Annotated in this window: 43 protein-coding genes and 1 tRNA gene (1 of these 44 cut by a window edge); 19 read left to right on the top strand and 25 right to left on the bottom strand. The window is 57.8% G+C overall.

Annotation, left to right across the window (positions count from 1 at the left end):
• The first annotated feature begins 3 nt into the window (after positions 1–3).
• Positions 4–79, top strand: a tRNA-Glu gene (locus tag AC1RN6_RS01050).
• Positions 80–810: 731 nt separating this feature from the next.
• The gene (locus AC1RN6_RS01045) at positions 811–1602 is read left to right on the top strand and encodes an enoyl-CoA hydratase-related protein (RefSeq protein WP_493002402.1); all 792 of its coding nucleotides are present in this window, start codon (positions 811–813) and stop codon (positions 1600–1602) included.
• A gap of 79 nt (positions 1603–1681) precedes the next feature.
• Here AC1RN6_RS01045 and AC1RN6_RS01040 read toward each other — a convergent pair whose 3' ends face one another.
• Positions 1682–2263 carry a DJ-1/PfpI family protein gene (locus AC1RN6_RS01040; protein ID WP_493002401.1) on the bottom strand — a complete coding sequence of 194 codons (582 nt, stop codon included), beginning with the start codon at positions 2261–2263 and terminating at the stop codon, positions 1682–1684.
• Between the two features lie 78 nt (positions 2264–2341).
• Entirely contained in the window at positions 2342–3259 is a 918-nt protein-coding gene (locus AC1RN6_RS01035) for a LysR family transcriptional regulator (protein WP_493002400.1), read from the bottom strand.
• A 174-nt stretch (positions 3260–3433) separates the two neighbouring features.
• On the opposite strand from AC1RN6_RS01035, the gene AC1RN6_RS01030 reads away from it, so the two are divergent.
• The 3 genes from AC1RN6_RS01030 to mmsB all read left to right on the top strand — a co-directional run bounded on the left by AC1RN6_RS01030 (position 3434) and on the right by mmsB (position 7168).
• On the top strand, positions 3434–4648 hold the full coding sequence (locus AC1RN6_RS01030; protein WP_493002399.1) for an ABC transporter substrate-binding protein: 1215 nt from the start codon (positions 3434–3436) through the stop codon (positions 4646–4648).
• 85 nt (positions 4649–4733) lie between these two features.
• A complete protein-coding gene (locus AC1RN6_RS01025; protein ID WP_493002397.1) occupies positions 4734–6242 on the top strand; it encodes a CoA-acylating methylmalonate-semialdehyde dehydrogenase in 1509 nt (502 codons plus the stop codon).
• A gap of 32 nt (positions 6243–6274) precedes the next feature.
• Positions 6275–7168: a 3-hydroxyisobutyrate dehydrogenase gene (gene mmsB / locus AC1RN6_RS01020; RefSeq protein ID WP_493002396.1), complete on the top strand. Its 894-nt coding sequence runs from the start codon at positions 6275–6277 to the stop codon at positions 7166–7168.
• 310 nt (positions 7169–7478) lie between these two features.
• Here mmsB and denD read toward each other — a convergent pair whose 3' ends face one another.
• Positions 7479–8453: a D-erythronate dehydrogenase gene (denD, locus tag AC1RN6_RS01015; RefSeq protein WP_493002395.1), complete on the bottom strand. Its 975-nt coding sequence runs from the start codon at positions 8451–8453 to the stop codon at positions 7479–7481.
• 121 nt (positions 8454–8574) lie between these two features.
• On the opposite strand from denD, the gene AC1RN6_RS01010 reads away from it, so the two are divergent.
• Positions 8575–9399: a FadR/GntR family transcriptional regulator gene (locus AC1RN6_RS01010; protein WP_493002394.1), complete on the top strand. Its 825-nt coding sequence runs from the start codon at positions 8575–8577 to the stop codon at positions 9397–9399.
• An 85-nt stretch (positions 9400–9484) separates the two neighbouring features.
• On the opposite strand, the gene AC1RN6_RS01005 is transcribed toward AC1RN6_RS01010, so the two are convergent.
• From AC1RN6_RS01005 to earP, 4 genes are all read right to left on the bottom strand, one after another.
• On the bottom strand, positions 9485–10048 hold the full coding sequence (locus AC1RN6_RS01005) for a DUF4865 family protein (RefSeq protein WP_493002393.1): 564 nt from the start codon (positions 10046–10048) through the stop codon (positions 9485–9487).
• Positions 10049–10203: 155 nt separating this feature from the next.
• The gene (locus tag AC1RN6_RS01000) at positions 10204–10620 is read right to left on the bottom strand and encodes a MarR family winged helix-turn-helix transcriptional regulator (protein WP_493002392.1); all 417 of its coding nucleotides are present in this window, start codon (positions 10618–10620) and stop codon (positions 10204–10206) included.
• A gap of 209 nt (positions 10621–10829) precedes the next feature.
• Entirely contained in the window at positions 10830–11405 is a 576-nt protein-coding gene (locus AC1RN6_RS00995) for an elongation factor P (protein WP_007875641.1), read from the bottom strand.
• Positions 11406–11548: 143 nt separating this feature from the next.
• A complete protein-coding gene (earP, locus tag AC1RN6_RS00990) occupies positions 11549–12736 on the bottom strand; it encodes an elongation factor P maturation arginine rhamnosyltransferase EarP (protein ID WP_493002391.1) in 1188 nt (395 codons plus the stop codon).
• A gap of 134 nt (positions 12737–12870) precedes the next feature.
• Here earP and AC1RN6_RS00985 point away from each other — a divergent pair, with 134 nt between their 5' ends.
• The 3 genes from AC1RN6_RS00985 (at position 12871) to AC1RN6_RS00975 (ending at position 15036) form a co-directional block, all read left to right on the top strand.
• Positions 12871–13812: a bifunctional helix-turn-helix transcriptional regulator/GNAT family N-acetyltransferase gene (locus AC1RN6_RS00985; protein ID WP_493002389.1), complete on the top strand. Its 942-nt coding sequence runs from the start codon at positions 12871–12873 to the stop codon at positions 13810–13812.
• Between the two features lie 127 nt (positions 13813–13939).
• On the top strand, positions 13940–14416 hold the full coding sequence (locus AC1RN6_RS00980; protein ID WP_493002387.1) for a MarR family winged helix-turn-helix transcriptional regulator: 477 nt from the start codon (positions 13940–13942) through the stop codon (positions 14414–14416).
• Positions 14417–14610: 194 nt separating this feature from the next.
• Entirely contained in the window at positions 14611–15036 is a 426-nt protein-coding gene (locus AC1RN6_RS00975) for an organic hydroperoxide resistance protein (protein WP_094564439.1), read from the top strand.
• 89 nt (positions 15037–15125) lie between these two features.
• Here the strand turns inward: AC1RN6_RS00975 and AC1RN6_RS00970 are convergent, their stop codons facing one another.
• The 6 genes from AC1RN6_RS00970 to AC1RN6_RS00945 are packed head-to-tail and all read right to left on the bottom strand — an operon-like array spanning position 15126 to position 19582.
• Positions 15126–15650: a DUF2867 domain-containing protein gene (locus AC1RN6_RS00970; protein WP_493002386.1), complete on the bottom strand. Its 525-nt coding sequence runs from the start codon at positions 15648–15650 to the stop codon at positions 15126–15128.
• A 7-nt stretch (positions 15651–15657) separates the two neighbouring features.
• Positions 15658–15843 (bottom strand): cytochrome bd-I oxidase subunit CydX, encoded by a 186-nt coding sequence (gene cydX / locus AC1RN6_RS00965; protein WP_493002384.1) that lies wholly within the window; start codon positions 15841–15843, stop codon positions 15658–15660.
• A gap of 23 nt (positions 15844–15866) precedes the next feature.
• Positions 15867–17009: a cytochrome d ubiquinol oxidase subunit II gene (cydB, locus tag AC1RN6_RS00960; RefSeq protein WP_493002383.1), complete on the bottom strand. Its 1143-nt coding sequence runs from the start codon at positions 17007–17009 to the stop codon at positions 15867–15869.
• A gap of 28 nt (positions 17010–17037) precedes the next feature.
• Complete coding sequence (locus AC1RN6_RS00955; protein WP_493002381.1) at positions 17038–18654, bottom strand: cytochrome ubiquinol oxidase subunit I; 1617 nt, start codon at positions 18652–18654, stop codon at positions 17038–17040.
• The gene (gene cydP, locus AC1RN6_RS00950; protein ID WP_493002380.1) at positions 18641–18955 is read right to left on the bottom strand and encodes a cytochrome oxidase putative small subunit CydP; all 315 of its coding nucleotides are present in this window, start codon (positions 18953–18955) and stop codon (positions 18641–18643) included. The genes AC1RN6_RS00955 and cydP overlap by 14 nt, the downstream gene beginning before the upstream one ends.
• Before the next feature lie 3 nt (positions 18956–18958).
• Positions 18959–19582 carry a GbsR/MarR family transcriptional regulator gene (locus AC1RN6_RS00945; protein WP_493002378.1) on the bottom strand — a complete coding sequence of 208 codons (624 nt, stop codon included), beginning with the start codon at positions 19580–19582 and terminating at the stop codon, positions 18959–18961.
• Between the two features lie 279 nt (positions 19583–19861).
• On the opposite strand from AC1RN6_RS00945, the gene AC1RN6_RS00940 reads away from it, so the two are divergent.
• Both AC1RN6_RS00940 and AC1RN6_RS00935 read left to right on the top strand, forming a co-directional pair.
• Positions 19862–20812, top strand: a complete 951-nt coding sequence (locus AC1RN6_RS00940; RefSeq protein WP_493002376.1) for a YihY/virulence factor BrkB family protein — start codon at positions 19862–19864, stop codon at positions 20810–20812.
• 22 nt (positions 20813–20834) lie between these two features.
• A complete protein-coding gene (locus AC1RN6_RS00935; protein WP_493002374.1) occupies positions 20835–22523 on the top strand; it encodes a tetratricopeptide repeat protein in 1689 nt (562 codons plus the stop codon).
• Here AC1RN6_RS00935 and AC1RN6_RS00930 read toward each other — a convergent pair whose 3' ends face one another.
• Together AC1RN6_RS00930 and AC1RN6_RS00925 are read right to left on the bottom strand one after the other, a co-directional pair.
• Positions 22524–23936 carry a heavy metal sensor histidine kinase gene (locus AC1RN6_RS00930; RefSeq protein WP_493002373.1) on the bottom strand — a complete coding sequence of 471 codons (1413 nt, stop codon included), beginning with the start codon at positions 23934–23936 and terminating at the stop codon, positions 22524–22526.
• 10 nt (positions 23937–23946) lie between these two features.
• The gene (locus tag AC1RN6_RS00925) at positions 23947–24618 is read right to left on the bottom strand and encodes a heavy metal response regulator transcription factor (RefSeq protein WP_007878153.1); all 672 of its coding nucleotides are present in this window, start codon (positions 24616–24618) and stop codon (positions 23947–23949) included.
• Between the two features lie 284 nt (positions 24619–24902).
• Between AC1RN6_RS00925 and msrP the strand changes: the two genes are divergently transcribed.
• From msrP to AC1RN6_RS00900, 5 genes are all read left to right on the top strand, one after another.
• Complete coding sequence (gene msrP, locus AC1RN6_RS00920; RefSeq protein ID WP_493002371.1) at positions 24903–25883, top strand: protein-methionine-sulfoxide reductase catalytic subunit MsrP; 981 nt, start codon at positions 24903–24905, stop codon at positions 25881–25883.
• A gap of 13 nt (positions 25884–25896) precedes the next feature.
• The gene (gene msrQ, locus AC1RN6_RS00915) at positions 25897–26580 is read left to right on the top strand and encodes a protein-methionine-sulfoxide reductase heme-binding subunit MsrQ (RefSeq protein ID WP_493002369.1); all 684 of its coding nucleotides are present in this window, start codon (positions 25897–25899) and stop codon (positions 26578–26580) included.
• Positions 26577–27287 (top strand): peptide-methionine (S)-S-oxide reductase MsrA, encoded by a 711-nt coding sequence (gene msrA / locus AC1RN6_RS00910; protein WP_493002368.1) that lies wholly within the window; start codon positions 26577–26579, stop codon positions 27285–27287. Before msrQ ends, msrA begins: the two co-directional genes overlap by 4 nt.
• A gap of 265 nt (positions 27288–27552) precedes the next feature.
• Complete coding sequence (locus AC1RN6_RS00905) at positions 27553–27963, top strand: DUF305 domain-containing protein (RefSeq protein WP_493003482.1); 411 nt, start codon at positions 27553–27555, stop codon at positions 27961–27963.
• A 60-nt stretch (positions 27964–28023) separates the two neighbouring features.
• The gene (locus AC1RN6_RS00900; RefSeq protein WP_493002366.1) at positions 28024–29424 is read left to right on the top strand and encodes a YncE family protein; all 1401 of its coding nucleotides are present in this window, start codon (positions 28024–28026) and stop codon (positions 29422–29424) included.
• Between the two features lie 3 nt (positions 29425–29427).
• Here the strand turns inward: AC1RN6_RS00900 and AC1RN6_RS00895 are convergent, their stop codons facing one another.
• The 6 genes from AC1RN6_RS00895 to AC1RN6_RS00870 form a co-directional block, all read right to left on the bottom strand.
• Entirely contained in the window at positions 29428–32076 is a 2649-nt protein-coding gene (locus AC1RN6_RS00895) for a bifunctional diguanylate cyclase/phosphodiesterase (RefSeq protein ID WP_493002364.1), read from the bottom strand.
• A gap of 412 nt (positions 32077–32488) precedes the next feature.
• On the bottom strand, positions 32489–32866 hold the full coding sequence (locus AC1RN6_RS00890) for a hypothetical protein (protein WP_493002363.1): 378 nt from the start codon (positions 32864–32866) through the stop codon (positions 32489–32491).
• A 471-nt stretch (positions 32867–33337) separates the two neighbouring features.
• On the bottom strand, positions 33338–33961 hold the full coding sequence (locus tag AC1RN6_RS00885) for a TetR/AcrR family transcriptional regulator (RefSeq protein WP_493002361.1): 624 nt from the start codon (positions 33959–33961) through the stop codon (positions 33338–33340).
• 275 nt (positions 33962–34236) lie between these two features.
• Positions 34237–34932, bottom strand: a complete 696-nt coding sequence (locus AC1RN6_RS00880; RefSeq protein ID WP_493002360.1) for a Pr6Pr family membrane protein — start codon at positions 34930–34932, stop codon at positions 34237–34239.
• Between the two features lie 429 nt (positions 34933–35361).
• Positions 35362–35979, bottom strand: coding sequence for a TetR/AcrR family transcriptional regulator (locus AC1RN6_RS00875; RefSeq protein WP_493002358.1), 618 nt, complete (start codon positions 35977–35979; stop codon positions 35362–35364).
• A 118-nt stretch (positions 35980–36097) separates the two neighbouring features.
• On the bottom strand, positions 36098–36937 hold the full coding sequence (locus tag AC1RN6_RS00870; RefSeq protein WP_493002356.1) for a helix-turn-helix domain-containing protein: 840 nt from the start codon (positions 36935–36937) through the stop codon (positions 36098–36100).
• Positions 36938–37149: 212 nt separating this feature from the next.
• Between AC1RN6_RS00870 and AC1RN6_RS00865 the strand changes: the two genes are divergently transcribed.
• A complete protein-coding gene (locus AC1RN6_RS00865) occupies positions 37150–37521 on the top strand; it encodes a nuclear transport factor 2 family protein (RefSeq protein WP_493003481.1) in 372 nt (123 codons plus the stop codon).
• 57 nt (positions 37522–37578) lie between these two features.
• Here AC1RN6_RS00865 and AC1RN6_RS00860 read toward each other — a convergent pair whose 3' ends face one another.
• A complete protein-coding gene (locus tag AC1RN6_RS00860; RefSeq protein WP_493002354.1) occupies positions 37579–38613 on the bottom strand; it encodes a M48 family metallopeptidase in 1035 nt (344 codons plus the stop codon).
• Positions 38610–39719 (bottom strand): YjgN family protein, encoded by a 1110-nt coding sequence (locus AC1RN6_RS00855; RefSeq protein WP_493002351.1) that lies wholly within the window; start codon positions 39717–39719, stop codon positions 38610–38612. The genes AC1RN6_RS00860 and AC1RN6_RS00855 overlap by 4 nt, the downstream gene beginning before the upstream one ends.
• A gap of 242 nt (positions 39720–39961) precedes the next feature.
• On the opposite strand from AC1RN6_RS00855, the gene AC1RN6_RS00850 reads away from it, so the two are divergent.
• Complete coding sequence (locus AC1RN6_RS00850; RefSeq protein ID WP_493002348.1) at positions 39962–40138, top strand: hypothetical protein; 177 nt, start codon at positions 39962–39964, stop codon at positions 40136–40138.
• Here the strand turns inward: AC1RN6_RS00850 and AC1RN6_RS00845 are convergent.
• Positions 40132–40263, bottom strand: a complete 132-nt coding sequence (locus AC1RN6_RS00845) for a hypothetical protein (RefSeq protein WP_493002345.1) — start codon at positions 40261–40263, stop codon at positions 40132–40134. The genes AC1RN6_RS00850 and AC1RN6_RS00845 overlap by 7 nt on opposite strands.
• Positions 40202–40429: a hypothetical protein gene (locus AC1RN6_RS00840; protein WP_493003521.1), complete on the bottom strand. Its 228-nt coding sequence runs from the start codon at positions 40427–40429 to the stop codon at positions 40202–40204. The genes AC1RN6_RS00845 and AC1RN6_RS00840 overlap by 62 nt, the downstream gene beginning before the upstream one ends.
• Between AC1RN6_RS00840 and AC1RN6_RS00835 the strand changes: the two genes are divergently transcribed.
• Positions 40323–40455 carry the start of a bactofilin family protein gene (locus AC1RN6_RS00835; RefSeq protein ID WP_493002344.1) on the top strand. It continues 386 nt past the right edge of the window, so only the first 133 of its 519 coding nucleotides appear in the window; its start codon is at positions 40323–40325; the stop codon falls past the right edge of the window. The two genes, AC1RN6_RS00840 and AC1RN6_RS00835, sit on opposite strands and share 107 nt — an antisense overlap.

The following is a 40455-nucleotide window of genomic DNA, read 5'->3' as shown; positions in this document are numbered from 1 at the left end:
ATTGTCCCCATCGTCTAGAGGCCTAGGACATCACCCTTTCACGGTGAGTACGGGGGTTCGAATCCCCCTGGGGACGCCAAAACATAAAACGCCCGCTTCTGCGGGCGTTTTTGTTTTTGCGTCACCAAGTGATGTGCCTGCGCACATCACGCGGGGGATTCGAAGGGTTTCGCTTGCAAGCGAAACCGCGGCCTGCCGAAGGTAGGCGAATCCTCGGACGCGCAGCGTTCGTTAGCCAACCATCGAGTCAACGCCGAAAGAAGCAATCCAAAGAAAAGCAGCAATGTTTCGGCAAAGCCGAAACGAGCACGTCCGCAAAACGGACGAAGCCGACTCCGATCCAACACAGTCATCAAACAGCCAAAGAAGAGCCGCGAAGTTCCGGCAAAGCCGGAACCAGCAGCAGCCCGCAAAGCGGACGAAGCCGGCGTTCGATACAAGGCGATAGCCAGGCAAAGCCCTCAGGCAAAAAACACCATCGCCCCAACGTACGCCAAGCCTCAGCACCGCAAGCACCCATCACCGGCAACGTCACTGGATTCTCGCGTTCGCGAGAACGCCAGGACGGAGAGAGAAGAATGATGGAGCGTATTAATCCCGCAACCATCAATCTACCAATTCTTCCAACTGAAATTTTTTCAGCGCATCTCCACGCACCCCATCTTTGTCCTCCCAACGACAACCCATCTCCCCATTTCCCGTTAATCTCCCTCCTCAAATTCCACCAACCCCATTTTTCTTTTACTATCTCTTGATAGCAGCATCAAAACCAGACGCCCAAAGCGCAGAACCAACACCGAGGAGTCCACCATGAGCCAAGCCGCCGATCTCGCCATCGACGCGCGCGGGGTAGCAACCATTACCCTGAATCGCCCTGAAGTCCACAACGCCTTCGACGACCTGCTGATCGCGCATCTGATCAATCTGATCGCGCAAGCCAGAGACGACGCACAAGTCAAAGTCCTGGTGCTGGCTTCGACCGGCAAATCCTTTTCCGCCGGCGCCGATCTCGGCTGGATGCGCCGCATGGCCGACGCCTCGCGCGAAGACAACATCAAGGATGCGCACCAATTGTCGGCCCTGATGGAAAACCTCAATAACTTTCCTTGCCCGACGGTTGCCAAGATCCAGGGCACGGTCATGGGCGGCGGCGTCGGCCTGGTGGCGTGCTGCGATATCGCCATCGCCAGCGACAACGCTTTCTTCGCGTTGTCCGAAGTGAAGCTCGGCCTCGCGCCGGCCGTCATCAGCCCCTACGTGATTGCCAAGATCGGCGTCTCGCAGGCGCGCCGCTACTTCGTCTCGGCAGAACGTTTCTCGGCGATTCGTGCCGCCGCCATCGACCTTGTGCATGAAGTGGTGCTGGCGACCGAGCTCGATGCCAAGACCGAGCAAATCATCGCCACGTTGCTGGCTAACGGTCCGCAGGCCATGCGCAGCGCTAAGGAGTTGGCGCAAGAGGAAAATCCGTTGCCGTGCACACCGGCGCTGCGCGACTACACCACAGGAGTGATCGCCGATCTGCGCGCTTCGGAAGAGGGCAAGGAGGGGCTGCGCGCTTTTCTCGAAAAGACACAGCCAGGCTGGATCGCCAAACATTGATCCGGCGTCATTGCCGGCATCAAAAGAAAAAGCCGCCGTCTTCAATAGACGGCGGCTTTTTTCGTCGTAACGAAATCAATTACAACTTGATCTCCGTACCCAGCACTTTGAGGAATTGCGCCAGCCATTCCGGATGTCCAGGCCATGCCGGCGAGGTCACGAAATTGCCATCGGTGACGGCGCTGTCGACCGGGATATCTGCATAGTGACCACCGGCCAGTTTGACTTCCGGAGCGCAGGCCGGATAGGCCGAGATCTTCTTGCCTTCAATCACGCCCGCAGCAGCCAGCAACTGCGCACCATGGCACACGGCGGCGATCAGTTTTTTCGCTTCGGCGAAATGACGCACGATGGCGATCACTTTCGCGTCCAGGCGCAGATACTCCGGCGCGCGGCCGCCGGCGATGACGATGGCGTCGTATTTAGCCGGATCGATGTCATCGAAGCTGGCGTTGAGAGCGAACTGATGGCCCGGCTTTTCGGTATAAGTCTGGTCGCCTTCAAAGTCATGGATGGCGGTCTTGATCTTGTCGCCGGCTTTCTTGCCGGGGCAGACGGCGTGCACGCTGTGACCGACCATTTGCAGCGCCTGGAAAGGCACCATGGTTTCGTAATCTTCGGCAAAGTCGCCGGTCAACAATAAAATCTTCTTTGCTGCCATGCTGATCTCCTTGGTTGCAGGCCGGATGGCCCGGTTGGGGTGTTTCACTTCCGTAGCTTGCACGCTGATAGCGCGTTCTTATTTGATCCACGTCATCTGACGCGACTTCCCCATTAAAAATTCCTTGTTCGGCTCCATGCAGTCGCGCAAATAACTCCACAGCGCCGATACCCGCGCCACATGTCGTTGCTCGCTGGCCGCAACCAGCCAGAACGAACGCATGATTTCCACTTCATCCGGCAGCACCGGCACCAGTTCCTCCGATTGCTGCGCCAGGAAGCACGGCAGGATCGCCAGGGCCTGACCGCTGCGCGCCGCGGTGTATTGTGCGATGACGCTGGTACTGCGAAAGGCGCGGAAGGCTTCCGGCGCGATGTTTTCCTTGTAGCGCAGCTCTTCGCTGAACACCAGGTCGTCGATATAACCGATGAAGTTATGGTGCTCCAGATCAGTGACCTTGCCGATGGCGGGATGGCTTTCCAGATATCCCGGCGTGGCATACAGCTTCAGCGCATAGTCCGCCAGTTTCGTGACAACGTAATTACCGCTGACCGGCCGTTCGATGGTAACGCTGATGTCGGCTTCGCGCTTGGACAGATTGACGAAGCGCGGCATCGGCAGCATGTCGACCGAGATGTGCGGATTGCGCGCGCAGAAGTGAGCAATATGCGGCGCCAGCACAAAGGTGCCGAAGCCTTCCGTCGCCCCAAGGCGCACCTGGCCCGACAGCAGGCGGTTGTGGCCGCCGAGTTCTTCGGCGGCGGCGTAGACGGTGCTTTCGATCTTTTCGGCGTATTCGACCAGGCGATAGCCATCGGCGGTCAGACTGTAGCCGTGGTTGTTGCGGTCGAACAGCTGGCTGCCGACCTGCTCCTCAAAGCGTTTGATGCGGCGCGACACGGTTGAGTGATCGATGCCAAGTTTCTTGGCGGCATCGACCAATCCCTGACTGCGCGTGAGTTCCAGAAATACGCGGAGGTTATCCCAGTCCAGCATGTTGTCTCCATTCGGCACTTCGATCTGCCTTGTTATGAGCGCTTTGCAATTATGCAAAAGGCTTTTGAATAATTGGTTATTGTAACGATATTAACGCACATGCAAAATGAGTCTCGAAATCGCCGCAGAGCAATTTCAGCAGAACGCAAATAAGACATATAACGAGGAGACTCCATGCAAAAAAACATCCGTGCCGCCCTGGCAATGGCTGCGCTTTCCCTGACCTGTATTTCTGCCGCCGTTCAGGCGCAAAATTCCGACACCGTCAAAATCGGCATTCTGACCGACATGTCCGGCCCGTATTCCGCCATGGGCGGCCAGGGTTCGGTGGTTGCCGCCAAGCTGGCGATCGAGGATTGCCTCAAGGCCGAATGCAAGGGCATGAAGATCGAGGTGCTGTCGGCCGACAACCAGAACAAGCCTGACGTCGGCGTCACCCGCGCCCGCGAATGGCTGGACCGCGACAAGGTCGAGGCGATTGCCGATCTGACCAACTCGTCAGTGGCGCTGGCCGTGCAGAAACTGATCAAGGAAAAGGGCGGCATCGCCATGTACAGCGGCCCGGCGACTGGCGCACTGACGACAGCTGAGTGCGCGACGAACGGTTTTCACTGGATGTTCGACACGTATTCGCAAGCGGCCGGCGCGGCTGCTGCGCTGACCAAGCTGGGCAATAAGTCGTGGTATTTCGTGACCGTCGATTACGCCTTCGGCCACTCGTTGGAGAAGGATGCCTCCGACGTCGTCAAGGCCAACGGCGGCACCGTGGTCGGCTCCGTGCGTCACCCGCTGAACGCCTCGGACTTTTCGTCCTTCCTGCTGCAGGCGCAGGCCTCCAAAGCGCAAGTGATCGGCCTGGCTGACGGCGGCACCGATGTCGTCAACGCGATCAAGCAAGCACGTTCGTTCAGCGTCGGCGACAAGAACCAGCGTCTGGTGGCCTTGCTGGTGTTCCTGTCCGACGTTCATGCACTCGGCCTGGATGCGGCGCAAGGTCTGGTCTATACCGATGGCTTCTACTGGGATTATGACGAACAGACGCGCGGTTTTTCCAAGCGTTTCGAAGCACAGTTCAAGAACAACAAGCCGACCATGGTGCAGGCCGGCGTGTATTCCAGCGTGTATCACTTCCTGAAGGCGCGCGCCGCAGCGAAGACGTCGGACTGGAAGGTCGTTTCACAAAAAATGCGTGAGATTCCAATCAGCGACGTCGTCATGCGCAATGCCTCCATCCGTCCTGACGGACGCGTGATTCACGACATGTATCTGTACCAGGTCAAGTCGCCTGCAGAATCCAAGGCGCCTTGGGATTATCTGAAATTGTTGTCGACCATTCCGGCGCAGCAGGCTTTCCGCCCCATGGATGCTGCTTGCCCGCTGGTCAAATAAGTTTTCCCGGGAGTCGGGTGTCGACATTGCCAGTCATCTCCGACCCGGCTTTCGGTTTCTTCTTCATCACTATGGAAAATGCATCATGAGCCAAGCCAACATTCCTAACGTTCCCCTTTACATCAACGGCGAACACGTACAGTCGACTTCGAAAGAATGGCGCGACGTGCTCAATCCGGCCACGCAGGAAGTCGTGGCGCGCGTGCCGTTTGCAACAAAAGAAGAAGTCGACCGCGCCGTCGCCAACGCCAAGGAGGCCTTCAAGACCTGGCGCAATACTTCGCTGGCGCAACGCATGCGCATCATGCTCAAGTTCCAGCAACTGCTGCGCGACAATATCGGCCCGCTGGCTGAACTGATCACGCGTGAACACGGCAAGACCCTGCCGGACGCCGAAGGCGAAGTCATGCGCGGTCTGGAAGTCGTTGAGCACGCCTGCTCGATTACCTCGCTGCAACTGGGTGAACTGGCCGAGAATGTGGCCGGCGGCGTTGACGTCTACACCATCCATCAGCCGATTGGCGTGGGCGCAGGTATTACCGCGTTCAACTTCCCGGTGATGCTGCCTTGTTTCATGTTCCCGATCTCGGTCGCCTGCGGCAACACGTTCGTGCTGAAACCATCCGAACAGGATCCGACTTCGTCGCTGTTCCTGGTTGAGCTGGCTAACAAGGCCGGTCTGCCGCCGGGCGTATTGAACGTCGTGCATGGCGGTCCTGATGTGGCCAACATGATCTGCGACCATCCCGATATCAAGGCGGTATCCTTCATCGGTTCGACCAACGTCGGTACGCACATCTATCGCCGCGCCAGCGAAGCCGGCAAGCGCGCGCAATGCATGATGGGCGCCAAGAACCATTGCATCGTGTTGCCTGACGCGCCCAAGGACCAAGCTATCAACAACTTGCTCGGCGCGGCATTCGGCGCAGCCGGCCAGCGTTGCATGGCGAATTCGGTGGTGGTGCTGGTCGGCAAGACCAAAGAATGGATTCCGGAAATCGTTGAGCGCTCCAAGGCCATGAAGGTCGGTCCGGGCAGCGACCGCAAGGCCGATGTCGGCCCACTGGTTTCCAAGGCCGCCAAGCAGCGCGTCGAGCGTCTGATCGGCATCGGTGTGGAGCAGGGCGCCAAGCTGCTGCTTGACGGCCGCAACTGCAAGGTGGCCGGTCATGAAGACGGCAACTTCGTCGGCCCGACCGTGTTCACCGGCGTCAAGGCAGGCATGGACATCTACGAACAGGAAATCTTCGGACCGGCGATGTGCATCGTCGAAGTCGAAACCCTGGACGAAGCGATCGCTTTCATCAATGCCAATCCGAACGGCAACGGCACCTCGATCTTCACCTCGTCCGGCTGGGCGGCGCGCAAGTTCCAGAACGAAATCGACGTCGGCCAGGTTGGCATCAACGTGCCGATTCCGGTGCCTGTGGCGTACTTCAGCTTCACCGGCTCGCGCGCTTCCAAGCTCGGCGATCTGGGTCCGAACGGCAAGCAGGCGGTGCTGTTCTGGACGCAGACCAAGACCGTGACCGCACGCTGGTATGCGCCTGACGAAGAAGCAGGTCAGGTCAACACCACCATTTCGCTGAAGTAATCCGCATCCACTCAGAGAAAAAGGAGAACAACATGAGCGCCGATATCGCTTTCATTGGTCTGGGCAACATGGGTTTGCCGATGGCGCAGAATCTCGTCAGGGCAGGATATTCGGTCAGCGGCCACGATCTGGTCAAAGCCAGCGTGGACAAGCTGGTCGAAACCGGCGGCGTGACCGAAGCCGATGCCATGGCCGCGGTCGCCAAAGCCAAGGTGGTGATTACCATGCTGCCGGCCAGCAAGCATGTGGAATCCATCTACCTCGGCGACAAGGGCATCCTGGCCAACATCAAGCCGGGCACCCTGCTGATCGACTGCTCGACCATCGCACCGGAGAGCGCACGCAAGGTCGCCGCTGCAGCGCTGGAGAAGGGTTTCACCATGCTGGATGCGCCGGTCTCCGGCGGCACCGGCGGCGCGACGGCGGGCACGCTGACCTTCATGGTCGGCGGCACCGACGACGGCTTCGGGCTCGCCAGGCCTTATCTGGAAAAGATGGGCAAGGCGATCTATCACGCCGGCGCCAGCGGCAGCGGCCAGACCGTCAAGGTCTGCAACAATATGCTGCTGGGCATCCTGATGATCGGCACCTCGGAAGCGATCCGCCTCGGCATCGCCAATGGCATGGACCCCAAAGTCCTGTCGGAAGTGATGTCCAAGAGCTCGGGCCGCAACTGGACGCTGGAGGTCTACAATCCTTGCCCCGGCGTGATGGAAAATGCGCCGGCATCGAAGGGCTACGCAGGTGGTTTCGGCGTCGACCTGATGCTGAAGGATCTGGGGCTGGCGGTCGAGAACGCATTGGCTACTGGCAGCAGCGTGCCGATGGGCGCGCTGGCGCGCAATCTCTACGACATCCACAGCAAGTCGGGTGCGGGTGGATTGGATTTTTCCAGCGTGTTCAACATGCTGGCGAAGGCGAAGTAGCAGGAGGTTGTAGTTGGTAGTTGCTGTCTGGCTGCGGGCCGTGGCGGGGGAGGCGGCACGGTTGCGCGGTCTCCGTTGATATCAGACCTGGCGCGGATGTCCTTAAGGATTTCCGCGCCTTTTTTATCTGAGCAAGATGCCGGTCAGTTGATTGCGAGAGACCCTTGCAGGCAATCCTCCAAGCGGTCGTCCTGACGAAAGTCAGGATCCAGCGGCGTAAAGACGGAAGCAACGACACGGGGTCCCGGCGCTAGCCGGAACCACAATTAATTCAGCGCTGCTTTGTTTTGCATGACGGGGGAAGAGAAAATTACTTCTTCACTTCATCCTCAATGTGCGCCTTCACGATGCTGGCGAAATCGCTGTCGGCAATGAAGCCCAGCGCCTTTGCGCGTTTCGCTTCAAAGTTGCCCGGCCAGGAGTTGACGATGCGCTTGATGGCTTCGTCTTCCTTCCATTCGATCAGTTTGGCCACATCGGCGCCGGCGACTTGTTCGAGTGCGTCGACCATCTGACGCACGCTGACCGACAAGCCATCTATGCTGAGGAAGCGTGCCAGGCCCAGATCGGCGCCGTTGATTTCGTGACCATGGATCAGGTTGTCGATTGCCTTGCGCGGCGACATCAGCCACATGCGCGTGTCAGGGCTGACCGGACACACCGAAGGCTGGCCGTTGAGCGGTTCGCGGATGATGCCGCTGGCAAAGCTCGATGCTGCCTTGTTCGGCGCACCGGGACGTACGGAAATGGTCGGCATGCGCAGCGCGCGGCCGTCGATGAAGCCTTTGCGGCTATAGTCATTGACCAGCAATTCGCCCATGACTTTTTGTGCGCCATAGGAGCTTTGCGGCATCAGCAGCGCGTTATCGGGGACTTGCGCCGGCAGCTCGCCGCCGAACACCGCGACCGAGCTGGTGAACACCACGCGCGGCTTGGTGCCGAGTGCGCGGGCGCGTTCGAGGATGATGCGGGTAGCGTCGAAGTTGATCTTCATACCGAGCTCGAAGTCGGCTTCAGCCTGGCCGCTGACGATGGCAGCGAGATGGAAGATCGATTGCGTATCTTTAGTGATGACGCGCTCGATCACGGCAGCATCGGCGATATCGCCGACGACCGGCTCAATGCGCGCGTCGTCGAAGCCTTGCGCGGCGACCACGTCGAGCAGAGTGATGCGGCTGATGGTTTGCTGCTTGCCGTCGCTGCCCGTCAGTTGGCCGCGCTTGAGTAATTGACGCGCCAGACGGCTGCCCAGAAAGCCGGCACCGCCGGTGATAACGATATGCATGTCTTCTCCTCTGACCTGCTGATGGCCTCTCGCTGCGAGCCATGAACAGATTGTTGTTGGTTGAGTAAAATCTGAAAGTTGTCATACAACTTTGCAGTCAGTGTAAAAAGAAAGCGGTATCATGTCAATCAACATGAAAAATACTCAGCTCTCCAAAACCAATTCCAATGCGTCGCTGCCGGCCGGACTTGTATCGGTCAAAGGGACGCTGGCTGATCGCGTCACCACGACGCTGTACGACCAGATTCGCCAGGGAGACTTCGCGCCCGGCGCGCGCATGCCGTCAGAAAATGAGCTGACCGAGCGTTTCCAGGTCAGCCGCACCGTGATTCGCGAAGCCATTTCGCGACTCAAATCGGAAGGTCTGGTCGGGTCGCGCAGAGGCAGCGGCACTGTCGTCCTGGCGCCGAACAATGCGACGCCGTTCCGCCTCGACATCGATGTGCAGGATTCGATTCAGGCGGTGTTGCGCGTGATTGAATTGCGGCGCGGCGTTGAAGGCGAGATGGCAGCGCTGGCGGCACAGCGGCGCACCAAGGCGCAGAACCTGCGCATCCAGCAGGCGCTGAGGAGCATCGACAAAGCGGTGCAGGAGGGCAGGGACGGCGTACAGGAAGATTTTGCTTTTCATGCCGCGATTTCAGAGGCGGCGCACAATCCGCTCTATACGTCTTTGCTGCAATTCCTGAGCCAGTTCCTGCAGGCGGCGATCCGGGTGGCGCGTATCAACGAAGCACGCCGCGAGGATTTCAGCCAGCAGGTGCGTAACGAGCACGCCGTGATTGCGCAGGCGATTGACGCCGGCGACGCCGATGCGGCGCGCGCGGCGGCGTTGCGTCACATGGAAAATTCGGCGCAGCGCATTCAGGCTGCGGATACGGCGTTCTGGGCCAGCGAGGGCGGCAAGGCGGCACAGCGTCTGGCGCAGACGAAAGGCCTGAAGTAGGGCGCAGAGCGCTGCCGAAAAGGCGGATTCTGCCTTGCCGGTCTGGCTGCGATCCGCGCCGCTCGCTATTTTTCCGCGCTTCGGATCAGATTCCGAGTTCCTTCTTCAAGGCGGGCGCGGAAAGGTGCGCCACTTCAAAGATCTTGTTGCCGGGCGATAGCACTGGTCGTGCTTGCCACAGCGATATCTTCATCAGCTTCCAGTTATTGGTGTCCAGTCCGACGAAAACCGAATGCAGGCCGTGTTCGCAGATCATCGCTTCTGCGTCGGTGGCGTGCAGTTCGCATAATTGCGCCAGGTCGACATCGGCAGGAATATCGATGAATTGCTGGATTGCGAATGCGGGTGTCTGCGCGATCGTGGGTCCTTTGAAGAAGGCGATCTTGTTCCAGCGCTGTACGATCGGGCGACCGTACTTGGCGACTACCGCACGAAATGCATCCGACAGCAGGAAGTCGCTCATGCCGCCTAGTTCATCCCACAGATAGAAAGGCGTATAGCGCGCCGGGCTGCCATCGATGGCATCGGCGATCAGAAAGGCCTTGGCGTAAAGTCCCGGCAATTGATCGAAGCGGCTGCCTATTTCTCTGACGCGCGCTCTGACGGGTTCTGCATCTGCGACATCAAATCCGTATTGCATTGCAAACATGGTGCTCTCCTTGAGGTTGTATGGAATCCGATAAGTCCGACTGGGGGTTGGCGAGTAGCGGTCACTGGTGAAAAGTGAAAGGCGCATTCTTCAATATAATTAGCAATGCAACTATATGGTGTAAAAATAAGCGCAAGTATGCGCGCGAAAAATAATCACTCCAGAGCTGAACGCACATCTCTGATTTTCAGGACGGCATCGGCGAATTCTTCCTTGCCCAGAATCTTTCGGATCTTCTCTGCGGCACCGCCGGCCGATGCATTCAGCGGTATCTTGATCTCAATGGCGGCGGCCGTCGGATAAACCGAGATCTCTCTGCCATCGCCTTCTGTCCTGCGGCGCTCAAGCAAGCCTTTTTGCTCCAGCGTGTCCAGCGCGCGCGTGGTGGTGGAGCGCGCAATGGCAAGCTCTGCCGCCAGTTCGCTCTGCAGCATTCCCGGTCTGTCGATGATGGCTCTCAGCATAAAGCCCTGCGGCGCCGTGAGACCGAACGGTGCGAACGCTTCCGCCCATTCACGCTCCAGGCGGCGAGACAGTGCTGCGGTATTGAAATAGAGGCAGTGATCAAACATGGATCAACGATACTGCAATTTAGTTCGCAATGCAACTATATTTGAACGCGGTGAAATCCAGGGAAATACGCCGGCGAGGAAGGGGTTAAGATTTGTATGTGTCAGACGCCTGGCGCTGTGCGAGAGGGGCGGGCTTGGCGGAGGCGGGAGGATGAAAAAAAGCCGCGATCCTCGCGGCTTTTTCTGCGGGTGCTGCTGAATGACTGAAATCAGTTACGAACCACTTTTTTGTATTCGTTGGTGCGTGTGTCGATTTCGATCTGGTCGTCCTGGCTGACGAACAGCGGGACCATCACGACGATCTGATTCGCTTCAATTGCGTTTTCGATCTTGGCTTCCTTCAGGACGTTGCCCGAAGTGTTGCCCTTGACAGCCGGTTCCGAGTACACAACCTGACGTACGATGGTTGTCGGCAGTTCGACGGAGATTGCCTTGCCGTCGTAGAAGACTGCTTCGCATTCCATGCCGTCTTTCAGGTAACCCAGAGCGTCGCCCAGGTTTTCGCCTTCGATTTCGTACTGGTTGTATTCGGAGTCCATGAACACGTACAGCGGATCAGCGAAGTAGGAGTAAGTCACTTCCTTCTTGTCAAGCACGACCACGTCGAACTTGTCGTCGCCGCGGAAGACGTTTTCTTGCGGGCTGTTGGTCAGCAGGTTCTTCATCTTCCACTTGTAAGTGAAACCAGTGCGGCTCGAACCGTTGACGTCGGAGCGCAGGACGATCATTGGCTTGCTGTCAACCATAATGATGTTGCCGACGCGAATTTCTTTTGCAAATTTCATAGCGAATATACGTAAAAAGTAGGTTGCGTAAAAATCTTCTGTAGCCTACTGGCAAAAAACACCGCAAGCCCACGTACGATTAGATTGTTGATGCATTGATGCGTAAAAATTAGCCCTATATTTTAACCTAAATTTCTAGCGCATCAGACTCTCGGTGGAACTGTTTCTGCAAACTTCAGCAAATTCGCCGCCAGATCGCCGTTTGCCAGCAACACTCGTTCCCAATCTATGGACAGCCTGGCAATGTTTGGCAGGTCGGCGTCCATATCGCGCCATAGTGCCGCGACGTCGATCGCCTCACCGGCGGCGCCGTTCCAGGCCAGCGCCAGCGTTTTCAGGCTATCGGTTGCAGCAAGATAGGTGTTGAGGAATGCCTTGAGTTTGACGTGGTGCAGATTCTCGTCTTGCGGGTAAATGTGCCAGATAAAGGGTTTGGCGGCCCATTGCGCACGGACGAATGAGTCCTCGCCGCGCACGAAATTGACATCGCAGGCCCACAGCAATTTGTCGTAGTCGGGTTGTGGTACGAAGGGGACGATGCGTACGGTGAGGGCGCCGCGCGTGGTATGCGCTCCCGCTGTCGATGGCTGCCCGAGAAAATCCGCTACGGCATCGCCGCCGACGCCTTCCGGTACGAGGCAAAGGACGGCCTGGTCACTTGCTTGCCATGTCGCGAACAAGGCAGCGATTGGCGCCTGCGGGTAGCAAAAGAGCGACACCTTGAGCGCGCGCGTTTCTATTTCGGTCACCCCGAACTGTGCCAGGAAGTCGACAGCGGCATGCGGATCGGCGAGGAAAGCTTCACGTCGGGCGGTCAGACCGGACTCCATCTGCAGGCCGCCGGTACGCTTGTTGAATCCCGGAAAGAAAAAATACTTCGTCAACGGCAACTGCGGATGCGGCGAGGGCAGGGTGTGGCAGCCTTCCACCCAGGTTTCCGCCGTCAGGCCTTCCAGATTCAGCCATACCGGGCGCGGGGTACATCCGGACATCGCCTTGATATAACCGGGCGGGATGTCGCAGGCGAAGAATTCGATGACGATGTCGGCCACGTCGCCGGCGGCAAAGATTCCGTTCTGATCGCGCCAGTGTTGTACGGCGATGCCCTGGACATTCTGTAAATCAGCGCGGCTGTCGACCTCCGGGCAAATCCGCTCGAAGCTTGCCAGATCATCCACCCACAGGGTCACTGCGACGCCATGCTCATGCGCCAGTTGCCGCGCCAGACGCCAGCAAATGCCGATGTCGCCGTAATTGTCGACGACCTTGCAGAAAATGGCGAGCGACTTGGCGGATGGTGCGGCAAATGAGGTGGCGGTGTCGGAATGCATTGCGATGATGTGTGGCTCAAACCTGAATGATACCGGGCAGCTCTTTGCCATGTCGTGATTATTCGGTTTTTGCCGCTCGCTTTTTAGGATGATTATAGTTGTATAATGCAACTATATTAAAAAGGAGAAGCGCCATGCCAGCAGATCATCTCTTCATCGATCAGATTCGTGCGTCGTCGCGCCAGATGGTGCGTGAACTTGGTTTCATGCAGGCGACGCTGGCGTCTACGGACTATCCGCCCTCGGCCGTGCATGCGATTCTGGAGATCGGCGCGCAGCGCTCGATGACGGCGGCGCAATTGTCGGATTTTCTTGGGCTGGAAAAGTCCAGTGTCAGCCGCATGGTGCGCAAGCTGGTCGAAGCGGGCGAGCTGAGCGAAGTCGCCAGCGAGCAGGACGGTCGTGTGAAGTGGCTTGCCTTGACCGCGCAAGGCAAGCGGACGCTGGCATCGATTCATGCCTACGGTCGCGGACAAGTCACCAGCGCATTACAGAAGCTGACTCCCTCGCAGAAAGAGACCGTGGCACAAGGTGTGGCCGCCTACGCGCAGGCGCTGCAGGCGCATCGTCTGGATACGGCTATCGCGGCAGCGGATGACATCAGCATTGTCTCCACTTATCAAGCCGGCGCAATCGGGCAAGTGGTGAATATGCATGCGAGCTTCTATGCCCGCACGGTTGGCTTCGGCAGCTTCTTCGAAAGCAAGGTGGCGGCCGGCATGGCGGAGTTCGTGCCGCGCCTGGAGCATCCTGGCAATGGCTTGTGGCTGGCAATGCAAGGTTCGCGCATCGTCGGATCGGTAGCTATCGACGGCGAAGATCTGGGTGACAACAAGGCGCACCTGCGCTGGTTCATCGTCGACGACGGTTTGCGCGGAGCAGGCGTGGGACGCCGTCTGATGGATGCCGCGATGGCGTTCTGCGATGCGCAGGGGTTTGCATCGGTACACCTGTGGACCTTCCGGGGACTCGACGCAGCGCGCCGTTTGTACGAGAGCTATGGATTCCAGCTCAAGGAAGAATGGCCGGGCGCGCAGTGGGGTAAGGAGATGGTGGAGCAGCGTTTCGAGCGTTGATGAGTCTAGAAATAAGCTCGGCGGACGACAAACTTGCATCTTCGCAAGTTTGTTGTATTTTTAAATCAATGCAGATTTTCATTTAAATTGCTTGCAATTTAATTTTTGGCTATGTATTATTCAATCCATGGCAAACGCAAACACATCGACGACACCGGCAGCAGCGATTGATCAGGCTCTCATGCTTGAAAATCAATTGTGCTTCGCCATGTACTCGGCGTCGCTGGCGATGACCAAGGTGTATAAGAAGATACTGAAAGACATCGATCTGACGTATCCGCAATATCTCGTGATGCTGGTCTTGTGGGAAAAGGACGAAGTCACGGTTTCCGATCTGGGCGGCAAGCTGTTCCTCGATTCGGGCACCCTGACACCTTTGCTCAAACGCATGGAAACGATGGGTCTGCTGCATCGTGCCCGTGATGTGGAAGACGAGCGCCGCGTGGTGGTGCGTCTGAGCCAGGAAGGCCGTGCATTGCGCAAACGGGCAATCGCCGTTCCGCAGCGACTCATGTGTTCCTTGCCACCGCTCGAACAGGTTGCTAATCTGCGAGAAGAGCTAAAAGTCCTGCGCAAGGGCTTGCTGGATGGCGCAGAAGATTAGTCGCACAGGTTTATTGTTTCACCCGTACTGTCGTTGCAAAAGTGACAGCAGCTGGGAGGTAGTAGAAGTGAGCTTGACCGCATATTATTTATATTGTTAGCAATTTTATTGTTTAAAATTTATTTGTAGTTTCCTATGTAATTTAATCGATGCTTCCCCTGCATCATTCTTCATACCACTCGAAAGGAATCAAAATGAAAATCGAAAAAGCACTCTATCAAGCTAAAGCAACTGCAACCGGCGGCCGTGAAGGCACAGCAAAGTCGTCCGACGGCATCCTGGACGTCAAGCTGACTACACCGAAGGAACTGGGCGGTGCCGGCGGTGCAGGCACCAATCCTGAGCAACTGTTTGCAGCCGGCTATTCGGCTTGCTTTATCGGCGCATTGAAGTTCGTCGGCGGCCAGGAAAAGATCGCCGTCCCGGCTGATGCAAGCATCACCGGTACAGTCGGCATCGGCACCATCCCAGGCGGCTTCGGTATCGAAGTGGCGCTGGACATTTCCCTGCCAGGCCTGGATCGCGCCGTTGCGCAATCGCTGATCGAGAAGGCACACCAAGTTTGCCCTTACTCGAACGCGACACGCGGCAACATCAACGTCACACTGACACTGGTATAAGTTACCGGGCAGCTGATGTAAAAAAGCCCCGCCGATATTCCGGCGGGGCTTTTTGTTTTTGCAAGCTCGCAAGCAGTGTCAGGCGCGGATCAATTACGCAAACGATTCAGCATCGCCGGCACGATGATGCGGTGAAATGGTTTGATCACCTCAAGATAAACACGTCCGAGCAACTGATTGGTGCGTACCACAGTCGTCACAGTCAGTTGCGCCGACAACTCCGATGTGCCGGACTCACGCCGCACCCATATCCGGAAATCCAGATGCTTGTCGTCAAAGCCGAGCTGCACCTGATTCTCGCTTTGCTCTACCACCGGAAAGCCCGCCACCGATGATGATGTGGACGATGCCTCGCCATCGATATGCAGGCCGGCCTGCTTCAAGCCAAACAGTCCAACGATACGATTGCGGGTCGACAGCAGCAGCGACACCCATTCCGGCGTGCGGCTGAACATTTGCCGCGTCAGTTCGCCGGCCGACAAGCTGCCTTGTTCGTCGCTCAGTGCAATCCGGAAGGTGTCGGCAAAGCCGGCGCCGGCCAGCGCGTGCAAGAGCGCCGGATCGGTGGCGACCAGCCGTGCCGAATGTGCTGGATGCAGGAAAGAGGCGCTCATGACGGCCTCACTTTCCACCGGGGGCGGGACGTTTTCTGGCCAGTTCGGCTTTGGCGTTGGCGGACGCAAAGCGTTCGTTGGTTTCGTCTTCCTTGCGGCGGCCGAAGGCGTAGTTGGCTTCCAGCCACATGACGTTGATGATGCCGAAGGCCAGTGCCAGACCGACGCCGAGTATCCAGGCGAAATACCACATGATGTTCTCCTTCTCTGAATGAATTAGTAAGCGGTGTGTTCGTTATCGGCAATGTGCTTGAGCGTCACCTTGCCGCGCATCACGCGATACACCCAGGCCGTGTACAGCATGATCAGCGGCAGGAAGAACAGCACCAGCCAGAACATGATGCCCAGCGTTTTCTGGCTCGACACGGCATCCCAGACGGTCAGGCTGCTGCGCGGATCCAGCGACGACGGCATGATGAACGGAAACATTGCTGTCGCCGCGGTCAGGATGATGCCGGCTACGGCGATGCCGCTGCAGATGAAGGCCAGACGCGCCTTGCGCCAGGCGCTGAACGCGGCAACCAGCAGCAATGCAACGATGGCGACAATGGGAATCGCTTTGGTCTCAGGCCAGCGTACGTAGTTGTCCATCCAGGCTCCCGCGGTGATTTCGACCGTCTTCGCCAGCGGCATGAAAGCGGAGTTGGCGCTCGGCATGGAGGTGATGCTGTAACCGTCGATGCCGCGCGCCACCCAATAACCGCCGATCACGAACAATGCCAGTGTTGCCAGCGATGCATAGATAGCGATCTTCCTGACCCGGGCTGCAATCTCCGCCTCCGTCTTCACCATGGCGAAGGTTGCACCATGTGTCAGCAGCATCGCCACGCTCATCAGGCCGGCCAGCAGGCCGAAGGGATTCAGCAACTGGAAGAAGTTGCCGGTGTATTCCACACGCATGGTGTCGTCGTAGTGGAAAGGCACGCCCAGCAACAGATTGCCGAAAGCCACGCCGCAGATCAGAGGCGGTACGATGCCGCCGGCGAACAGGCCCCAGTCCCAGGCATTGCGCCAGCGCGGATCGGCGACCTTGCTGCGGTAGTCGAAGCCGACCGGACGGAAGAACAGCGAAAACAGCAGCACCATCAGCGCAATGTAAAAGCCCGAGAACGCCGTCGCATACACCAGCGGCCACGCCGCAAAGGTGGCGCCGCCGGCGGTGATGAACCAGGTCTGGTTGCCCTCCCAGGTCGGACCGATGGAGTTGATCAGCACGCGGCGTTCAGCGTCGGTTTTGCCGACGAAGGGCAGCATAATGCCCACGCCAAAGTCGAAGCCGTCGGTCAGGGCGAAGCCGATGATCAGTACGCCGACGAATGCCCACCAGATGATTTTTAAAGTTTCGTAATCGAAGATCATGATTGTTTCCTTGGGTGTTCTTCTGCAATCAGCGGGTTGGTTTTGGCAGCGGCGGGCGTGGAGGCGTCCTCGACGGGGCGGCCGGTTTCTTGTCCAGCAACTCCCAGTGATATTTGCCGGTGTGCAGGCTGCTCGGGCCGCGCTTGGCGTACTTCACCATCAGCACCATTTCCACCACCAGCAGGAAGGTATAGAACAGGATGAATCCGGCCAGGCTGAAGTACAGGCTTGACGGCTGCAAGGTCGACGCCGACAGATGCGTAGGCAGGATGCCTGCAATGGTCCATGGCTGACGTCCGTATTCGGCAACGATCCAGCCAAGTTCAGCGGCGATCCACGGCAGCGGAATGCTGAACACCGCCAGGCGCAGCAGCCAGCGTTGCGGCGCGAGCTGCTTGCGGATCAGGAAGTAGAACGAGGTCGCGAAGATGAACAGGAACAATATGCCCAGCGCCACCATGCCGCGGAACGACCAGAACAGCGGCGCTACATTCGGGATGGTGTCGTCGACCGCCTTGGCGATCTGTTCCGGTGTGGCGTCGATGACGTTCGGCGTGTATTTTTTCAACAGCAAACCGTAACCGAGGTCATGCTTGAGTTTGTCGAATTCAGCGCGCGCGGCAGGCGATTTGTCGCCGGACTTCAGTCGCGTCAGCGCCGCGTAGGCGAGCATGCCGTTGCGGATGCGGACTTCATGCTCCTTCTTCAGGTCCTTGATGCCGACTACCGGCGTGTCGGTTGAACGGGTGGCGATCAGCCCGAGGACATAAGGGACTTTGAATGCGTAGTCGGTGCGCTCATTCTTGCTGTCCGGCATGCCGAACACGGTGATGCCGGCAGGGGCTGGATGTGTCTCCCATTCGGCTTCGATGGCGGCCAGCTTGACCTTGTTGACTTCACCTGCGGTGTAGCCGGACTCATCGCCGAGCACGATCACCGACAGCGTCGATGCCAAGCCGAAACCGGCAGCGACCGCAAACGAGCGCAAGGCGAATTGCGTGTCGCGCGCCTTGAGCAGATAGTAAGCCGATACGCCGAGCACGAACATCGACGCTGTCACATAGCCCGCCGCCACGGTGTGCACAAACTTCACCTGCGCCACCGGATTGAAGATCACGTCGGTCATGCTGACCAGTTCCATGCGCATGGTCTCGAAGTTGAATTCTGCGCCAACCGGATTGTTCATCCAGCCGTTGGCGATCAGGATCCACAGTGCCGACAGGCTGGAACCGAGCGCAACCAGGAAAGTCACCAGCAAATGCTGTACGCGAGTAAGGCGATCCCAGCCGAAGAAGAACAGGCCGACGAAGGTCGACTCAAGGAAGAACGCCGCCATGCCTTCGATCGCCAGCGGCGTGCCGAAGATGTCGCCGACATAGTGCGAGTAGTAAGACCAATTGGTGCCGAACTGGAACTCCAGCGTGATGCCAGTGGCCACGCCCATGGCGAAGTTGATGCCGAACAGCTTGCCCCAGAAACGGGTCATGTCTTTATAGACCGGGCTGCCGGTCATGACATAGACGGCCTCCATGATGACCAGAATCCAGGACAAGCCCAGGGTAAGCGGAACAAACAGGAAGTGATACAACGCCGTCACGGCAAATTGCAGCCGCGACAGACTGACGACCTCGTCAATGGGAAGCATGGGGGACCTCGGAAGTGGATGTAAATGTGGAGACGGCGCTTGTCGTTATTGTTGGTGCAGTTGTTGCGGTTGCGGTTGCTGTTGGAACGGGCGCCGGCGCCAGTAGATGCTGCTCCACCTGTTCGGTGGGCATGCGCATCTTTTTGGCTTGTGGTTCAGAAAAAAAGGTTTTTGCCAGCACGGTCAGAATCGCAATCTTGACCACCAGGATCAGCGCGATTTCAGCGCCGAGCGGCAATTGCGTGAGTCGGGGCAGGCGGGACAGACGATGAATACGGAACAACCATGAGGGCCTGGGCATTCTTCACTCCTTCCCGGGAGATTCGGAAAACTCTTCTTCAGGTGCGTCCTTGTCGGCTTTGCTGCCGGTTTTATCGCTACTGAAGCGGAACTTGTCCTTGACGTCCAGCAATTTCTTGATCTTCGAGCCCATCTTCATCAGCGAAGACAGCGTCTCCGGCGACAGACGCTGTACATCGTCGAACCAGGAACTGGATAGCTCGATCAGGTCGTACATTTCGCGCATGCGTTTTTGCGCGTGTTTATCGTCGGGATTGGCCGGCGCTTCCAGCAGGGCATCGCGCAGCATCGACAGTGTCGGCTCGATTTCGCGGCGGCGGCGTTCTTCCAGCAAGGCCTTGAAAATGTCCCAGATATCCTTGGGCGGCTCGAAATACTCACGACGGTCGCCGGGCTGGTGCAGCAGTTTTACCAGTCGCCAGGATTGCAGCTCTTTCAGTCCCATGCTGACATTCGAGCGCGAAAAGCTCAGATATTCGGCGATCTCGTCGGCATTGAGCGGTCTTGCCTGCACATACAGCAAGGCGTAGATTTGCCCGACAGTGCGGTTGATGCCCCAGCGGCTGCCCATTTCGCCGAAGTGAAGGATGAAGCGCTGCATCAGCGGGCTGAGTGTGTTAGGTTCCATGACTTATTGAATTTTCAGTAATTACTGAAATATACGATAATTCGAAAATTTAGACAATCGGAGTATTGCGCAAAGGTTCCGGCAAAGCTTTGCGCCAGATCATGGGAATGCGGTTTAGCGCCAATACGTCAATGATCCCAATGGATAAGTCGCAATGAAGAGTGATTTGTCGTGGCGAATCGGTGATAAATCGCGATAAATCGGGTTTATTGAATTTTTGGAAGGATAAAAAAACGGAAAAAGTACTCCGACTCTTATCAGGATTTGGAGAAAAGTACGATGGATCAGAGTCTGCCTCACCCGAAAAAACGTCATTTCGTCCGCAAGCTGCCCAACGAGAGCCGCCTGCAGCAGGCCTGGCAACTGAGCAAAGGCGCGGTCACAGCCTGGCTGGACGACTTTGCACCCAGCATGGGGGCTGCGATTGCGTATTACACGATCTTTTCGCTGGCGCCGATGCTGGTGATTGCAATAGCCGTCGCCGGCATGATTTTCGGCCACGACGCCGCCCAGGGTGAAATCGTCGGCCAGATCCAGGGCATCGTGGGTATCGAAGGTGCGATGGCGGTACAGGGTTTGCTGAAATCGGTCAGTGAGCCGCGCGACGGCATCATCGCCGCCGGTCTTGGCATCGTGACGCTGGTGATCGGCGCCACCGCCGTGTTTGCCGAGTTGCAAAGTGCGCTTGACCGCATCTGGCATATTCCCGCTGCACCGCGCGAGAGCGGCATCATGCCTTTGATTCGCAAACGCTTGCTGTCATTCGGTCTGATCCTTGGTCTGGGTTTCATGCTGACTATCTCACTGGTCGCCAGCGCGGGACTGGCGGCGTTGGGAAAGTGGTGGGGGAGCTGGTTCACCGGCTGGGAAATTCTGCTGCAGGTGCTCAATTTCATCATTTCATTTTGTGTCTTCACGGCGCTGTTTTCCATCATCTACAAATACATGCCGCGCGTAAGTCTGTCCTGGCACGACGTGCGCACCGGCGCCATCGCGACTACGCTGTTGTTCATCATCGGGAAATATCTGATCGGCCTCTATCTCGGCCGCACCAGCATGACCTCGGGCTTCGGCGCAGCCGGTTCGTTTGCGTTGCTGTTGGCGTGGATTTATTACTCGGCACAGATTTTCCTGCTGGGAGCGGAATTCACCTGGGTCTATGCCAACCGATACGGATCGCGATCTTCTGCATCTGTGCCGACGGAACACGAGGTCGCATCGCAAAGCTAGCACCCGCAGCACTGACTGTCGCATGCGTGTTAACATCCGGCGCATGAATAACGACGCCATTGCCCAAGCCTATCTGTATTTCCAGCACGGCCAGCTGGAAGCGGCGCATGCCATTTTGCAACCGCTCACGCTGGGCGCCGCCGATTTCAATTTGCTGCATTTGTCCGGCGCGGTGGCTGCCGGCCTCGGTCTGCATGAACAGGCAATCGACTGGTATGTTCGCGCGCTGGGGCTGAAGCCCGGCGATCTCGCTGTCAGCTACAAACTTGGACGCGTCTTTTACGACGCCGGCCGGCGCACGGAAGCGCTGAGCCTGTATCTGCAACTGATTGCTTCCGGCGTGCAGCACGCCGACATCTATATGGCCGCCGCCTTGTTGCTGCAGGATGCGCAGCGCAACGACGAAGCCTTGCAGACGCTGGAACACGCTTTGCGTCTGGCGCCGCAAAACGCCGACATCTGGTATCGCCATGCCGTGTCGCTCGGACGGCTGCAACGCCATGCCGACGCTTTGCACAGCATTCAGCAAGCACTCACGCTGGCGCCGGACAAGGTGCAATATCGCCTCGACCGGGCATTGACGCTATATCGCCTGCATCGCAATGAAGATGCCTTGACGTGTGTTGATCAGGTGTTGTCGGCCGCGCCCAACGCGGCCGATGCATGGGCGTGCCGCGCAGCGGTGCTGAGCCGCCTGTGCCGTTACGAAGAATCCATCGCCAGCAGCGACAAGGCGCTCGCACTGCAACCCGGCGACGCCGACTCCAGCGTCAATCTGGCGCTGACCCGTCTGACGCTCGGCAGGCTCGACAAAGCATGGCCGCTGTATGAATCACGCTGGCAGGGCGAACTCGCCGATCCGGCTCGGCATCAGGACATTCCCCGCTGGAACGGATCGCATGAGGTCGCCGGCAAGACGATTCTGCTGTGGGCAGAGCAGGGCCTGGGCGACACCATTCACTTTTGCCGTTATGCGCAGCAAGTCGCAGAGCTGGGCGCGCAGGTCGTGCTGGAAGTTCCGGCGACCCTGGAAAAGTTGATTGAAACGCTCGCCTCCAACGGCCGAATTCAGGTCATCGCCGCAGGCGATGCCGTTCCGCGAGTCGATTTGCAATTGCCGCTGATGAGCTTGCCCGGTGTGTTCGGCACCACGCTGGAAACGATTCCGTCTCGCCCCTCGTATTTGCAAGCGGATACATCGAAGCAAGCGCAATGGCAGATTTCGCTGACGCCCAAAAAACGTTTGCGCATCGGGATAGTTTGCTCCGGCAACGCGGGCAATCATAACGACCGGCGCCGCTCGATTCCTTTAGAGGCTTTTGCGCCCTTGTTTGCGGTGAGCGAAGACATCGAGTTCATCCTGCTGCAACCTGAAATTCGCCAGCGCGACGAAGCTTTTCTGCAAGCTAATCCATCCATTCTCTGGCCTGCACCGCAATTGCGCGCATTCGATGACACTGCTGCCTTGATTGCCAATCTGGACTTCGTCATCGGCGTCGATACCGCCGCCATCCATCTGGCGGGAGCGCTCGGCGTGCCGGTGTGGGTGTTGCTCTCGAAAGCCGCGGATTGGCGCTGGTTTCTGGAGCGTGATGACAGTCCGTGGTATCCGTCGGCGCGCTTGTTCAGGCAAGCGGCCGCCGATGATTGGGGCGACGTTATCCGCCGCGTGCGTCAGGTTTTGACGACGGCGTCTGCGCAGAAAAAATAATCAGTCCTGGCGATCCGGGAAAAACAGGCTGAAACTGATCCAGCCATCGCCGGTACATGCCACCGCTGCCGTCCCGCGATGCAGCGTCATGATGGCTTTGACGATGGCCAGGCCCAGTCCGTTGGATTCGGTGTATTCGCTGCGCGATTTGTCGCCGCGGTAGAAGCGGTCGAACATACGTTCCATCTGTTGCTGCGTCATGGCGGCGCCGCGGTTTTCAACGGCGATGGTCACGCCGTCGGCGCTGGTTTGCACCTTGATGCGAATAGCCGTTCCTTCTTCGCCGTAGCGCACTGCATTGACCACCAGATTGCTGACCGCGCGCCGCCACATGATCAGGTTGGCGCGGCAGGCGGCGTCCTGACTGGCGTTGACGTCAAAATGCATGTCGCGTTCCGCTGCGACGCCTTCGAAGTAGTCGGCGATCTTGTGCAACTCCTCGGCCAGCGCGATCGGTGTGCGGTCAACCGTAAGATCGGCGTGGTCGGCCTGCGCCAGGAACAGGATGTTTTCAATGATGCGCGACAGCCGCGTCAGTTCTTCCAGATTCGATTCCAGCAGCTGTTCATACTCTTCCACATTACGGCGTTTGCCTAGTGTGACCTGCGTCTGGCCCATCAGAATGTTGACCGGCGTGCGGATCTCGTGCGCCAGGTCGGCGGAGAATTGCGACAGATGTTCGTAACCGTTTTCCAGGCGATCAAGCATGGCGTTCAAGGCGCTGGCGAGCTGGCGCAGTTCGGCAGGCGCGTCTTCTTCGCGCAGGCGGGTGCTCAGGTTGGCCGGCGTGATTTCGGCCGCGCGCTTGCTCATGCGCGTGAGCGGCATCAGGTCGCGGCGCAGTACGGCGAAGCCCAGCACGGCGGTCAGCAGCACCGTCAGCGCCACCGCCGCGATCACGCGCCACAGGTACACCCTCATCATGCGCGACTCTTGCGTCATGACATAGGCGGCGACGATTTCCACGGTATCGTTGTGGTTGCCGACATCGGCCAATGCAGCTACCCAGCGCACGCGTACACCATCGGCGCGCATGCCGTCATGCAGCGACGTGATCGCCAGCGGCATGCCGATGGCGACCGGCGTCATCGGTGGCGGCGTCAGATTGTCCGGGTTGATGTTGATGAAGGGCGTATCACCCTGGCGGCGGAAGATGCGCACGTCCTGCTCGTTGCCCAGCATGCTTTCAAACAGCGCCGGACGCTGCTCCATCTGCTCGACGTTGTAAAGATCGTGGAGCAGGTTGCGGAAATGTTCCACGCGGCCGATCAGCGTGTAGTCGGCGCGAATTTCCAGCGATTGCCTGGCCGAGTTGTAGAGATACATGCCCAGGCCGGTGACGACCAGACAGGCGATCAGTGCGAAGAGGGCGCTGACACGAAAAGCCAGCGTCCAGGAACGCCACGGTTTCATGCTGATGCTTTCATGGCGTTTCCGAGAACATGTAGCCGATGCTGCGTACGGTATGGATCAGCTTCTTCTCGAAGGGGGCGTCGATCTTGGCGCGCAGCCGCTTGACGGCGACGTCGACGACGTTGGTGTCGCTGTCGAAGTTCATGTCCCACACCTGCGAGGCGATCACCGAGCGCGACAAGGCTTCGCCGCGACGCTTGATCAGCAGATGCAGCAGCAGAAATTCCTTGTTGGTCAGCACGATGTTGACGCCTTGCCGCGTTACTTTGTGGCGCACATGGTCCAGTTGCAGATCGGCGACCTGATACACCTCGGCGTCGCGCGTGACGCCGCGCCGCAAGAGGGTACGGATGCGCAGCACCAGTTCAGTAAAGGAGAAGGGCTTGACGAGGTAATCGTCGGCACCGAGTTCCAGCCCGCGAATGCGGTCATCGACCTGATCGCGCGCCGTGAGGAAGATTACCGGCAGATCGCGTTTGGCGCGCAGGGCGCTCATCACCTGCCAGCCGTCGGTGCCAGGCAGCATGACGTCCAGCACGACCAGATCGTATTCCTGCTCCATCGCCATGTGCAGGCCGTCGGTGCCGTTGCGCGCCAGATCGACCGTATAGCCGGACTCGCGCAGACCTTTTTTGAGGTAGTCGCCGGTTTTCGGATCGTCTTCGATGACAAGGATGGCCATACAGGATTCCAGGTGAATGTTGCTGCGGTGTTGGCGGATTGTTGCCGGATACACCTTACATGGGGGCATTCTAACAACTCGCTATGGCCTTCTCGATGACAAATTTGTCATCAAAATGCCATGTTGACGACACTGCCAATGCCCTAGGATGATCGTGCGAGAAAAGTCTTTTGCCTTCCGGGATATGATTTACCTGCGATCTACATGTTATTTGTCGCGCTATTCATCGCCTCAGGTGCCTCAAGGCAACAGACCGAACCCATTCATTATTTCAGGAAAACGCCATGCTGATCAAAATCCGTCCCGACCAGATCGATATTCCTCTTGCCTCGGAAATCACGCCGCAGGAAGTCTTTGCCTCGCGCCGTGCTTTCATCGCCAAAATGGCGGCAGGCGCCATCGCCGGCAGCGGCATGGGTCTCATCGGATCGGGCAGCGCGTTTGCTCAGTCAGCCACCGCCCGCAAGCTGGCAGCCAAGCTCAATAGCGCGTATGCCGTGATGGACAAGCCGACCGCCTATCAGGATGCGACTACCTACAACAACTACTACGAATTCGGCACCGACAAGTCTGATCCGGCCAAGACCGCGGGTACGCTCAAAACCAATCCCTGGACCGTGAGCATCGAAGGCGAAGTGAAGAAGCCTTTCACGCTGGATCTGGATGCGCTGACCAAACTGGCGCCGCTGGAAGAACGCATCTATCGTCTGCGCTGCGTGGAAGGCTGGTCAATGGTGATTCCGTGGATCGGCTATTCGCTGTCGGCGCTGATCAAGAAAGCCGATCCGACCGGCAACGCCAAGTACATCGAGTTCGTCACGCTGGCCGACAAGAAGCAGATGCCGGGTTTGTCAGATCCGATTCTGCAATGGCCGTATACCGAAGGCTTGCGCATGGATGAAGCCAATCATCCGCTGACCTTGCTTACGCTGGGCATGTACGGAGAAGTGCTGCCAAACCAGAACGGCGCGCCGGTGCGCGTGGTGGTGCCCTGGAAGTATGGCTTCAAATCGGCCAAGTCCATCGTCAAGATTCGTTTCCTCAAGGAGCAACCGAAGACCGCCTGGAACATGTATGCCGCGCAGGAGTACGGCTTCTATTCCAACGTCAATCCCAACGTCGATCACCCGCGCTGGTCGCAGGCCACCGAGCGCCGCATCGGTGAAGACGGCTTCTTCGCGCGCAAGCGCAAGACATTGATGTTCAACGGCTATAACGATGTCGCCGGTTTGTATTCCGGCATGGATCTCAAGAAGTATTTTTAAGCAGGCCAGCAAGATGAACGTATTGAACGCATTGAAAACTCTCTCGACGCGGCAGGTCTTGTACATGCGCAACGTCTTGTTCGTACTGGCTTTGCTGCCGCTGGCGCGTCTGGTGCTGTTTGTCTTCCTAGACAAGCTCGGCGCCAATCCGATCGAGTTCATCACGCGCAACACCGGCGACTGGGCGCTGTACTTTCTGACGATCACGCTGGCGGTCACGCCGCTGCGCCGCTTGACGGGATGGAACTGGCTGGTGCGTTTGCGCCGCATGCTGGGTTTGTATGCGTTCTTCTACGTGTTCCTGCATTTCACGATTTTCTTTTGGCTGGATCATTTCTTCGACGTTCAGGAAATGTGGAAGGACATCGTCAAGCGTCCTTTCATCACCGTCGGGGTGCTGGCTTTTGTGTTGCTGATTCCGTTGGCGATCACCAGCACCAATGCCATGGTGCGCCGGCTCGGCGGCAAGCGCTGGCAATGGCTGCATCGCCTGACCTACGTGATCGTGCCGCTGGGCGTGCTGCATTTCTGGTGGGTCAAGGCAGGCAAGAATTTGCTGGCGCAGCCGATTCTGTTCACGGCTATCGTGGCGGCCTTGCTGCTGATGCGAATCCTGTCGCAAAAGAATCGTCAGCAACTGGCGCAATTGTTTTCCCGGCGTGACGCTGGTGTGGGTTTAGTGAAAGAGAGTAAATGATGAAGGTATATTTCAAAAAATTTGGTTTGCCCTTGATGCTGGCGACAGCTGCAATGACGATGCAGATTTCGTCGTCGCAAGCAGCGGAATCCGCCTTCAAGATTCCTGCGCCGAAAAGCGCACCGGCAGCTGCCACGGCGGCAACGGAAACGGTGGTCCTCGCCGGCGGTTGTTTCTGGGGCGTGCAGGCGGTGTTCCAGCACACGCTCGGGGTGACCAGCGCGGTGTCGGGTTATGCCGGCGGCAGCAAGGAAAATGCGCACTACGATATCGTCGGCTCCGGTTCCACCGGACATGCCGAGTCGGTCAAGGTGACCTTCGATCCACGCAAGATCTCGTACGGCAAGATCCTCCAAATCTATTTCTCGGTCGTGCACGATCCGACGCAGCTCAATCGCCAGGGACCTGACATGGGTACGCAATACCGCTCGGCGATCTTCTATCAGAGCGACGACCAGAAACGTATCGCCGCCGACTACATCGCTCAGTTGGATGCGGCGAAAGTCTATCCGGCGCGCATCGTTACGCAGTTGACGCCGTTGCAACCGGCGGCTTTCTATCCTGCTGAAGATTACCATCAGGATTTCGCCACATTGCATCCGCAGCAAGGCTATATCGCGCGCTACGATCTGCCCAAGATCGAAAATTTCAAACAGATGTATCCCTCCGACTATCGCGCCGCGCCGGTCACTGTCTTCCGCAATTGATTTGTCCTGATTGCTTCCGCTCTCCCGGGCGGAAGCATGACAAATTTGTCACCGCTTTGTCATTCGTTTAACCCAGCCTCGCTTCTACACTGTTCGTATGTGCTGCTTTCCGGCGTGCCCGCCTGTAAGGCATCCATCGATGCGATCAACAAAAAAAGAGGAGGTTTTAATGCAAACAACATTGACGACAGTGAACCGTCTGGGGCGTTTCATGCAGCCGCACCGTCACGTCGCGGCAGCAGCTGTGGTCGCCAGTTCGGTAGTGATGGCGGCGGTTTTCTTATGCACCAGCGGCAATGCCATTGCCCAGGACATGCAGGGAATGCAAGGGATGCACCACCACGGCGCAGAGCCGGCCGCCGCTGCGGTCGCTAAAGATGTACCGGTATTCATCGCCAGCACCGCAAAGCCGTTTTCCGGGTTGATGGATGACGCCATGGCCGTCATGGATCACGGCATGACGCATGCGCCGATGAACGGCAAGGCCGAGCACGATTTCATCACCATGATGATGCCGCATCACCAGGGCGCCGTGGACATGGCGAAAGCGGTGCTGTTGTATTCGGACGATCCGGAAATCCGTAATCTCGCGCTCGGCATCATCACCGAGCAGCAAAACGAAATCCGCGTGATGCAGGCATGGTTGCAGCGTCATGGCGACAAGACAGACAAATAGATTTTCGTGCAGGCGCTTTTTCACATTCTTTTTTATACCAACACCAGGGACAACATCGACATGAAAAAAATCTCTCTCATCGCCAGCGCGGTGTCCGTATTGTTTGCTCAGGCTGCGTGGGCGCTGCCATCGGCACAGGACCGCGTGTATACCGCCGACCAGAACAGCAACACCGTGACCGTCATCAATCCTGCGACCAATACGCTGGTCGGACAGATTCGTCTGGGCAATCCGCGGCCGGACGTGCTGTCGCCGCTGTACAAGGGGCAGATCAACGTGCACGGCATGGGCTTCTCGCCGGATCACAAGACTTTGCTGGTCGTGTCCAACGGTTCCAACTCGGTGACCTTCATCGACACGGCGACAAATCAGGTCAAGGGCATCACCTACGTCGGCCGTTCGCCGCATGAAGGTTTCTTCAGCGCCGATGGCAAGGAAGTGTGGGTGGTGGTGCGCGGCGAGGATTACATCTCGGTGATCGATCCGCTCAGTTTCAAGGAAACGCGCCGCATCCAGACCGGCGTCGGTCCGGGCATGGTGCAGTTCATGCCGGACGGAAAACTGGCGTTTGCGGTATCGAGCTTCACGCCGCAAGTCGATGTCATCGACGTCAAGTCGCATCAGGTGATCAAGAAGATCGACGTGGTCAGTCCGTTTTCACCTTTCCTGCAATTTACGCCGGACTATAAGGAAATGTGGATGACGCACAAGGACGTCGGCAAGGTCACACGCATCGATACCAGGACGATGGAAGTGACCGGCGTCATCGATACCGGCTTCATCACCAACCATCTGTCCTTCGCCAAGGTCGACGGCAAGGTGCTGGCGTACGTGACGATCGGCGGTGAGAATGTGGTCAAGGTATTCACCACCGACAAGGTGGCGAAACTGGTGGCGACCATTCCGACCGGCGCGTTGCCGCACGGGATCTGGACTTCCGATGACAGCAGCCGCATTTATGTGGGATTGGAAAACGGCGACGGCGTCGAAGTCATCGACCCGGCCAGCAACAAGGTGATCGCGCATGTCGGCGGCGGCCAGGCGCCGCAGGCGCTGGTGTATCTGTCGCACGTGGTGGGCGCGGATGGCGGCACCAGCAATCTGGTGCCGCGCGTGAACAGCGATCCCCTGAACATTCGGTTGCAGCCGGTGCAGCAGTCTGCCGAACCGGCGCGCGGTTTTGTCGTGTCGCGCAATCTGGGCGTGATCGATGCACTGGAAGTATCGCTGTTCAAGCTCAAGCCGCAGACGAGCTACAGTGTCTATCTGGATGGCCAGCCGGCGCCGGTGGCGCGCTTCCTTACCGATGCCAAGGGTGTCGCCAACGGCACGGCCATCGGTCCGCTGCGGGAGCCGGCAGCGCCGGGCGTGTCTGCTCCTGCCGGCGCCAGCCGCATCATCGTGATGGAAGGTAATCAAGCGGCCGACGCCGCCAAGGCGGTGCTGATCGAAGCGAAATAGAAATCAGGCAGGTGTGAGCGGAGAGACCGGGAACAGATAGCGGCGACGCATAAGTCCCGGGATCTCCGCCGCCGGCAGCGGGTGCGAGATGTAATAGCCTTGCACTTCATCACAGCCGAGCGCTTGCAGCAGTTGCAACTGCTGCTCGGTTTCCACGCCTTCCGCCACGACCGTCATGTGCAGGGCATGCGCCATCGAGACGATGGCGTTGAAGAATACTTCGCCCTCGGCGCGTACGCCCAGTTCTGCAGTGAAGGCCTTGTCGACTTTCAGTACGTCGAGATCGAGGCGCTGCAATTGCGACAGTGAGGAATAACCGGTGCCGAAATCGTCGACCAGCAGCTTGATGCCGAGCTCCTGGAAGGATGCCAGTTCTTCGGCGATTTCCAGCGTGTCGGCCATCATGCAGGATTCGGTCAGCTCGATCTCCATTTGCGCCGGATCAATGGCGTAGTCCCTGAGCGCCGTGGCAATGATGGTGTTGAGATTGCCCTGGTTGAGCTGGCGCGACGAGACGTTGACCGACATCGGCAGCGCCGGCAATCCTTCTGCCTTCCACTGCGCCAGTTGCGCGCAAGCCTTGCGGATGATCAGTTCACCCAGCTTGAGGATCAGGCCGGTCTCTTCCGCTACCGGGATGAATTCCAACGGCGACACCATGCCGCGTACCGGATGCTGCCAGCGCGCCAGCGCTTCCATGCTGCAGAACTCTCCGGTCGCGGTGTTCACGCGCGGCTGGAAATGCAGGACGAATTCATCGCGTTCAATCGCCAGGCGCACGGCATTTTCATTTTCCAGTTTGATCTGCAGGCGTTCGGACAATTGCGGCTGGTAGAAACGGAAGCGTTTCTTGCCGTCCGACTTGGCCGCATTCATGGCGGTGTCGGCGTGTTTGAGCAGGGCATCTACATTGTCGCCGTCGCGCGGATACATACTGATGCCGATCGACAGGCTGACTTGCAGCACGTTCTGGTTGGACAGCATGATGGGCCGGGAGAACGCCTGCAAAATGTTCTCGGCGAGTTGCGCCGCATCTTCGACACTGCCGCTTTGCTGCTGAATGATGGTGAAGGCGTCGCCGCTGAAGCGGACCAGTTCATTCTTCATCGGGGATTGCCGCAGCGGATTGTCGGGTGCCGATGCCGCTGATGCAGCATCGGCGGCAAGCAGTTCCTGCAGGCGTTGCGTTACCGATTGCAGCAGCATGTCGCCGCTGGAATGGCCCATGGTGTCGTTGATGTTCTTGAAATCGTCAAGGTCGAGAAACAGCACGGAAAAACCACGCCGTTCACTGGCGGCGTCGTTGAGCACCTTGCGCAGATGGTCGATGACCCAGTGGCGGTTGTGCAGGCCGGTCAGGTCATCGGTGTTGATCTGATCGAGCAGGGCCAGTTCATGCGCTTTGGCTTCGCTGATGTCGCGCACAGTGATGACCAGGCCAAGCTTGTTGCGCACCATCTTGCGATACAGCCAGACTGTGTTCAGCGGGCTGTCGTCGGGGATCATGTATTCGTCTTCGTAGTAGCCGACTTCCATGGCTTGCTGAAACGTCGGCAGCAGTTTTGTGAAATAGGCCGGCGAATAGTGGCGTGACATGTAGCTGCCGATGAATTCGGCTTTATTCTTTCCGAATACGGTGGCGCCGCGCTCGTTGCAGTCGAGCACCTCGAAGTCGATCACGATGCCGTCCTTGTTGCGCACGGCGCGCCACATATAAAAGCCGTCGTTGCCGCCTTCGGTGACCACGCCGTATGCCTCGCGCGCTTTCTCGGCTTCGCGCTTGCGGATGGCCAGACGCAGCGACAGCAGCGTGCCGACCACCGCGCAAATCGCCAGGAAAATGGAGCAGGCGGTGGCGATGACGGTGTAGTCGCTGGCGCGCTCCCGGAAGGAGGCGTAGATGTCTTTGGTCGACATGCCGGTTACGGCGAGCAAGGGGTAGTCATGCAAGGCATGCCACGAAACAATGCGTTCTTCGCCGTCGGTGAAGAGCGAGCCGGACATCACGCGCACACCATTGTCGCCTTCAAAGGGCGGCACGGTCTTGAACATGATCTGATGTGCGATGGTTGCCTCGGGAGTGCGCGAGACCAGCGGCGCGCCATCCCGTTTGAAGAGCGACATGAAATCATTCTTGCCGATCGCAGAGTCGTCTTGCGAAGGCGCCAGAAAGGCCGGCTCGACCGCCACCATCACCAGTCCGTTGAAGGAACCATCGGCGGCATCGAGGCGACGAGAGAAGCGGATCAGTGTGCGCATCGAGCGCAATCCTACCGAGGGGTTGCTGATGAGCAATCCGGCATGCGGATGGTTCCTGTGCGTAATGAAGTAGTCTCGTTCGGCAATGCTGGCGAGATTGTTCAGCGGCAGGGAGCTGGTCTTGAGAGCGCCGTCGCGGTCCGAGATGGTGGCGTACAGCAGCGCCGACGTCGGATACAGGCCCTGGCGCTGCTGGTCTTCAACACTCAGGTGGCCGTTGGTGTAGGCCCAGTAGTACTTGAGGTTGAGCGTGATCTGGTCGATCTGAGAGACGGAACGCGACAATTGATCGGCATACGATTTCGAATGCGCCCGCGCCTCCTGCATTGCCGACTTGCCGATTTCGGCTTCGCGGTCGTTGAGACGGGACAGCAGCAGGGACCACATCAGCATGGCGAGAAGCATGCAGCCAAGTGGCCACGAAAGAATGCCGAGAACTTTGAGTAAACGCTTCTTCACTGTCGTCTGCTTATAGTGTGTGGTCTCGTTATGACGGGATGGCCCATGATGCGTGATCGGCCCGGGAACTGCGATTCTTTAGTCCCTTTTTCTTTTTCTTGATCTGAGTCGGACAGATTTAATACTGAGAGATGATTATATAGAAACGTTCGTTCGGTTTATATGATTCTGCGTATCAGCGAGACAGATGTTTGTCGCGACTGTCAGATGCGCGTGACGAGGTCCGCAAGCAGAAAAAAACGCTGTCCGCATTGTGGGCGCGATCATCGCTCGCCGACCGGCGGTAGAGAGGAAATTGAGCGGCGCCCTCAGACCGTCCGGCGCCGAATAGATGACTCCGTGCGGCTCAGCGCAGGCGAGACATTCTCTTCCAGTTCCAGATCCTGACACCGAGGGCGCACCAGATCAGGAAGATCACCATGTTGGCCGGCAGCCAGACCAATTGCAGCCAGACGTAATAGCGCACCCATTCGCTCCAGTGCTCTGCATGCTGCACGCCGCCAAGCGCGACGACGGGCATGGTCCCCTGAAAGCTGACGTACTGGCTCCATCCGGCTACGACGATGACCGGCAGGATCAGAAAACTCCAGAAGAACCATGTGCGATGCATCCGAACATGGCAAGGACGTTCACCGCATACTGCATGGTTGTGGTCATCACGGCCGTCGATATCGTCGTGAGGATGGGTCAGGTTGACGGTATGGTTTGCGACATCGTTCTGCATAGTGCCCCCGCATTTGCAAACTGGCTTGGTTGAATTTGTTTGGTTTCTTATTTCTTCGCAGCGCTATTGCGTGGGATCACGTCATGGCCGCAAGCGCACCGGCAGACAAGCCTTCCGATCACCACGAACGGCGATGCGCCGCTGCTGCCGGGTCAGGCGTGATTGCGAGTTTTTGCAAAGGGAAGGTTTGCCGCGGCAAGATCGTGCAGACGTGCATACAAGCGTCGGCACGGGCGCGCTGCACAAGTGCATGCGATTCTCTGGCTGACCGGAAGCAGCCAAACGGTGACAAGGCATTTGCGGTTCTCGCTGAGATGTCAGATCTGCCCCTTCTTATTGCGAGCAGGAACAGTGCTCGCAACAATCCTGGCAGACAAGTTTGTTATGTAATAGGAAAAACAAGACGATACGTTTCGTCTTGGATTTTAGGTGCAAAATTCCTACGACGCAACAAAACTTGCGAGAATGTTGTTAAATTAATTCGGTTTTTGGTTTTGCAGGGGTGATGCCGTCAAGCACCAGGGCGACATGCAAATCGATATGACGCTCGTCGATACCGGCATGGCGCATCAGCATGCGCTGAATAATAGGACCGTAGAGCAGGTCGAAGATGACGTCGAAGTCGAGGTCTTCCTTGAATTCGCCATTTTTAATGCCGCGCAGCAATACCTGTTTTGCAGCGCCGCGACGCGGATCGAGGAAGTTGTCGTTGAAGAGGCGCATGGTTTCTTCATCGAATTGCGACAGACCGATCATTTCACACACCACACGACCGGTTTTGCCGCGATACAGCTTGGCCAGCTTGCGAATCTGGTTTTCGATGTCGTGACGCGCCGATTCTGTCTCCGGAAAAGCCACGTTGGGGCCGACTTCGCGCAGCAGTGCTTCCATCGCCAGCGCACTCTTGTTGGGCCACCAGCGATAAATCGTCGCCTTGCCGACACCCGCGCGCGCAGCCACGCCCTCAAGCGAGAGCTTGTCGAACCCGATTTCTTCCAGCAGGACGCACGTGGCGTCAAGAATGGCGTCATGGGTTGCAGGGTTGCGGCGTCTGCCTGTAGCTGGATCAGGCATATAGGTGAGAGAAATGGTCATGCTCCAATTAGGTAGTGCAAGTCTGTCTACAGCCTATATCGGTCACATATGTCACAACTTGAGAAAGAAACGGCTCCTGCATCAAATTTTCATAACATTTTTTTACATACCTCCTGAAATGGTCAACCGATCGCCGAGGCGCTTGGCGTCTGAACAGGGGTGTGCTGGAAGGGGGAAGTAAAAGCGCGATGCAGCCGATTTCTTGATGGCGCCTCAAAGATTGTGATGCGGCAACATTTTCTCCGAAGCCGGCAGCCTGATACGTGCTGCGCTATTCAGCGCCGCGCAAACAGGCTCTTGCCGGATTCATTGATAAAGATCAGCAGGCACATCAGCAACAGGAATGCGGCCAGCAATCCCGCCGCATTCAGCAGCACATGCGGATAGCCCAGCTCGTTGACGTTGATAAACGGGTAGGGATAGAAGCCGGACATGCCGCCGCGCCACAAGGTGATGAACAGATAGGACAGCGGATAGATCAGCCACAGCAGGCTGCGTTTCAGACTTGGCTGGAAGCGCGGTACGAAAAAAATCCAGTACACCATCGACAGCAGTGGCGTCACCGTATGCAGGCTCTCGTTGACCAGGGCGCGAAAGCCGGTGGGTTGCCACAACTGGCGCAGCAGGACGTTGTAGGCGATGCCGACGAAAATCATGTACGCCACGACGGCCGTCGTGACCTGCGGCTTGCGAAAGAAGCGGCTGACCGGATTGTCGCCGCGCAGAGCCAGCGCAGAGAAACTGACTGCGCTGAGCAGGATCGTCAGATTGGTCAGATAGCTCGACAAACGCGCCACGCCATCCATCACGGTCATGCCGCGCACCAGCACGCGGTCGATGGTGATATCGGTCTGGGCGCTCAGGGCGAACCAACTGATGGCGGCGATCAGCAGCGCCAGCATGCAGGCGATATTCGAGAGTTGCCGGTCGGGGAAGATTTCAGCGGAAAAAGTCGGTTCGGGCGTGGACATCGTCAGGCAAAATAAAAGGCGTCGGAGCAGGAGTCAGTAGCAGGCGGCGTGCAAAAGCCCAGCGAGTATTGAATCACGATATGGAGTGGTGCGGGCACATATTGTTCCCACGGGGAGGCTCTGTTCGCGGCTTTTTACACCTGCTTACCTCATTTGTCTGCTTTATTTGCTCACTTGCCTGTTTTCAGCCCGGCTTTTGTCCTGCATGCGGCACGCCTCAGATGAAAACGAAGTCTTCATTGTGATTCGGCACCAGGCTGATCGTCTGCAACAGCTGGAACAAGAGTGAAGCCCCGATGGGCAGCGTGATGACGCCGATGGTAACCAACATGATTCTCTCCCTGTTTAGCACGATAGTGCGAAATTTATATAAAGAAACGCCAAACAAACTTCTCTTGGAAAAACCATCCGGCGGACGCCGGACAGAACTCAACCGTGGTAATTGAAACTGCGATATGTCGAAATCAACCGCTCATAGGCTGTTTGCACACGCTCCAGCGCTTTAGGATCGCGCAGGAAGCGGGCATCGTGCATCAGCCCGACCATCAGGCAGTACAGCTCGAACACCAGTTGTTCCGGATCGGTATCCGGCCGCAACTGGCCTTCTTCCAGCGCCTGTTCCACCGTCCGATGCAGCATGCCGCGCCATTGCATGATGTTTTTCTTGATGCGATCGCGCATCGGATTTTCGAGGTCGTCGTACTCAAAGGCGCCGGCGATATACAGGCAGCCGACCTCATTGCTGGTGCGCCGCAGCCAGTTGCGGACCATCGCGCTCAGGCGCGGCAGGCCGCGGGGCAACGCCATGGCCGGCTTGAAAATCTCTTCAACGAAACGGCGATCGAATTCATCCAATACCGCCTGCTGCAAAGCCTCGCGTGAACCGACGCGCGAGAACACGCCGCTCTTGCTGATGCTCAGGCGTTTGGCGACTTCGCCCAGCGACAAGGCTTCCAGGCCTTCGTTTTGCGCCATCTCAAGGGCGGTATCGACGATGGCGGCAAGTGTGAGTTCGCTTTTGGCGGTACGGGTAATGACGGTATCCATAGCCGTAAATTTAGCACATGTGTGCGAAATGTAAAGGTGCTTCTCGAAAAATAGCGGCGATGCGTAGAACTACGGTAGCGATCCGCGGCACGTCAATGCGAGCAATGCCTTGTGGAAATTATTTATCGGATTTCGGCAGCAGCAGTTGCAGCGCCGCCGATGTTTCAGCATCGGCGGGAAAGAAGCATTCCATCGCCAGCTCCGACAAAGTGATATCGACCGGCGTGCCGAAAATCGTCGTCGTGCTGAAAAAAGAAAGCAGGCCGTGTTCTGTCTTCAACTGAAACGGCACGGCCACGGCGGCGTAAGGCGAGAGCGCGTGCTCGCTTGCGTGTTCATCGTGGCCGGGCGCCGGATAGGCGTGCAACTCCTTGTTCAGATCAATCAGTACCGGATCGGCGCTCAAGGCAATCTGCTGGCGCAGGCGATCCTGCATGTGCTGCCGCCACTCGGCAAAGTTGGCAATGCGCGGCGCCAGTCCTTGCGGATGCAGTGTCAGGCGCATGACGTTGATCGGCGTTTGCAGCAACGCCGGTTCGACACCGGTCAGCAGCAAGGGAATGATGCGATTGGCGGAGACCAGGTTCCAGTGGCGATCTACGGCCAAGGCGGGAAACGGCTCGTGTCCGGTGAGGATCTGATCGATGGCCTTGCGCGCCGCCAACAGCGCGGGATCATCCAGCGCGCGTTCCGGAAACAGCGGCGCGAAGCCGCCGGCCATCAGCAAGGCATTGCGTTCGCGCAGGGGAATGTCGAGGCGTTCCGCCAGACGCAGCAGCATTTCGCGGCTCGCCTGCGAACGCCTGGTTTCGAGAAAGCTCAGATGGCGTGTTGAAATTTCCGCTTCGCAGGCAAGGTCGAGCTGGCTCATGCGGCGGCGCACGCGCCACTCGCGCAGCATGTCGCCGACCGATCGCGCGGAGGAGGAAGAGGCTGGAAGCGTAGGTGTCGAGATCATGCGCCGATCATAGCGTATCGATGCGCTGCATCACATTACCTCGGAGGTAATTGTCCGGCATCCGGCCATGCGCAATGATGTGCCTGACGCTGCGTTTGCCGTACTGCAGGACGCGCCGGCCAGCGATCACACTTTTCGCTTTCCTCTTTCTTTATATGGAGTTCAGCATGACACATCCGACATCTCAGGCATCTTCGTTAGCTCAGGCCGATATGGCTGCCACCGGCGAACAAATGAACAATCTCGTGGATATCTACATCGCGGTTTGGAACGAAACCGACGCCGTACGCCGCGCCGGTCTGATCGCTGAAATCTGGACCGCCGACGCCAGCTATCGCGATCCCTTGATGCAGGGCGACGGCCACGCCGGTATCTCGCAACTGGTGGCGGCAGTGCATGAACGCTTCCCGGCTTTCCGTTTCAGCCGTATCGGCGAGCCGGATTTTCATGGCGATCATCTGCGCTTTTCCTGGGCGTTGGGTCTCGATGGCGAAGAGGCGATGGTCAAGGGAACTGACTTTGCGGTGCTGGAGCAAGGACGGCTGCGCAGCGTGACCGGCTTTCTGGATCAGGTACCGGCCTGAGTTGGTTTCAGGCAGGGCGGCAACGGTTGTCGTGACAACTGTCGCTGCCTGTTCCGGTCATTGTGCGTTCAGGATGCGCTCCACGCGTTCGGCGCTGGCGGGGTGACTGGACAGGTAAGGGGGGACGCCGCTACCGGACGCTTCTTTCTCGCCCAGCCTTTCAAAGACATAGGCCAGCTTTTGGCGGCTCATGCCATTGGCCTTGAACAGGGCGATGGCGTAGTCGTCGGCTTCGCGCTCCACGTCGCGCGAATACTTCATGTCGAGCAAGACGGTCGGTATGTTGGCGATCACCGCCGAGACGTCGCCAAACAGCACCGTCGCCGCCGCGCCGATGGCCGAGCTCTGGATTAGTCTGCGCATCAGATGGCGCCGCTGCAGATGGCCCAGTTCGTGCGCCAGCACACCCATGACGGCGTCGTCATCGTTGAGCAAGGTCACGATCTCATCGGTCAGCACTATCTGGCCGGAGGGCAGGGCAAAGGCATTGGGACCGATGCGGCTCTTGCGGAACACGATCTCATACGGCGGCACATCATCCATCTGCGCCATCGGCCCCGTCAGCATCTTGAAGCGCGCCGTGATGGCCGCCCGTTGCGCGAGCGGCAGCGTGGTTGGCGCCAGGATATGTTTGTCCAGGAAATCCAGTGCGCCTTCGCCGATGCGCTGTTCGATGCCGGCCGGCAGTGAGCGCGCAATCAGGCCGGAAGCGGCCGGCAGCAAATAGAGATAACTCACGATCAGCACCATGATCAGTGCCGCGGCGGCGGCCAGCGTCGCGCGCCAGTTCTGCTGCATGCGCACCACCAGCGAATCGCGATGGCTGGTGCTTGCCAGCAAGGCGGCGAAGGCAGCATGGTCCTGAATTTCAAGGTAGGCGCCATCGGGGTAGGTCACCTTGCGCGCCGCACGGCTGAGTCTTTCGGAGACCCGCAATTGCGCAATCGGGCACACACGCTCGATGGACTCTGCTTCGCTCGCATTTGCCAGGCTACTGTAAATGCGCGCCATGCCGTCAATCACCTCCAGCGTGACGGCGTGGCGGCGCGAGGTCTTACCGTCGAAATAAAAAGCGGCGACTGCAGGCGTCATAGCGACAAATCGAAATCGAGCAAGTCCGTCATGCCTTCTCCCATGGCCGAGCCCGATGGCTCGTTGTCTGCGATGAACTCGTCGAGGCTGCCGGCGGGATGCAGACTCATCGACTCGACCCGGTAGCGCAGTGCGCGGATCTGGGCAAAGGGCGTGTACAGGCCCAGAGTGCAAATGATGCCGACGATGTTGGTGAAGGTGATGAACATCATGCGGCCCCAGCGCATCTCGCTACGGAAACCATGCTCGCCGAGTTTGGTGTGATTCCAGATCAGGTTTTGCATCAGCGTCAGGAACAGCGGATACATCAGAAAAGTCCAGGCGTACAGCGCCAGGAGCACCAACACGAAAGAAAAGACATGGCCCGCGCCGAACGATTGATCGTTCACGAAGGGATAGGCGCTCGCACCAACTGTGAGCAAAATGGCAATGAAACCGGCAAGGTAAATGCCGAAGCCGATCAGGTAGGTTTTATAAAAGGCGCCGACTGATCCGTCGAAGGAAAAATGGCTGGCGCCGAAGCGCGATTCGGTATGCTGAAAACGCTTGATGCGCTGATGCGTGAACGGCGTCAGCAAATACAAGGTGAAGAAAGTCAGCAGCGGCAGCCACAGATACACCTTGTACGTGCCAACAGCGTTGCCGCGAAAACCGAAACGGATGCCGCGGTAGCTGGTGTTGTAGAGCTTGAACTGCAAGCTGCGCCAGATCAGCCAGGGCATCGCGACCATGAAGGCGATCAGCACGAGCAAGCCGAGCAGCGGGTTGAGTTTGAGGCCGAACTGATAGCCGAACAGCAGCACGACGGTGATGATGCGGCCTTTGAGGATTGCCATCGGATTGCCGTGATACTCAAAACTGGTGCCGGCGACCGTGGTGTTGTCATAAAAATAACGCAGCCGTCGCACCTTGGCCCAGGCCGAATAAATCCCCAGCGTCACCACCGACAGCAGCAGGTTGACGATCCAGATACGGAAGTATTCGGAGCCGCGTCCGCTGAAAGAAAATGCTTCCACCGCAGGTGTCGCCGGAGTGACCGGTGACGCCGAAAAATTGGGGCTGGCAGGGAAGTCGGGCTGGCCGGGTTGGTCGAAAGTGTCGCTCATGTGTTCCCCATCAGTTTGTTTTTGAAATTGATTGACCCCTCAGAGTGCGCCAAAGAATCTCTTGTCGCCTTCAAAAAGTCAAGCGCGCGCGGTGACATGTTCAGGCAAAGTGCATGTTTGAAGTACGTATTTATTTGCGATGAAGCGTCCTCAAAAAAATGTAACAGCGCTTGCATTGTTTTAGTTCGTCGCGGCGATTGCGAATGCATTGAATGAGAAGACGGCGACGCCATCAGATTGCAATGAAGATGGAAGATCCAGACACTGAAATCAGCAGCGATTGCCGCCGGCAGAAAATATCTGCACAGTTAAATCAGCACGAAAAATTCGGCGCTAAAAAAGCGATGCAAACCTGTGCGAAAAATATTTACGCTCTCATTTCACTGTTACAAAATTCTCGTGAACTTTCTATTTATTGATGTGCCGAATCGCTGAGATCGTTGCACAGCTCGTGTCCTTCAACATCAGTCGGCATCAGCTTTTCAGCGATCTCGCCCTCTGCGGCGAAGATGTTCATCGCGATTGAAAAATTGGATGAGCGCATCGCCGATTCGTTTTATCAGTGCCACGTCTTGCACCGCACATTTATCTTCAGGAGATACCATGCTTCGCTCAGAAACTCTCTTTGGCAAACGAGAAACCAATTCGCCAAATTCCCCTTTCAGCGCCAGTAATAATTTGACGCAACCGGGCGTATCCAATGTGTCCAAGCCAGCCGGTACTCCATCATCTTCCA

The organism is Herbaspirillum sp. GW822-FHT03A08, from assembly GCF_058801885.1.
The sequence above is the reverse complement of the archived record's forward strand: the minus strand, read 5'-3'. Positions and strand labels throughout refer to the sequence as shown.

What these genes read in the sequence shown, in the direction of transcription:
- AC1RN6_RS00895 (WP_493002364.1), bottom strand. Translation starts at nt 32,076, where the DNA reads ATGCTGATGTGGTCCCTGCTGCTGTCCCGTCTCAACGACCGCGAAGCC.
- AC1RN6_RS00870 (WP_493002356.1), bottom strand. Translation starts at nt 36,937, where the DNA reads ATGATCTCGACACCTACGCTTCCAGCCTCTTCCTCCTCCGCGCGATCG.
- AC1RN6_RS01000 (WP_493002392.1), bottom strand. Translation starts at nt 10,620, where the DNA reads ATGTTTGATCACTGCCTCTATTTCAATACCGCAGCACTGTCTCGCCGC.
- AC1RN6_RS00940 (WP_493002376.1), top strand. Translation starts at nt 19,862, where the DNA reads ATGGATCAGAGTCTGCCTCACCCGAAAAAACGTCATTTCGTCCGCAAG.
- AC1RN6_RS01005 (WP_493002393.1), bottom strand. Translation starts at nt 10,048, where the DNA reads ATGTTTGCAATGCAATACGGATTTGATGTCGCAGATGCAGAACCCGTC.
- AC1RN6_RS00925 (WP_007878153.1), bottom strand. Translation starts at nt 24,618, where the DNA reads ATGGCCATCCTTGTCATCGAAGACGATCCGAAAACCGGCGACTACCTC.
- AC1RN6_RS00865 (WP_493003481.1), top strand. Translation starts at nt 37,150, where the DNA reads ATGGCTGCCACCGGCGAACAAATGAACAATCTCGTGGATATCTACATC.
- AC1RN6_RS00855 (WP_493002351.1), bottom strand. Translation starts at nt 39,719, where the DNA reads ATGAGCGACACTTTCGACCAACCCGGCCAGCCCGACTTCCCTGCCAGC.
- AC1RN6_RS01035 (WP_493002400.1), bottom strand. Translation starts at nt 3,259, where the DNA reads ATGCTGGACTGGGATAACCTCCGCGTATTTCTGGAACTCACGCGCAGT.
- AC1RN6_RS00945 (WP_493002378.1), bottom strand. Translation starts at nt 19,582, where the DNA reads ATGGAACCTAACACACTCAGCCCGCTGATGCAGCGCTTCATCCTTCAC.
- AC1RN6_RS00935 (WP_493002374.1), top strand. Translation starts at nt 20,835, where the DNA reads ATGCGTGTTAACATCCGGCGCATGAATAACGACGCCATTGCCCAAGCC.
- AC1RN6_RS00995 (WP_007875641.1), bottom strand. Translation starts at nt 11,405, where the DNA reads ATGAAATTTGCAAAAGAAATTCGCGTCGGCAACATCATTATGGTTGAC.
- AC1RN6_RS00885 (WP_493002361.1), bottom strand. Translation starts at nt 33,961, where the DNA reads ATGACCATTTCTCTCACCTATATGCCTGATCCAGCTACAGGCAGACGC.
- AC1RN6_RS00970 (WP_493002386.1), bottom strand. Translation starts at nt 15,650, where the DNA reads ATGAGCGCCTCTTTCCTGCATCCAGCACATTCGGCACGGCTGGTCGCC.
- AC1RN6_RS01040 (WP_493002401.1), bottom strand. Translation starts at nt 2,263, where the DNA reads ATGGCAGCAAAGAAGATTTTATTGTTGACCGGCGACTTTGCCGAAGAT.
- AC1RN6_RS00850 (WP_493002348.1), top strand. Translation starts at nt 39,962, where the DNA reads ATGAAGATGGAAGATCCAGACACTGAAATCAGCAGCGATTGCCGCCGG.
- AC1RN6_RS00875 (WP_493002358.1), bottom strand. Translation starts at nt 35,979, where the DNA reads ATGGATACCGTCATTACCCGTACCGCCAAAAGCGAACTCACACTTGCC.
- AC1RN6_RS00890 (WP_493002363.1), bottom strand. Translation starts at nt 32,866, where the DNA reads ATGCAGAACGATGTCGCAAACCATACCGTCAACCTGACCCATCCTCAC.
- AC1RN6_RS00905 (WP_493003482.1), top strand. Translation starts at nt 27,553, where the DNA reads ATGGCGGCGGTTTTCTTATGCACCAGCGGCAATGCCATTGCCCAGGAC.
- AC1RN6_RS01025 (WP_493002397.1), top strand. Translation starts at nt 4,734, where the DNA reads ATGAGCCAAGCCAACATTCCTAACGTTCCCCTTTACATCAACGGCGAA.
- AC1RN6_RS01045 (WP_493002402.1), top strand. Translation starts at nt 811, where the DNA reads ATGAGCCAAGCCGCCGATCTCGCCATCGACGCGCGCGGGGTAGCAACC.
- cydB (WP_493002383.1), bottom strand. Translation starts at nt 17,009, where the DNA reads ATGATCTTCGATTACGAAACTTTAAAAATCATCTGGTGGGCATTCGTC.
- AC1RN6_RS00880 (WP_493002360.1), bottom strand. Translation starts at nt 34,932, where the DNA reads ATGTCCACGCCCGAACCGACTTTTTCCGCTGAAATCTTCCCCGACCGG.
- cydP (WP_493002380.1), bottom strand. Translation starts at nt 18,955, where the DNA reads ATGCCCAGGCCCTCATGGTTGTTCCGTATTCATCGTCTGTCCCGCCTG.
- AC1RN6_RS00860 (WP_493002354.1), bottom strand. Translation starts at nt 38,613, where the DNA reads ATGACGCCTGCAGTCGCCGCTTTTTATTTCGACGGTAAGACCTCGCGC.
- denD (WP_493002395.1), bottom strand. Translation starts at nt 8,453, where the DNA reads ATGCATATCGTTATCACCGGCGGTGCCGGCTTTCTGGGCAGCCGTCTG.
- AC1RN6_RS00900 (WP_493002366.1), top strand. Translation starts at nt 28,024, where the DNA reads ATGAAAAAAATCTCTCTCATCGCCAGCGCGGTGTCCGTATTGTTTGCT.
- AC1RN6_RS00985 (WP_493002389.1), top strand. Translation starts at nt 12,871, where the DNA reads ATGCCAGCAGATCATCTCTTCATCGATCAGATTCGTGCGTCGTCGCGC.
- AC1RN6_RS00845 (WP_493002345.1), bottom strand. Translation starts at nt 40,263, where the DNA reads ATGCGCTCATCCAATTTTTCAATCGCGATGAACATCTTCGCCGCAGAG.
- AC1RN6_RS01010 (WP_493002394.1), top strand. Translation starts at nt 8,575, where the DNA reads ATGTCAATCAACATGAAAAATACTCAGCTCTCCAAAACCAATTCCAAT.
- AC1RN6_RS00980 (WP_493002387.1), top strand. Translation starts at nt 13,940, where the DNA reads ATGGCAAACGCAAACACATCGACGACACCGGCAGCAGCGATTGATCAG.
- msrQ (WP_493002369.1), top strand. Translation starts at nt 25,897, where the DNA reads ATGAACGTATTGAACGCATTGAAAACTCTCTCGACGCGGCAGGTCTTG.
- cydX (WP_493002384.1), bottom strand. Translation starts at nt 15,843, where the DNA reads ATGTGGTATTTCGCCTGGATACTCGGCGTCGGTCTGGCACTGGCCTTC.
- mmsB (WP_493002396.1), top strand. Translation starts at nt 6,275, where the DNA reads ATGAGCGCCGATATCGCTTTCATTGGTCTGGGCAACATGGGTTTGCCG.
- AC1RN6_RS00930 (WP_493002373.1), bottom strand. Translation starts at nt 23,936, where the DNA reads ATGAAACCGTGGCGTTCCTGGACGCTGGCTTTTCGTGTCAGCGCCCTC.
- AC1RN6_RS00955 (WP_493002381.1), bottom strand. Translation starts at nt 18,654, where the DNA reads ATGCTTCCCATTGACGAGGTCGTCAGTCTGTCGCGGCTGCAATTTGCC.
- AC1RN6_RS00975 (WP_094564439.1), top strand. Translation starts at nt 14,611, where the DNA reads ATGAAAATCGAAAAAGCACTCTATCAAGCTAAAGCAACTGCAACCGGC.
- msrP (WP_493002371.1), top strand. Translation starts at nt 24,903, where the DNA reads ATGCTGATCAAAATCCGTCCCGACCAGATCGATATTCCTCTTGCCTCG.
- AC1RN6_RS01030 (WP_493002399.1), top strand. Translation starts at nt 3,434, where the DNA reads ATGCAAAAAAACATCCGTGCCGCCCTGGCAATGGCTGCGCTTTCCCTG.
- msrA (WP_493002368.1), top strand. Translation starts at nt 26,577, where the DNA reads ATGATGAAGGTATATTTCAAAAAATTTGGTTTGCCCTTGATGCTGGCG.
- earP (WP_493002391.1), bottom strand. Translation starts at nt 12,736, where the DNA reads ATGCATTCCGACACCGCCACCTCATTTGCCGCACCATCCGCCAAGTCG.